The organism is Paenibacillus sp. BK720 (assembly GCF_011761545.1).
Classification (GTDB): domain Bacteria; phylum Bacillota; class Bacilli; order Paenibacillales; family Paenibacillaceae; genus Pristimantibacillus.
The window spans coordinates 155,557-213,227 of record NZ_JAASRQ010000004.1; the positions used below are offsets into that span (position 1 = coordinate 155,557).

Sequence of the window (57,671 nt, forward strand, 5' to 3'; positions counted from 1 at the left end):
TAGCCGAAGCCGCCTTCTCCGCGAGGCTTCTCGGCAATATAGCCGTCAACGGTGCCTTCGGTCTCGACGAAATCCCCGGTTGCCGGATCGTATAGAGCGAGTACGCAGACGAATTGCGCCGGGCTTAACAGTCTTGTGCCGTCCGCCAGAGTGCCGGCTGCATCCGGCGCATTCAGTCGCCCAAGCTCTTCAAGCAGCTTGGCGTTGTTAGATGCGTCGGTAGCGCCTTCGCCGGAATAGCGGGCCGAATAAACTCCCGGAGCTCCGCCAAGCGCCGTCACCCGAAGGCCGGAATCATCGGCGAGCACCGGCACTTTAAATGCGTCCCCGGCCGCTTTCGCTTTAATCCGGGCATTGGCGGAGAAGGTATCGCCATCTTCCACGATATCCGGGAAATCCGGATATTCGTTCAGGCTGACAACCGTCCGGCCCAGCTTGGAGAAGGCATGGGCGAATTCCTTTGCCTTGCCCTCGTTTTTCGTCGCAATCAATATAGGCTGTGCCACTTCGTTACCCTCCGATCCGGTCCGCAATCTCACCCAGTACCGCACGCTGCTTCTCGATCAATTCCTCGATCCCGCCTTCTGCCAGCTCGAGCAGCTTGTTAAGCTCTTCGCGCGAGAACGGCGAATCCTCCCCCGTGCCTTGCAGCTCGACAAATTTGCCTTCCCCGGTCATAACCACATTCATGTCGACCTTCGCTTTGGAATCCTCATCGTAGTTCAGATCCAGCAGCTCGCGTTCCTGAATAACGCCAACGCTAACCGAAGCGAGAAAAGCCGTAATCGGATATTTGGCAAAGGTCGTTGTTTTGGAAAGCTTGTTAACGGCGAGGCACAGCGCTACAAAAGCGCCCGTAATCGACGTCGTGCGCGTGCCTCCATCGGCCTGAATAACGTCGCAGTCAAGAGTAATCGTCCGTTCGCCCAGCGCTTGCAAATCTACGACGGAGCGCAGAGCGCGCCCGATCAGACGCTGAATCTCCATCGTACGGCCCGACAGCTTGCCTTTTGCCGACTCCCGGTGGTTACGCGAATGGGTTGCTCGCGGAAGCATGGAATATTCGGCCGTAATCCAGCCCTTGCCTTGTCCTTTCATGAAAGGCGGAACCCGCTCCTCGACGCTGGCCGTACAAATGACCTTTGTGTCGCCGACCTCAATCAGTACGGAGCCTTCCGCATATTTGTTTACGCTTGTCGTTATCGTAACGGGCCGAAGCTGGTTCGGTTGCCGACCGTCTGTCCGCATTCTTTTGTTCCTCCTGAATCATTTGCTTTTGCTTATGTACTGGCTATGCAATCTTTCCTATTTTATCAAAGCATCCCGCGAAAAGCATCTTTTCCGGCAAAAAACAGTCCCGACCGGTCTCAGAGACCAGTACGGGACTGCTTTTCTTCGTGATGCTTGCTTAGCTTTTAATCGCGTTGACATGATGCGGACGGGATACGGGCTTGCTGTAATCCACGTTATTCTCGTCGGTGACATTCTGGCCGTTCAGCGTAATTTGAACTTGGGCGGCACCCGTGTTCTCCGTAATCGACAGAACGATCGCTTCAAGCATCTCGGCCGGAGCAGGGAGCCCCGTCTCAAACGCTTGATCCTTCAGGTCTACCGTTACCGTGTCATCCTTCTGGTTGATGCTGTTCACTTTCACGTCGTTGGTAAGAACGGCAGTCAGATTTTTAGCGTTCAGCGGACCGGTAATCAGCTGCTCCATAGCGGCTTGCGCGGTCGACTCGTCGGAACGGTTTATCAAACGCGTAACCGGTACATAATATTGTTCATCATTTGCGGTTTGCGACGAGAAGTAGAGCGTGACCGGCGTGGAGTTCAAATAATTGACTCCGTCAGCCGCTTCAAGGTTGATCCCTACGGAACGCGTAAGCGGCTCGTCAAGCGGGAAGCCGCCCTCCGGCATTTCCGGCAGCTTGGCGCCGTCGTACCACAGCTCTACGCCTTTTGCTCCCATAGCCGTCAGTGTCCAAGTAATGGCTTCAACGATCGTACGCTCGTCCGTTGCAGGATAATCCGTGAACGTTCCGCCAAATTCTACCGTTGCGACTTGCGTTTTTGGATCGATGTGAAGCGACTTCACTTCCGTGCCTTTCGGCAGTACCGCGCGGAAATCTTCCGGCAGCTGGCTCGCGAAGCTTCCGCCATCCACCATAATTTCGAGAGCTTTCTTGCCGGCTTCCTCTACCGCATTTTCGGTAAGCGATGCTTTGAGCGATACCGGCGCGAGGTAGCCGTTACGGTCCTCCAGATACACGGTCAGATTGGAATCATCGTCTTGTCCAGGCATAACAGCCTGTCCGGTATTTGTGCCGTCTACGTTGCCTGTTGAAGCGGTTTGCTGAGGCGGGTCGATCTCCCCTTTTGTATCCTGCGTAATCAAGCCGCATCCTGTTGCAAGAATGGGGAAAACCAGCACACCGCAAATTGCTGCACGGCGAATCCATCTTGTTTGAGTCATTGAACTTTCCTCCCAAAATTAGTTATTGCCTGCTCGGCGACTTTGTACATTTGTTGATTTGTAGTACTATGTATACGAGCCCTTCCCTTTTTTAGACCAGTTTTGTCCACAAAATCTGAGGGGGTAACAAAATTGTTCAATCAAGTCACTTACAGCTTAAACAGCCGCGAGGTCGCGGAAGCCACCAACCTATGGCTCGACAAGCGCGGCGTATCCAAAACATCCATTGCACAGCTCGTGCATTTTCTTCAGAAGGATTATTATCCTGAACTGACGCTGGACGAGTGCATCAGCAACGTGGAAGCCGTTCTGTCCAAGAGAGAGGTGCAGAATGCCGTATTAACCGGCATCCAGCTTGATCTTCTGGCTGAAGAAGGCAAGCTGATGGCTCCTTTGCAAGAGATGGTCCGAAATGACGAAGGCCTGTACGGCTGCGATGAAATATTGGCTCTTTCCATCGTTAACGTATACGGCAGCATCGGGTTTACCAATTTCGGTTACATCGATAAGCTGAAGCCGGGCATTCTGAAAAAGCTGAACGACAAGAACGACGGTCAAATCCATACTTTCCTGGATGATATCGTCGGAGCAATTGCCGCTGCGGCCGCAAGCCGTCTGGCTCATCGCAAGCAAGCCGGACGCGAAGAAGAAGCGGAACGATTGAAGGAATAGAAACTTGGCACAAAAAGCTGTCCTGCATTTGCAGGACAGCTTTTTCTTTGAGCCTCTTCCCTCTGAGCCTTTTCTATATTCTGGAATAGTTTATTAATATAGCAAGATAGAGAGGAGTGACCAGGCAGATGAAAGAGAGGAATGAGAGACATATCGAATGGCATGCCTCCGGCATTACCCGGGAAGACAGAGAACATTTGAATGGTCACCAGAGCTGTATCCTGTGGCTGACCGGCTTGTCCGGATCCGGCAAATCGACCGTTGCCGCAGCTATAGAGAAGGAGCTTTTCAAGCAGCGCTCCCGCGCTTATATTCTGGACGGAGACAATCTGCGGCACGGAATAAACGGGGATCTTGGCTTCGGTCCGGAGGAACGGTCGGAAAATATCCGCAGAATTGGCGAAATAGCGAAGCTGCTCGCCGATGCCGGCATCATCACGATTGTGGCCGCGATCTCTCCCTACAGACAAGACCGGGACAAAGTGCGGGCATCATGCACACCGGGCGATTTTATCGAGGTATACGTGCAATGCACCATGCGAGAATGCGAGCGCAGAGATCCGAAAGGCTTGTACAAAAAAACGCGAACCGGGGAAATCAAATATTTTACAGGCATTTCTGCGCCGTATGAGCCGCGTCTTCAGGCAGAGCTTGTGCTTAAGACGGATGAACGCACCGTAGCCGATTCGGTTTCCGAAGTGATTGCCTTCATCCAGCGCCGGCAGCTTATCAATTCGAGCCCGGAAGAAGGAATGGATACATGAACGACAATAAGCTGCTGCTCTATTTGCATATCCCCAAAACGACCGGCTCCTCGTTCACCCAGGCCATCACCGATAATTGCCCGAATACCGTTCATTTCTACAAGTTATCCAACGTATTCCAATTACAGGCTGAGCTCGGCAATGCGGATGCCTTATGCGGTCATTTCCAATATGGCGTCCATCACTATACGGACCGTCCTTATCAATATGTGACGATGCTCCGTCTTCCCGTGGAGCGGACGCTTTCCTATTTTTATTTCAAATACAAATGATCTTGAATACTGTAATTTGCAAGCCAGGGTGATAGCCGGGCAAATCGGAAATCCTTTCCCGAGTTTCAAAAAAGCCCGCGACATCCTAAACGATCAATTCGCCTTCGCTGGTTTTAGAGAGCAATATGATCTTTCTTTATTTTTGTTTATGCAGAAGATGAACTGGAAGCCGAAGCATTTCTCTAAGGTTAACGTGACTCCCAACCGCCCGGCAGATCTTAAGTTGTCCAGCGAAGCGGCGAAGATCGTCCTTCTCAAAAACGAGGTGGATCGTCAGCTGTATGAACATGCTTACCGGAAATTTAACGAAAAGATACTCGATTTGACCTATGACCAAGAAAAGCAGCTTAAGGCTTACTTGAAAGAAGCAAAAAAACAATCCGCTTCCGCAACGAAAAAAAGGCTTCACAACCGTGAAGCCAAGCCTTCTCTCCCTCTATTCGGCAGTCCGGAACATGACCGTATCCGGCGTACCTGTCCGGATCAGTTTCCCTCGCTTCTCCAAATAATGAAGATGGGCGATCGTTTCCGACATCGCAAAGCGCAAATTATGAGGGTTCGTCCGCAGATGACCGCCAAACAGATGCTCGCATACCTCAAACGCGCTGTTTGGCACTCTTAGCATCTCCCATAACTTGTCCAGCCGCCGCGCATGATGCTGTTTGATTTCCTGAATCCGGTTGGCAAATTCGGCGAACGGCTCCCGATGGCCGGGAAAAGCCAGCTTCACCTTGTATCCGGACAGTTCGTCCAGACTGCTTAAGAAACAACCAAGCGGATCCTCTTCCTCACCCGGATTAAACGCAATGTTTGGCGTAATATGAGGCAACACTTGATCCCCGCAAAGCATAAGTTCCTTATCGGGCTCGTAGAAGCACAGCTGTCCGAAAGCATGCCCCGGAGCATCGATCATCTGCCACTGCGTTCCTCCAAGCCGAATAGTCCCGCCGGCTTTCAAATAAGTGACTTCCGGCTGAGGCGATACTTGCCGGACAAAGCCGTCCAGGTTGTTCTTTATGTCGAGCGTCAGCTCATCCGGCATCCCGTGGATGGCGAAATGCGCGCGGAGCTCATCCGCGTACGTGCTGCTCTCTCCCCACAAACGCCGCGTATAACCGTGGGAACGTTCCGATATATATACGGGCGCGCCGGTCCGCTCTTGGAAATACCCGGCTAGACCGTAATGGTCCGGATGCTGGTGCGTAAGCACAATCCGCTTGATTTGCTCCATGGTTAGAGCGTGGTTGAGGAATACTTCCTCCCAAGCCGCAAGCGCCTCATCCGTATGAAGACCGGGATCGATAACGGTATACGTCCCGTCCTCCTCAGGAATCAAATAGCTGTTAACCCATTTTAATGAAAAAGGAAGCGGAATTTTCGCCTGAATCCATCCGCCGTCCCATACCTTCGTCTCCACCGTCATGGATGCCGAGCCCTCCCTATAAGCCATTCAACCATCGTAATCTCTGCCGACAGTCTAGTATTCGCTGAACTTCCCGTACTTACTTGCTTACTGCGCTGGAATAAGCCGGGTTGTATGCTGAAGATCGGAAATCGCCGCGGCGCCGATTCCGAACATGGCTGCGCGAAGCTCAAATTCGATACGCTCGAACTGCTCAATGAGCTGCTCGACCGATACCCTCGCCTCCCCGTTTGCCGCGCGCGGAAGAAGCGCCCGTCCAAAGCCGGCAATATCGGCACCGAGCGCAATCGATTTCGCCGCGTCTACGCCGTGCTTTAGACCTCCGCTAGCGATTACCGTCGTTTCCGGCAGCCGGGCTTTCACTTCCCTGATGCTCTCGGCTGTCGGTATTCCCCAGCTTGCGAAAGCTTCGGCGGCCAACCTGCGCATGGGATCGTTCTGGCGGTGCTTTTCCACCTGGCTCCAGGACGTGCCTCCCGCTCCCGCTACGTCTATAAAAGCCGCTCCTGTCGAAGCAAGAGCCGCAGCCGTATCCGCGTCAATTCCCCATCCTACTTCTTTAATGCCTACAGGTACGGACAAAGCGCGGCACACCTCCTCAATCCGGGGCAGCAACGCGCGAAAGTTCGTATCCCCCTCAGGCTGAAATACTTCCTGCATGCTGTTCAGATGCAGGACAAGAGCATCGGCCTCCGCCATTTCCACCGCCCTGAGGCACGCATCGACCCCATACCCGTAGTTGAGCTGAACGGCGCCCAGATTTGCGATCACGGGAACGGAAGGCGCGATATCTCTTATATAAAAGGAAGCCGCCATTTCCTCCTGTTCAATAGCTGCTCTCATCGACCCCAGGCCAATGGCCCACCCTCTTGTTTCCGCCGCTTCGGCCAGGCGCCGGTTAATCGCGCCTGCTTCGTTTGTGCCCCCTGTCATCGAACTAACCAGCAGCGGCGTACGCATGCGGCGCCCCAGCCATTCCGTATCCAGCCTGATATCGTCAAACGCGATTTCGGGAAGGGCGTTATGACGGAAACGAAATTGGTCAAACCCCGTTTCAATCCCTTCACCCGCTACGTTCTCCTGCAGGCAGATGCGGATATGCTCGCTTTTGCGTTTCGATGTGGAAGCGCTTGCCCCCGATATTTGCTCTACTGTCATATAGGGCAATCCTCCTATTTGTATAGCCAACCTCCGCCGTATGCCTAAATGCCGCAGGCATTTAAGCATAAGCTTTAAGCTTTGCGAGAATACTTTTGTTCATCATAACCCAGCGATCGGGAACGGAGCAAGGATAGGTCAAGGACAGACGATAATTTTGACGTTTACAATCATTAAAATGAAATTTACAATCAATTTTGTTGTTAAAACGAATAATATATTTTAGAATAGAATCAAATGAGAATGAGGGGGCATCTTCCGTGAACATACGAATTTTTGACACGCAATCAGAGCTCGACGCCTTTGCGGCCGATCTTTTTATCGATATCGTTAAAGCCAAGCCAAATGCGGTACTAGGTCTTGCAACAGGATCGACACCCGTGGGCATTTATGCCAAAATGGTAGAGAAATACCGGAAAGGCGACGTATCCTTCGCCAGAGTTACGACATTTAACCTCGACGAATACGTCGGGCTTAAGCCTTATAACGATCAAAGCTACGCCTATTATATGAACAAGCATTTATTCGCTCATATCGATATTCCGGATACGCAGACCTTCCTTCCGAACGGCATGGCGGAGGATCTTGAAGCAGAGTGCGCGCAGTATGACCGCATGCTGCTGGATCGGCAGATCGATGTCCAGCTTCTTGGGATTGGCCATAACGGCCATATCGGCTTTAACGAGCCGGATCACGCTTTATCGGGGGAAACCCACGTCGTGAAGCTGAAGGAGGAGACGCGGGAAGCGAATGCGAGATTTTTCGCCAGCATGGACGAAGTGCCGGAATACGCGATTACGATGGGCGTGGGATCGATTCTGAAAGCAAATTCGATTGTTCTCGTGGTACGCGGCGCGGATAAAGCGGATATCGTCAAACAAGCGTTGACCGGACCCATTACGACGGAGGTACCGGCATCCTTGCTTCAGACGCATCCGCGCGTTACCGTGCTCCTTGACCGCGAGGCAGGAAGGATGTTGGGATAATGACACAACCAGGCGGCAAATCGCTGCTTATTCACAACGTACGGATCGTTCTGGAAAACCGGGTAACCGCAGGCAGCGTAAGCATCAAGGACGGCATTATTGCCGGCGTGAACGAAGGTAAGGAAGATACAGCAGGCTTTGATCATGTTATGGACGGACAAGGAGCATGGCTGCTTCCTGGCTTTATCGATGTCCACGTGCATGGCGGATTTGGCGGAGATTTCATGGATGCCAATGAAGAAAGCTACGACACGATCACGAAGTTCCATGCTTCCCAAGGCACTACCGGGATGCTGGCTACAACCGTAACGGCCTCGCAGGAAGCGATTGAAGCGGTATTCCAGGCAACCAGCGCTTATATGAAAAAAGATATGCCGTACGCCCCGCTGCTTGGCGTCCACCTGGAAGGACCTTTTATCAGCCTCAAGTGGATTGGGGCCCAGAATCCCGCATTCCTGTCGCCGCCTCGTCTCGACTGGCTGGAGGATTGGACAGCGCGTTATCCGGGCATTCTCAAGCTTCTGACGCTCGCCCCCGAGAATGAAGGCGCCATCGAAGCGATTAAGTGGCTGTCCGACCATCAAGTGGTTGTCGCATGCGGTCATACCGATGCAACCTTTGAAGTGATGACGCAAGCAGCGGAAGCCGGACTTACGCATGCCGTTCATACCTATAATGCCATGCGCCCGCTTCATCACCGCGAGCCGGGTACCGTAGGCGCCGTGCTGACCGATGACCGGATATACGCGGAACTTATCGCTGACGGCCATCACGTGCATCCGGGAGCGATCAAGCTGCTTGCTTCCTCCAAGCCGGAGGATAAGCTTATTCTTATTACCGATGCGATCTCCGCGGCCGGAAGACCGGATGGCTTGTACGACCTTGGAGGATTGCCCGTTATCGTGCAGGATGGCGTAGCAAGGCTGCAGGAAGGCAATTTGGCCGGCAGCAGCCTGACGATGATTAACGCATTCCGTTATATGCTGGAGAACTCCGGGTTATCCGTCAATGAGATCAGCCGTTATGCCAGCGCTAACCCTGCAAGGCAGCTTGGATTGTTCGAGTCGACCGGCTCCATCGCCGTTGGCAAGCAAGCAGACCTCGTCCTTGCCGAACCGGATTTCAGCAAAGTGCGATCGACATGGGTAAAAGGCAGACAGGTGTTTTCGGCCGAGTAAACAAACAAAAGAGCGGTTGAAGGATTATGTCCTTCAACCGCTCTTTCTATTCCTGCTCTGCTGCCACATGGACAACGATCCGATGCTGTCCGGCTTTGTCCGCCAGATCTCCCGTTAACGGCACATCGGTAATAAAAGCCTGCAGCTCGGGCAGCGCAGCGATCGAGAACAACGAGGTCTTGCCGACCTTCGTCTGATCAAATACCGCGTACGTCGTATGGGAACGCTTGATAAGCGCCTTTGCAATCTGGGCTTCCTGCTCCGAATACGTCGTAATGCCGCCGGCAGCGGATATGCCGTCGACCCCGATGAACATCTTGCCGATATTCAGATGCGCGACCATTCCTTCGCCAAGCGGCCCGCATAGCTCAAAGCTGTTATGCCGCATAATCCCGCCGGTTACGACAACCTGGACGCTGCTGCCCGCAAGCTCCATCGCGATATTGACGGCGTTGGTAACCACGGTGATCCCGCTCCGCAGCTTAAGAAGCTTGGCAAGCAGATAGTTCGTGGTTCCGCCCGACAAGCCAATCACATCGCCCTCTTCGATAAGCGATGCGGCCTTGGCGGCGATACGCTCTTTCTCCAAATACGACAGCCCTTCCCGTTCCGCAAACGCTGTGTCGCGGACCGTATTCATGCCGTCGTACATCGCGCCGCCGATGGTTCGGATGATCGGATACGCCGCTTCCATTTGCTCGAGATCGCGTCTAGCCGTTGCCTCCGAGCAATCAAAGCGTTCCACCAGCTCTTGAATCGTAATGCGTCCTTGCTGCTTGAGCAGCTGCAATATCGCTTCGCGTCGGCGCTGCCCCTTGGATCCAGAAACGTTCGAATCAACCATGGTTATCGCTCCACCCACGCTTTGGAGGACATGCGCTGTTCAACGGCGCTCCATTCCGGGAGAGCCTCCCAGTCGCCGCGCATTTGCACGACCAATGATCCGTTGATGCTGGCAAGGCCAACCGCTTCCACCGGCGTCATGCCTTTCATCACGCCAGCGAGGAAGCCCGCGCAGAAGCCGTCCCCTGCTCCAACCGTATCGACTACCTTCTCGGCCGGATAGAACGGAACGCTTGATTCCTCGCCGTTATCGAGGACAACCGTCGTGTCGTCTAGTCCTTTGATAACCGTAACAGCCTTCAGCTGCTTCAGCTTAGCTTTCACTTCTTCAAAGTCATCCGTCTGATACAGAAGCTTCAGCTCGTCCCAGCCCGGCAGGAAGTAGTCCGCTTCTTCAGCAAGAGGGAGCAGCACTTCGCGCGCTTCTTCAATCGACCAAAGCTTAAGGCGGAGATTCGGATCGAAACAAATCTTTACGCCGGCCTCTTTCGCAATCTGTACGGCCCGCAGCACCGTTTGCTTCGCGCTCTCGCTAAGAGCCGTGGTAATGCCCGTAATATGCAGCAGCTTGGCTCCGCGGATGTAATCCGCATCCAGCTCTTCGGGAGTCATCCGGCTAGCCGCGGAATGCTTGCGGTAGTAATGAACGGCAAGACGGCCCGCCACCTGCTCGCGGAACATCATGCCTGTCGGAGCCTCGTCGCTGAATTTGACGCGCGACACGTCTACGCCTTCCCCGCGAAGCGTTTTCACAATCATGCGGGCGAATGGATCGTTGCCAAGCGCCCCGAACCAGCCTACGGAGCAGCCGAGTCTCGCAAGCCCGATTGCCACGTTGCTCTCCGCGCCGCCGAAGCCTTGCTCCAGCGTTGTTGCCCGTTCCAGAGCTTTGTGCTCCTGCGGCATAAACAATGCCATCGATTCCCCAAAGGTTACTACGTCTGGTGATTGATGCACGATTTCTCCTCCTAAAAAGAATTACCATTATAGCGGCAATGTTAATAGCCGCTGTGGTAATTCTTACTTCGTAAGCATTGGCTTAAAGAATTACTACACAAGTAGTCATAATAATGACTGCTGTAGTAATTCTTGCTTCGTTAGCGTTGATTGTTACTTGTACATAGGGAAAGCCATGAAATAAATGACTACCACGTAAAGAATCAATACGATTAAGCTGAACGTGCGTGCTTTTGCGATATGGCCTGTCGCGCTTTGTCCGTCCTGAATCGAAGATACGATACGCTTAAGCGGCTTCGACATAATGCCGGATATGGCTGCGATCGCAAGGAACAAGACCGTTACGATGATCATCCAGGCAACGGAATAATCCGCCTGCGACATCATGTAGCCGCCCGTCAGCAGCTGAACAATAAGCGCATATTGCACAATCCGGTTTGCCGATACAAGGCCGTCAGCCAATCCGCCTTGTCCAAGGCCGGCAAGCTTTGTCGCTTTGCCGATCATGATCGGAAGAACGATATAAAAGCCCATTCCGACTGCCCCTAGCAAGTGTAAAAAGAAAAACACATCATTCATGAAATACCCTCCTGCATATGCGTAATCTACCAATAAGTATACTAAATGCCTGTCTGAAACACAAAGAGAAGCCTCAAGGAATACGCCATTTCCCAAGCATTTTCGGCAATGTTCAAGATTTCGTCTTAAAGCCGTGTTTGGCGATTACTCCATGGATAGCGAAATAATCGACTTCCTCCGGCAGGGCATCTTTAAGGGGCCTCAGCTTCTCCCATCCCAGCTCCCCGATAACCTGTACAATCCGGTCCTCGTACTGCTCCGGAATGATACGGCTCCAATCGAGCTCATACCCTTCTTCCGCGCAACGGATTAAATGGCCCTCAATCGTCACCCGGCTGAGTCCACGCTCTTCCGCAATCGCAGCTGTTTCCAGACCGGCGTTAAACCGCTCCAGCGTCTGAACATGGCTTGGGGTTTCCTCCGAGGTTGACGTTGGACGCGCTGCCGGCTGCCGTCTTGGCGCTGCGCTAATGCTAGCCGTAGCGCTACCGCCCTCGCTACCGGCATACGCCTGAATAATGGCGAGCACCTCCTCGCCGTATTTGCTTGCCTTTGCCGCGCCAATCCCTTTCGTCTGCATCAGCTGCTCTTCCGTAACGGGCCGGACATCGGCCAGCTCCTTCAGCGTCGCGTCAAAGAACAGCATAAACGGAGGTACATTCTCTCTGGCCGCCGCTTCCTTACGCCAATTCTTGAGGGCATCGAACAGAGGCGAAGAGGCTGCTCCGCCTTCTCCCGAAGCGCTTCGGCGAACGCTCGTCCGAAGACGCTGCATAACGGTCTCTTTGCCCTCCAGTACGGGCAGAGCGTTTGCCGTTAGCGATACGGTCGGGTACTGGCCTTCGCTCATCCGGAGATAACCTTCCGCCACCAGCCAGTACAGCCAGTCGGCAATCTCCTTCTCCGGCCAATTGCCGAAGAGCCCGTAAGTGGTCAGGCGGTCGAGGCCGAACTCGAGCAGACGTTTGTCCCTTGAGCCTTTGAGCACCTTGGCCGCCATCGTAACGCCAAACCGCCCTTTCATCCGGCCAACGCAGGATAAGGCCTTCTGCGCTTCGGCCGTCCGGTCAACCAGCTCGCTTTTATCCAGACAGTTGCTGCATTTTCCGCAAGGCTCAACGCCCTTCTCGCCGAAATAATCGACGATGTATTGCTGAAGACAGCGCTGCGTGCGGCTGTAATTCATCATGTTGTGAAGCTTGGACAGCTGGACCGACTTCCGGTATTCATCTCCCATACCCTGTTCGATCAGGAAACGCTGCACCTGCACATCCTGCGGTTCGAACAGCAGCACGCATTCGCTCTCCTCGCCGTCCCGGCCGGCGCGTCCCGCTTCCTGGTAGTAGGACTCGATATCGCCCGGCATCTGCCAGTGAATGACGTAACGGACATTAGGCTTGTCGATCCCCATTCCGAAAGCGTTCGTGGCTACCATAATGCGGATCTCGTCAAACCGGAAGCGTTCCTGCGTCTCCGCGCGTTCCGTATCGGACAACCCGCCATGATACTTACCCGCCGCAATTCCTTTTCGAACAAGCAGCTCCTGCACCTGCTCCGCTTCTTTTCTGGTAGCCGTATAAATAATGCCGGATTGATCCTCCCGCTCGCGCAAAAACTGCTGCAGGAAATTTTTCTTGTCCCCTCCGCTTACAACCGAGAGAGACAGATTGGGCCTTGCAAAGCCGGTCACAAACACATTCGGCTCACGCAAACCAAGCATCGCCGTAATGTCCGCGGCTACCTCCTGAGTCGCTGTCGCCGTAAAAGCCGCAACAAGCGGGCGGTTCGGCATTTTTCCGATCCAGCCTGCCAGCTGCCGGTAGCTTGGACGGAAGTCATGCCCCCACTGCGATACGCAGTGGGCTTCGTCGATTGCGATCATTGGGATATGCAGCTGCTCGGACAAGGTTGTGAACATAGGCGCATCCAGCCGCTCCGGCGCGACGTACAGCATTTTGTACTCGCCTCGAAGCGCATTGCGGAGAACGGTCCGGTATTCTTCCGCTCCTAAGGAGCTGTTCAGAAACGCCGCGGGCACGCCAAGCCGGTTTAAGGCATCAACCTGATCTTTCATCAACGATATAAGCGGCGAAATGACTATCGAGGTCCCAGGCATAAGCAAGGACGGAATCTGGTAACAGATCGACTTCCCTCCGCCTGTCGGCAGAATGGCAAGCGTATCTCGTCCCTCCAATATCCCTTCGATAATACCCTCTTGGCCCGGACGAAACGTATCGTACCCGTAGACCCTTTTCAGCTCGCTACGTGCCTGCTGAAGCACGTCGATTCCCCCTTCCGTAATCACAATAAGGACCCTGGCAGCAATGTGTCAGGGTCCTCCCAAACGAAACTTTATGAGTATAAGGCTTATTGGTTAGCCCGTCACTACTTTAATTACATTTTGAACGGATTCCGCCGATTTGTCCAGAGCGGCTTTTTCTTCCGCGGTCAGCTCAAGCTCGATAACCCTCTCGATACCGTCTCCGCCGATAATCGTAGGCACGCCCATAAACAGGTTGTTGTAGCCGTATTCGCCTTCAAGCAGGGCAATAACCGGCAGAATGCGCTTCTTATCCTTCAGGATCGCTTCCGTCATTTGAACCAGCGATGCCGCAGGCGCGTAATAGGCCGAGCCGTTGCCCAGCAAATTAACAATCTCGCCGCCGCCAACGCGGGAGCGCTGTACGATCGCTTCGATGCGGTCAGCCGGGATCAGCTTCTCGATCGGAATACCGCCTGCATTGGAGTACCGAACGAGCGGCACCATGTCGTCGCCATGCCCGCCTAGCACAAAACCGCGTACATCCTCCACGGAGACGTTCAGCTCCTGCGCGATAAAGGTGCAATAACGCGCGGTATCCAGAACCCCGGATTGGCCGATCACGCGATTTTTAGGAAAACCAAGCGTCTGGTAAGCCACGTAAGTCATCGCGTCTACCGGATTGGAGAGGATAATGACATAAGCATTTGGACTTGTTGCCTTTACGCTTTCGCACACCGAACGGACGATTCCTGCATTGGTGTTCACCAGGTCGTCGCGGCTCATTCCCGGTTTGCGGGCAACGCCAGCCGTAATGATAACGACATCGGAATCCTTCGTGTCTTCGTAATTGGATGTACCCGTAATGTTGGCGTCCAGGCCTTGAACCGGGGTTGATTCCAGCATATCAAGCGCTTTGCCTTTTGTCGGATTCTCCAGTTGGGGAATGTCGACCAGCACGATATCGCCAAGTTCCTTCTGGGCGGCCATCAGAGCCGTGGTTGCGCCTGTAAAGCCCGCACCTACTACCGTAATTTTTCTGCGTTTAATAGCCATTCATATAACCCTCCTATACTTGTATTAACATCTGCATTATTGCCGAAAGTCATCCAAATAAGATAGAAGATAAGGGAAAAAAGCTTGTTTAATGGCAAAAAAAGAGGGGGCAATAATGCCCCCCGCTTTTTGTAAACTACATGTTTTTAATGACTTCGTCAGCAAATGCCGAGCATTTCACTTCGGTAGCGCCTTCCATCAGGCGTGCGAAGTCGTAAGTAACGGTTTTGTTGTTGATCGAAGTTTCCATGCCTTTATAGATGAGGTCAGCCGCTTCTTGCCAGCCCAGATGCTCAAGCATCATAACGCCGGACAGGATAACGGAACCTGGGTTAACTACGTCTTTGTCCGCGTATTTAGGAGCAGTACCATGAGTAGCTTCGAAGATTGCATGGCCAGTCAGGTAGTTGATGTTAGCGCCCGGAGCGATACCGATACCGCCAACTTGTGCAGCCAGAGCGTCGGACAGATAGTCGCCGTTCAGGTTCAGCGTTGCGATTACGTCGAAGTCGGTTGGACGAGTCAGAACTTGCTGCAGAGCGATGTCGGCAATCGCGTCTTTTACGATGATTTTGCCAGCAGCTTCAGCATCTGCTTGCGCTTTGTTTGCAGCGTCAGTGCCTTCTGCTTCTTTAATGCGGTCGTATTGACCCCAAGTGAAAGTTTTGTCCGCGAACTCTTGCTCAGCCACTTCGTAGCCCCAGTTCTTGAACGCGCCTTCCGTATATTTCATGATGTTGCCTTTGTGTACGAGCGTAACGGACTTCTTGCCGTGTTTGATCGCGTATTCGATTGCAGCGCGCGCAAGACGTTGGGAGCCTTCTTTGGATACTGGCTTAATGCCGATACCGGAAGTTTCAGGGAAACGGATTTTGTTAACGCCCATTTCGTTTTGCAGGAATGCGATCACTTTCTTCACTTGCTCGGAGCCTTCTTGGTACTCGATACCTGCATAGATGTCTTCCGTGTTCTCGCGGAAGATAACCATGTCAACCAGCTCAGGGCGTTTAACCGGGGATGGTACGCCAGCGAAGTAACGAACCGGACGAAGGCAAGTGTACAGGTCAAGCTCTTGGCGAAGCGCAACGTTCAGGGAACGGATACCGCCGCCGATTGGCGTAGTCAAAGGACCTTTGATAGCAACGATGTATTCACGGATTGCAGTCAGCGTATCAGCTGGCAGCCATTCGCCGAACTCGTTGAATGCTTTTTCTCCTGCGAACACTTCGTACCAAGCGATTTTTTTGCTGCCGCCGTATGCTTTCTCTACAGCCGCGTCAAGCACGCGCTTCGATGCGCGCCAGATGTCGCGGCCCGTGCCGTCGCCTTCGATGAAAGGAATGATTGGGTTGTTAGGTACTTGGAGAGCACCGTTATCAATTGTAATTTGCTCGCCTTCTGTTGGAAGGGCGTATTTCTCGAATTGTGCCATTAGAATAAAATCCTCCTTAAGGGTATGTAAGCCGCGCCTTGTAATTAGCGCTGCTCGATTGGAATATATTTCGCGTTAACCGGGCCGACATAATCAGCGCGAGGGCGAATCAGACGGTTGTTTTCGTATTGCTCAAGGATATGCGCGCTCCATCCCGAAACGCGGCTGATTGCGAAGATCGGCGTGAACAGGTCGCGAGGAATACCCAATGTAGTGTAAACCGATGCCGAGTAGAAATCAACATTTGGTTTCAGACCTTTTTGGCCGGTAACCATGTCTTCGATCTTAATGGACATCTCGTACAGCTCCATGTTGCCTGTCAGTTTGCCCAGCTCGCGGGACATTTTTTGCAGGTGCTTCGCGCGCGGGTCGCCGTCTTTATAGACGCGGTGGCCAAAGCCCATGATTTTTTGTTTGTTCGCAAGCGCGTTGTTGATGTAGCCTTCAACGTTCTCCATCGAACCGATTTCCTCGAGCATCACCATTACCGCTTCGTTAGCGCCGCCGTGCAGAGGGCCTTTCAGCGCGCCGATTGCGGAGGTTACGCCGGAATAGATATCGGACAAAGTCGCAACGGTTACGCGGGCTGCGAATGTCGAAGCGTTAAGCTCGTGGTCAGCATGCAGGACCAATGCTTGATCCAAGGCTTTAATCGCTACTTCGGCCGGCTCTTCGCCAGTCAGCATATACAGGAAGTTATAAGCGATCGATACGCCTTTTTTAGGAGCGATTGGCTCTTTGCCTTCGCGGATGCGGGCGAAAGCGGCCACAACCGTCGGCAGCTGGGCTTGCAGCTTGATTGCTTTCAGCTGATTCGCCTCGGGAGACATGTCGTTAGCGGATGCGTCGTACAAGGCAAGGCTCGATACCGCTGTGCGAAGCGCCGCCATCGAGTTAGTGCCTTGCGGATACAATTTAATTTGTTCGATTACTTGAGCAGGGATAGCCGCGTATTGATCCAGCTTTTGCTGCAAGCCTTCGAGCTCGGAACGATTCGGCAGCTTACCGTACCACAGCAGGTAGGCAACCTCTTCGAATGTCGCATTTTCTGCAAGATCATCAATATTAATACCGCGATATGTCAAGACTCCGTCGATAATGGAGCTGATCGACGAAGAAGCGGCCACAATTCCTTCAAGACCTTTAGTTGCTGTCATTCGTTCTCTCTCCTCTAACTTGAAAAGTTATTCGCCAAAAATAGTAAACCTCTCGTCGCTATTAATCATAAATGATTTTGACAGCGAAGTGAACAAAACCGGACATAGAAATGCTTTATCGGCGCTATAAAGTTTTTTTTCATTCCCTTTCTTCCACAAATTTCGCACGAATTGCTCCAGACGCATTTTTCCCTATTCCCCGCAAAAATACTCGCTTACCGGAATCATATTTCAATGTGATAGAATAGAAGAAATAACTCGCACGGAGGAACACGATGACAGAACAACGAATTGGCATCATCGACATCGGCTCGAACTCAGTCCGCCTTGTTGTCTACGAGCGGACGGCAAACGGCGCGCATCGCGTCATTGACGGAGGCAAGCGCCCTGCCCGCCTCGCGGAGCGCGTTGATGACGACGGCATTCTGGCCACGGATGCGATCGCCGAGCTGCTCGGCACCCTGAACCACTTCACCATGATTTGCGCCCATAACCGGACCGGGCATATCCGAGCGGTCGCGACTGCCGCCATCCGCAACGCGGCCAACCGGGCTGAAATTTTGGAAACGATTAAATCCGAAACCGGCCTTACGATCGAATTGCTAAGCGGCGAAGAAGAAGCTTCCTACGGCTTCCTCGGCATGATTAACGCCATGGATGTGCAGGACGGCTTTCTTGTCGATATCGGCGGAGGAAGCACGGAGGTCTCTTTGTTCCGCGGCCGCCAGCTCGTCCAATCGGTCTCTTTCCCGTTTGGCTGCGTCAGTCTGAACCGGAGCTATGCGGTAAAAGGGATGCTGAACGAAGAAGGACTAAAAAGCATTGAAGCGCTGGTCGCCGAAGCCGTCAAAAACGAGCCTTGGCTGACGAAAGCTCCTTCCCTGCCGCTTATTGCGGTAGGCGGAACCGCACGCGCAATGGGCAAAATTCATCAGGCCGCGACGAAGTACCCTTTCACCCAAACTCATAACTATCCGATGACGGGGCCAGATGCGGATGCCCTGTTTCAGGAGCTGTTCCTGACGCCGCTGGACAAACGCAAGAAGTTCCCTGGTCTGTCCAAGGACCGCGTAGATGTCATTGTGCCCGGCATTGCGGTGCTGCGTACCTTGTTCCGCCTGCTGAAGACCAGCCATTACCGCATCTGCGGCTCCGGACTTCGCGACGGCTTGTTCCATGCGACCCGTTTCCCGGGGCGTTCCCTGCATCAAGACGTGCTCGCGTTCAGCCTGCAGAACGTAATCGCTTTGCATCCTGCTGCGCCCAAGCAGCATGTGATGCAAGTTAACCGTCTGGCCCTGCAGCTCTACGATGAGCTGAGACCCGTGCATCTGCTTCCGAACCGGGCGAAGGTGCTGCTTGATGCCGCCTCCACTTTGTTCAAGATCGGCGCTTCCATTGATTATTACGAATTTGCGAAGCATACGTTCTATCTCATAGTGAACTCCCATCTCAACGGGCTTGCCCACCGGGAAATTCTTATGATTGCGGCTATAGCCTCTTACAAAAGCAAAAACCGGACCCGCCAGCAGCTTCTGGAGTACAAGGAACTGCTCGGCGAATCCGATATGGATACCATTTATAAGCTTGGCATTCTGCTCCAGCTGGCGGCAGCGCTTGACCGCAGCGAGACGCAAGCGCTCGGCCGATTGGAAGCCGTCCAATCCGGCAGCCAGCTTCTGCTTAATCCGCTGCGTTCCGAAGGAACGTTAGCCGTTGAAGCCCGGGAAGTCGAGGAGCTGTCCTCCGATTTCAAAAAGCTGTGGGGACTAGCTCCCGTTCTCGCCCTTCCCGACTATACGTAATTTTTCCACTGCGGAATCGACCTGGCTTCGAATTGACTGCGGAACGGCATCATTTCGTTCTTCACATGAACGTAGGTGCCGTTTGCCTGCAGCTCGCGGGCTTTCACGTTATCGTCCAGATTAAGCTGCAGCATGTTGATCAAGGTTTTGCGCAGATTCTCGTCAAATACGGGACTCATCAGCTCGATCCGGCGCGTCAGATTCCTCGTCATCCAGTCGGCGCTCGACAAGTAAACCTCTTCTTCTCCGCCGTTATGGAAGTACATCACCCTCGCATGCTCCAGGAACCGGTCCACGATACTGATTACGCGAATATTGTCGCTGCGTCCGGCTACGCCGGGTCTCAGGCAGCAGACGCCGCGGACAATCAAGTCAATCTTGACTCCGGCTTGCGAAGCCTCGTACAGCTTATCGATCATTTCCTGATTGGACAAGGAATTCATCTTGGCAATAATACGTGCCCTTTTACCCTGATCGGCGTTAGCAATCTCGCGGTCAATCAACCGGAACAGCTTCTCCTTCAAGTCTGTCGGAGCAACGCCAAACGCCTTCCATTCATATGGCGAGGAGTACCCGGTTACTTCATTAAACAAGGCTGAGGCATCGCTGCCGATAATCGGATGGGAAGTAAATAAACCGATATCCGTATACAACGTTGCCGTGCTGTCGTTGTAGTTGCCGGTTCCGACATGGACGTAGCGGCGCAGCGTGCCGCTTTCCCTGCGGACAACCAGACAAATCTTGGCATGCGTCTTGAGGCCGACCAGGCCGTAAACGACATGGCAGCCCGATTTCTCCAGCTGGCGCGCCCAGGCGATATTCCGCTCCTCGTCAAACCTCGCCTTAAGCTCCACAACCACCGTTACCTGCTTGCCTGCTTCCGCCGCCTTGGACAAAGCCTGTACAAGCGCGGATTGACCGCTGACACGGTATAACGTCATCTTGATCGCCAATACGTTAGGGTCTTCCGCAGCCAGGTCGATAAAATCATTAACCGCTTCAAACGACTCGTAGGGGTGATACATCAGCACGTCGCGCTGGCGGATCACTTCGAACATATCGTCCGTCTCGTCGAATTCATGCGGATATACCGGCTCAAGACGGCTATAGCGAAGGTTGTCGTAGCCCGGGAGCGCGTTCGCAAATTTCATCAGGAAGCTGAGATCAAGAGGACCATCGATTTCTATCAGATTATCTTCAATCTCCAACTCTTCCTTCAAAATTTCAAGCGCCATCGGATGCATGCCTCTCGCGACTTCCAACCGCACGGGAATGCCCCAGCGTCTTCTGCGCAGCTCCTTCTCGATCTCCTCCAGAAGGTCTTCCGCCCCGTCTTCATTCAACGTAAGATCGGCATTGCGCGTAAGGCGGAACGCATGAACGGCGAAGGGAATGTAGCCGTTAAACAAAGTAGTGATATGATTTTCGATAAGATCCTCGAGCAGCACAAACTCCATCTTCTTGCTGTTTGTCCGTCCCGGTACCGGCACAAAGCGCTGCAGTATCGAAGGAACCTGTACGATAGCAAACAACGGCTCATCATCCTTGTCCGAATCCTCCCGCTGCAAAAGCACCGCCAAGTAGAGCTCTTTCGTATGCACGAGGGGGAATGGGCGGCTCTGGTCAACGGCCATCGGCGTTAACACGGGGAAAACAATTTCCTGAAAATATTCCGACACCGCCTTGGACTGGCTGACATTCAGTTCCTTGACGGTTGATATGATAATGCCTTCCCGCCCTAGAGAGCGAAATACTTCCCGGTACGTTTTGTATTGATCATAGACCATCTGGGTCGTGCGTTTGATCAGCCTTTTCCACAGCCCGGCAGGCGTATAGCCGGTAAAATCCATCTTCGTATAGCCCGCGCGGATCTGATCCTGAATGCCGGCTACTCGAACACTCATGAATTCATCCAGATTGCTGGATACAATGGATAAAAATTTGGCGCGTTCAAGCAGTGGATTATTCGATTCCTGTGCTTCCTGCAGCACTCTGCGGTTAAATTCAATCCAGCTCAAATCCCGGTTCACATAGTGGGACAATTGTCTTGTCATTCCTCACGCCTCCCCAATTATGCCCCTATTATGACAGATGACTATTATAGGAATATTAACGATTTGTAAAGATCAAGTTAAAGCTCGATGCTCCGGTTACAGCGAAACCATGGACTGCAGCAAAGAATATAATTCCGGCAGGCCTTTATCCAATCTTGCGGGCCGCCATTTCTCGTTTACCCAGACATGCTTTGTTCCGCCGGCTACCAGCCGCTCCCCCGGAAGATCCTCGTACCGCTCTGCAATCGCAGGATGAAATTGATCCAGACTCACCTTGCGGATTTCCGATTCAAAGGAAAGACGCACAGGCGAAAAATCCGATATACGCGTACAAATCAGCACCGTATCGTCGTATCGGGCCGGAAGCTCGTACTGGCACTGAAGATCCACAACAGGAAGCAGCAGGCCTTGCTGCTCGATGGTTTTGTAGTCATATCCCGCTGAACGAATCAGCTCGGTACGGCCAATTTCAAACCAGGTTATGTAATTGGCATGAAAAACAACCCCCATTTGATCCGTTTCCTGATAACGAACGCGCAGAGGATGAAGGAACCATTGTTGTGACGTCATGATGAAGCCCCCCCTATATTATTACGAACTTGAGGTCGAAAAAATTAGCTTTGTTTACAAAACGCAAACATAAATCGAGCATATGTATATACCTCTGTATGTGAAACAAAAGCGACGGTGAATGGCTCACCCTCGCTTCTGTTCTTCTCTGATTCCAAAGAGAAATATGAAATTCGTTATTACAGGACTTTAGCTTGTCCGGAGTATACAACGCCAGTCTCGCCATAGACCGTTACTTCCGTACCGTCCATCAGCAGTTCCGTTGCATTCGAGATGCCCAGAATAACCGGAATACCCAGGTTAATGCCGCATACGGCTGCATGGCTTGTAATACCGCCTTGCTCTGTAATAACAGCTGCCGCTTTTTCGAAAGCAGGCATATATTCTTTATCCGTCGATACCGTAACCAGGATCGAACCGGACGTTACGCGCGCGTTTGCTTCTTCGGGCGTGCGCGCAACCACGATGCGGCCGGTAGCCGTTTGGCTGCCGATGCCTTGGCCTTGAGCCAGAAGCTCGCCAACATGGTGGATCTTAATCAGGTTGGTTGTGCCTGCGCGGCCAACCGGAACACCTGCCGTAATAACGATTGTATCGCCAAGGCTGATCAAGCCCGTGCTTCGCGCGCCATCAACCGCGTTCTCGAACATGGCGTCCGTTGTTTCCGCGATTTCGCCAAGAACCGGTTTAACGCCCCAGATCAGAGCCAGACGTCGCATCACCTTCTCATCGTTTGTTACCGCGATGATTGGCGCTTTCGGACGGTATTTGGATACCATGCGAGCTGTGAAGCCGCTTTGCGTCGAAGTCACGATTGCAGCAGCGTTCAGGTCCAGAGCGGATACGGCAACCGCCTGGCTGATCGCTTCCGTAACGGAAGTTTGTTGAGCGTTCGCTTGCTTCGTGAAGATTTCACGGTATTCCAGAGCCGCTTCCGCACGCTCGGCAATACGGGACATCGTTGTTACCGCTTCAACCGGGTATTTGCCGGCAGCCGTTTCGCCGGAGAGCATGATGGCGTCCGTGCCGTCGAAGATCGCGTTCGCCACGTCGCTTGCTTCCGCGCGTGTAGGACGCGGGTTGCGCTGCATCGAATCCAGCATTTGAGTAGCCGTGATGACCGGTTTGCCGGCACGGTTACATTTTTCGATCATTGTTTTTTGTACCAGCGGTACTTCTTCGGCCGGGATCTCCACGCCAAGGTCGCCGCGGGCAACCATCAGGCCGTCGGAAACTTCCAGAATCTCGTCGAGATTGTCAACGCCTTGTTGGTTCTCGATTTTGGAGATGATCTGGATGTGGCTTGCATTATGACGCTCAAGCAGCTCGCGAATTTCAAGCACGTCGCTTGCTTTACGAACGAACGATGCCGCCACGAAGTCGATGCCCATTTCGATACCGAAGATGATATCGTTAGCGTCTTTTTCGGTGATGCCCGGAAGGGAAATCGCAACGCCAGGGACGTTAACGCCTTTTTTGCTCTTGATTTGACCGCTGTTGTTGATGCGGCAAATAATTTCAGTGCCTTGCACTTCTTCGACCGTCAGGCCGATCAAGCCGTCATCGATCAGAATCGTCGAGCCTACGGAAACATCGTTAGGCAGGTTGTTGTAAGTGATAGGCACACGATGAATGTCGCCCAGAATCTCTTCCGTTGTCAGCGCAACGCGTTCGCCCGCCACGAGCTCGATCGGCTCTTCCTTCAGCTTGCCGAGACGAATCTCCGGCCCTTTCGTATCGAGCAGAATCGCTACGTTAGTTCCAAGCTCTTTGTTTGCGATACCGATGTTTTTGATCCGGTTGCCATGCTCTTCAAAGTCGCCGTGGGAGAAGTTCAGACGGGCAACGTTCATACCCGCTTTAATCAGTTTCTTCGTGTTTTCCAACGATTCGCTGGAAGGTCCAATCGTACATACAATCTTAGCTTTACGCATCTTTAAGTATCCTCCGTTTAGTGCCTGCTATAGTCATTATAGTCATTAATCGAAATCTTGAGCCGCAGCTTGTACGACAGCTTAAAAATTTTATGCCTTTGCCGGTTCCGTCATTGCGGGGGCTTCAGCCTCTTGCGGGGCTTGCGCAGCTTCCTGCGCTGCAGCTTCCGCCACTTGGAACTCGCCAATCTTGCGGAATTTATGGTAACGGTCTTCAATGAGTTGCTCGGGTGTCATCGGCAGAAGTTCCACCAAATGCTTCCACAATTTCTCCTTCAGCCGTTCCGCCGTGAACGCCAAATCGCGATGCGCGCCGCCTTGCGGCTCTTCTATGATGTCCTCGATCACTTCGAACTCGAGCAAATCTTTCGCCGTAATTTTCATCGCTTCAGCCGCAATATCCGCCTTGGATGCATCCTTCCACAGAATGGAAGCCGCGCCGTTAGGGGAAATTGCGGAGTAAATTGCATTCTCCAGCATCAGTACCCGGTTGCCTACGCCGAGGGCCAACGCCCCGCCGCTGCCGCCTTCACCGATAACGATGCAGACGATTGGCACGCCAAATCCGGCCATTTCTCTTAAGTTGCGGGCAATCGCTTCCGATTGGCCACGCTCCTCGGCCGTGTTGCCTGGGTAAGCGCCCTTGGTATCGATAAAAGTAACGATCGGGCGTTTGAATTTGTTTGCTTGCTGCATAAGGCGCAGCGCTTTCCGGAATCCTTCCGGATGGGGACTGCCAAAGAAACGGGCAATATTATCCTTCGTATCCTTGCCGCGCTGATGGCCGATTACCGTTACCGGCAGACCGTTCAGCTTGGCCAGACCGCCGACGATCGCCAGATCGTCCGCGAACAAACGGTCGCCATGGAGCTCGATAAAGTCCGTGAAGACCGCCTGAATGAAATCAAGCGAGGTCGGACGCTGGTGAAGACGCGCAATGTGCATCTTCTGCGCCGGGGTCATTTCGTTGTACAGCTCTTCTTCCATCTGCTTGCACTTCTCTTCAAGACGCGCTATCTCTTCTGAAAAGTCCATGCCGTTGCTCTCAGCCAGCGTCTTCAGCGTTGCGATTTTCTCTCGCAAATCGCTAATGGGCTTCTCGAACGGAAGCATCTGTTCAGCCGCCATGGGATAATCCCTCCCTTACGGTATGCATATCCAGCAGCTTGCCAAGCGTTGACTTCATATCCTTGCGGTGAACAACCAAGTCCAGCTGTCCATGCTGCATGTTGAACTCCGCCGTCTGGAAGTTGTCCGGCAGCTTCTGGCGAATCGTCTGTTCGATTACGATACGGCCCGCAAAACCCACAAGCGCGCCGGGCTCGGCCAAATTGTAGTCGCCAAGACTCGCAAAGCTGGCGGAAACCCCGCCCATCGTAGGATCCGTAAACACCGAAATGAACAAGCCGCCAGCCCCTTGAAACATGGAAAGAGCGGCGCTTGTCTTCGCCATTTGCATTAAGCTGAGTATACTTTCCTGCATGCGGGCGCCGCCCGATGTCGAGAAAATAAGAAGGGGCAGCTTCTTCTCATGCGCCGCTTCGATTGCTCTTGTTATTTTCTCGCCTACGACAGATCCCATGCTTCCGCTGAAAAAGTCAAAGCTCATGACCGCAACGACAACCGGATGGCCGTTAATGGCGCCTTCGCCCGTCACAACGGCTTCGCGCAGATTCGGATTCTTCTGCCGCTGCTGCTCGAGCTTCCCTTTGTACCCGGGGAATTCGAGCGGGTCGACAGATTCCATATCCGCGTCGTATTCATACAAACGCCCGTCATCAAGCGTCATTCCAATCCGTTCCCAAGCACTCAGACGGTAATGATGCCCGCACGACGAGCATACCTTCAAGTTCTTATCCAATTCTTTGCTGTACTGAATGGTGCCGCATTTGGAGCACTTATTCATTAGACCTTCCGGTATGTCGCGTTTAGGCCGCTCAGATGGGATGGTCGCATACTTCTTCTTTGAAAATAAGTCCTTAATTTGCAATGTGTGACACCTCTCAAGGCGCAATAGTATAAGGTATTACGGCTGCATGATGGAGTTAAATACTTCCTGTACCTCCTCCAACTCACCCGAAGGAACCAAAATCTCATATTGCTGTTTAGACAGATTAACTGGACGGACTTTTACGAGAAAGCCTTCTTCCGTAAGCCGCTTCTTGATGTTGTCCGCGATTCTAGCGGTTGGAGCGATGTAAATGACCGTCCACATTATGGTACCTCCTGAAAACTTTGCCCACAGCAAAGTTCGCATCTTCTAACAAGTCAATCCCGTTAAAGGCCATATGATGTCATAATGATACCACAGTCATGGCGAATCGGGCAAATGGTATCGGATGGCTTTTGGGTCCTGATGCGCGATCCTTGCTGATGCCGCCGCCGCCAGTCCTGCAACAAGATCATCGAGAAACACGTGAATTTTCTCGCCTTTCAGATTCAGCTGACGAATAATGCCGGGCTTTACTTTATCCAAATATCCGAAGCTCGTCAAGCCAATCATCCCATAAACATTCGTTATTCCTAGTGCCAAAGTCTCATCCACGCCGTACAGAGACTCGTCGGTTTCCATGATGGCCTGCAAAGGTTCCGGCAGCAAACGGCGTTCGGCCAGCTCGTCAAGAGCGATTCCCGTATACAGCACATATTGCACTTCGCGCTTTTCCAGTACGGCTCTTACGCTCTCTTCGCATTCGGCCACGGTTAAATCCGCATTGTAAGGACGCTGCAGCGTATATACAATTTCCGCAATATCGTCCACGCTTACTCCACGCTTTTGCAACCACTTTTCGATTCCGGACGTCATGTCCATCCCTCCCGCATATGCTTGTACGTTTTCATGCAACGTAAGCCGGGAAAAAGCAGCGGCAGCAGCCGCTTAATCCCACTTGTAACATTAAATGTATGCGGGAGGTAATAGAGTTGTGCATAAATTATCTGACAATTACGGCTCCTTGCCCAAGAAGCTGCTCAATGGCGCTGAATAATTGCGGAGAAGGCTTTGTCCGGTACGTTTCGCTTAGAGCAAGCGAGCGCTGCTCCCGTTCATAGAACAGTACCGTATCCAGTTGGCCGTGGTGGTCGGCCAGCAGCTTTTTCAGCTGCTCCAGCACATCCGGATGCTCGCGCGCGGCGGTAATCTTGATATAGACGCGCTGACGCTTCTTCTCGGCAGGCGGATTCGCGCGCTCGGCAGGCTCCGCCGGCCTTGCGGGCTGCGGTTTCCGGGCTGCGGAGGCCGCTTGTGCAGCCGGCGCCTGCCGGACTGCGGCGGCTTGCCCTTGCCCTTGCCCTTGCGGCGGATAACCGCCGCCTGCCGGCCTCGAAACGCGGGAGGCCGCTTGCTTCCGCATCCGCCCCACATGCTCGGCCAATTGCTCCCCGTCGGCCGACCCTTCCTGAAACGGCATAACATCCTCGATGATCAGCTTGAAGTCTTCGTCCTGATGCTGGACGGTAGCGTGAATAATCGCGAGGCCGCCCTTCACGAGACGATCCCCGCAGCGCTTCCATACAGCCGGGAATACGACGCCCTCAGCACGCATGACTCTGTCCTCTACTTCAATAAAGCCCATCGCATTTCCTTTTTTATTTGTAAACGGTTTAAGGGAAACCACTCTCGCCCCGATAACGGCAGAGGCCCCTTCCGCCGCTTCCCCCAGCTCCGCGAGCCGGTCCAGGCCAAGCGGCTCAAGCTGCTCCTCCACCGCGTCAAGCGGATGGCCGGACAGGTACAAGCCAAGCAGCTCGCGTTCCAGCTCCAGCTGCTCACCCGTTGAATACGGCCTAATATCCGGCAGCTCGACATCCCAGTTCTGCACCTCGTCAAAGCCGAACAGCTCGATCTGCAGCTCTTCCCTCTCCTTGCGCCATTTCAGCGCCGCTTCCACGGTCTCTTCCAGGGCGGCAAGCTGCTGCGCGCGGTGGCCGGGCAGCGACTCCATCGCCCCGGCTTGGATTAGCGACTCCAGCACGCGCTTGTTGACGACGCGCAGATCGACGCGTCGGCATAGATCAAGCAGACTGTCAAACGGCCGCTCGCGGCGCTCCTTCTCCAAGGCCTCGATGGCCTGGGTACCGACATTTTTGACGGCGGCAAGCCCAAACCTGACGGCTCCTTCAACCGGCGTAAACGTAACGCCGCTTTCATTCACGTCGGGAGGCAGCACCTCAATGCCCATCCGTCTGCATTCGTCCACGTATTCGGCGGTTTTCCGCTGATTGCCGGTAACGGAAGCAAGCATCGACGCCATAAACGGAATCGGATAATGAGCCTTCAGCCATGCCGTCTGAAAGGCAAGCACGCCGTACGCCGCGGCATGTGCGCGCGGGAAGCCGTAGTCCGCAAACCGGACGATCATATCGTAAACCAGATTGGCGTCCTCGCTGGTATAGCCTTCGCTTACGCTGCCTTTCACGAAATGCGCGCGCTGCTCGTCGAGCACCTCCCGCTTCTTCTTCGATACGGCGCGGCGCAGCAAATCCGCTTCGCCAAGGGAGAAGCCGGCCATGGCTGACGCAATCTGCATGATCTGCTCCTGATACACAATAATGCCGTAGGTATCCGACAGAATGGGCTCAAGAGAGGGGTGCGGATATTTGACCGGCGCAAGCCCATGCTTGCCCTGAATGTAATTCGGAATAAATTCCATCGGACCCGGACGGTATAAAGCAAGCACCGATACGATATCCTCGAATTCGCTGGGCTTCATCTCCTTCAATACGCGTCTGACCCCGGACGACTCCAGCTGGAAAATGCCCATCGTCTCGCCGCGCCCGAGCATCTCGTAGGTGGCCGGATCATTGTCCGGCACTGCGCGGAAATCAATCTCCCTGCCGTACAATCCTTTCACCCAAACGAGCGAACGCTCCAGAATGGATAACGTTCTCAGGCCGAGGAAGTCCATTTTCAATAGGCCAACCGCCTCGAGATGCTCCATCGAATACTGCGTAAGCGCCGTCCGCTCGCTTCCCGCCTGCAGCGGGACGTAATCGGTTAAGGGCCCGCCGGAGATAACGACGCCGGCCGCATGGGTAGAGGCGTGGCGCGGCATGCCCTCCACCTTCAGCGCCATCTTGATCATGGCATCGGTCCTCGGCTGACGTTCGCAGGCTTCGCGCAGCGCGTCGCTGACCCGAAGAGCTTCCTCAAGCGTAATATGAAGCTGGTTCGGAATCATCTTCGCCGCCCGGTCCACCTCCGCGAACGGCACGTTCATCGCGCGCCCAACGTCTCTGACGGCTGCTTTGGCAGCCATCGTGCCAAAGGTAATGATCTGCGCCACGTGCTCATCGCCGTATTTGGCCGAGACGTAAGCGATCACCTCATCGCGGCGCTCGTCGTTAAAGTCGATATCAATATCCGGCATCGTAATCCGTTCCGGATTCAGGAAGCGCTCGAAGAGCAGCTTGTACTTCAGCGGATCCACGTCGGTAATCCGGAGCACGTAAGCAACCAGGCTACCCGCTGACGAGCCCCGTCCCGGACCGGTCCGGATGCCCTGCTCATGGGCAAAGCGGACAAAATCCCATACGATCAGAAAATAGTCGCTGAAGCCCATATTTTCGATAACGGACAGCTCGTAAGCAAGCCTTGCTTCGGCCCGTTCCCGGAATGCAGGATCCTCCGCCCATTGCGGCAGCCCCGCATAACGGGTGGCTAAGCCGCTTCTGCAAAGCTCGGCCAAATACGCCGACGAAGTCATGCCGTCCGGTACCGGACGGAAGACCGGCAGCGCTGCCCGCCCAAACGTCAGCTCCAGCGAGCATTTGTCCGCGATTTCGGCTGTATGGCGAATCGCTTCCGGGACATGGCGGAACAAGAGCTCCATCTCTTCCCCGCTCTTCATATACAGCTGATCGGTCCCCATCTTCATCCGGTCCGTATCGTCCACCGACTTGCCTGTTCCGATGCAAATCAGAACATCCTGCACGGCGGCATCCTCCGGCGTCAAATAATGAACATCGTTGGTAGCCGCAAGCTTAATGCCCGTTTCCCGCGCCAATTCGATCATGGCTGCCGCCACTTTTTTCTGATCCAGCATGCCGTGATCCTGAAGCTCCAGGTAGAAATCGTCTCCGAAAATCCGTTTGTACCGCAATGCGGCCGATAGCGCCTCCTCCCGGCGGTCGTGAAGCAGATGCTGCGAGATTTCCCCGTGCAGACAGGAGCTTAGGCAGACCAGACCTTCCGAATGAGCCTCCAGGACCTCCGGGTCGATGCGAGGTTTATAGTGAAAGCCTTCCAGGTGGCCAATCGAGACCAGCTTCATCAGATTGCGGTAGCCGGTCTCGTTTTTGGCTAACAGAATTAAATGATAGATCGGATTATCCTTGCGCGTTCCCTTCTCGAAGCGGGATCCCGCCGTAAAATACATTTCGCAGCCGATAATCGGCTTGATGCCCTGTGCCAGGCATGCTCTATAAAAAGGAATAGCTCCGTACATGACACCGTGATCGGTAAGGGCAAGCGCCTTCATTCCCAGCCCGGCAGCCCTTGCCGCCAAGTCGCGGATCCGGGCTGCGCCGTCAAGCAAGCTATATTCGCTATGCACGTGCAAATGCACAAACGAGGAATCTATGTTGTTCATCCGCTGGCACCCTCTTTCGGTTCTTATTCCTTCTATTTTATCATAATAGACCGCACATAGCCCATAGAATGGTAGTAAGGCAGCCGGACAGGCTGGACTTTGCGCTAAAAGGCAGGTGTGCGTTGTGAACGTCATATTATCAAAGGCCGGGCTAGATTTTTTTATCGCCTTTGGCGTTGTTGTCGGAGGATCCATGCTGGCCGGAATCGGCTCGGTTTTTCTGCTGCTCCCGCCTACTTCCATGATGCTGAGCACGGCCGGGAATCTTAAAATTTGGGCGATTGTCGCGGCCGTCGGAGGATCTATCGATCCGATGCGCGTAATAGAAAGTAATATCGTGGAAGGGCATTTGTCGCCTGCCGTCCTTCAGGTTGCTTATATCGCCATCGCTTTTCTGGGAGCCCATATGGGAACCGAGTTTGTCAAGCTCATTTGCAAAGGGGCGGCTTGACGCATGCGCGTACCTCAGTTCGAGCGGTATGTCAAAGGGGTGCAGATGCTAGGCGTGCTGCTGCTTGGCATGCTGCTTGGCGCAATCATCTACAATTCCATTTACCACGCCCAATTCGAGGCGCTTGTAAATCTGAAGAGCGATCTTGAGGTTAAGCTGGAGCAGTCGGAATCGGATATAAGAAGCTTAACGCAATTCAAAAATCAGCATACCGTCATCAAAAGCGTCCTGCCCCGAATCGAAGAGGAAGCCGGCCAAAATACCGGCCGCCCCAAGCTGGATAAAGTGACGGAAGCGGAATTAATCAAGCGGATCAAGGCGGATCTTTCCGTTTTCCTCGGGCAAAGCATTTATGAAATCGACACGGACGCCCAGCTCGCGCGGAGATTATTGAGCAACAAGATTTATACCAATGTCCTTGAAAAAGACTATTCCATCGACATCACGACGATTCTGGTTGCGGAAAACAAGCTGCAGGTGTGGGTCAAAGTAAGGCTGTACGCGAGACCGCCTTCTTAAACGCATTTATTTCCGGTTTTGGGTGAATTCATGCTACAATAACGCCATCGAGACTACAAAAGGAGCTGTAGCAAAACATGGATTCACTCCTGCAATGGGTGTTTGCGCCGGGCATTATGATTACGCTCGCGCTTACCGTCTTTTTCAGCTTTAAATCCCGCCGCTCAACGGACATGCGCGCGCGCGGCCTTCATGCTTCGCGAATGAACATCAGCATGGGCTTTATGCTTATGTTTATCGCCGGCGTTCAGCTTTTCCTCTCCGGCACTTCGACGGCGCGTATCGTAATCGGGGCGATTTTCCTCGTGATCGGATTTTTTAATTTGTTTGCGGGGCTGCGCAACCATAGTATTTTTCGGACGATGCAGCAGTAGAGCGCGTTTTTTCTAAAAAGAATGAACACTGCGTGAACAAATATCTCTTCCAATCGCTGTTGGTTCCGGATTCCTCTCATTAGACGTAGGACAAGGCAGGTTTCCGGGAACCAAAGGCGAGCGCTTCGCTTTTCCAGAGATATTTGTTCACTCCGTTCACCTTTTTCGCATAAAAAAATCACTGCTGCCCGTCCTTGTGGGCAGCAGATTGAGCCGACCCGGCATTTCGCGGGTCGGCTTTTTTTGGGGAAGCGGAAAGTTTTCTTTTACTCAAAGTTGGCCTAGAGAAAAGGGCCTTCTTTTGCATATACTAAGCACATCTTACTACAGGAGGCTGATGTTAAATGATGAACTTATCGATTGTTTGCGCTGTTCATTTATCTCGGCCTATACGGAACGCCTTTTAGTATTAGAGACGAGCCGCGGGACCGAGAGGTCCTTGCGGTTTTTTTATCCGCAGGGGAATCCCTGCGGATTTTTTGTTTTATGCCATTCAACAAACTAAATCGATTAAAGAGGAGCATCCGATTTGAAACATAACGATACCTTGCAGCAGCATCAACAACATCTGGCCTACGGCTGGAACACCGATTGGGACAATAAAATGAAGCAAATCCTGCCAAGCGCTCGACAGCTGGAACCCGCCCGCGTGATCGCCCAGCATTCCCATTCTTATCAAATCATGACGCCGGACGGCGAGCATACCGCTACCGTTACCGGTAAATACGAATTTAACGCGACGCTGAAAAGCGATTTTCCCGCCGTGGGCGACTGGGTTATGGCAGAGAAGCTGCCGGGAGAGACTCGCTCGGTTATTCATCGCCTTCTGCCGCGACAAAGCGCAATGATCCGCAAAGCAGCCGGAAGCACGGTGGATGATCAGGTCGTTGGCGCCAATATGGATTATTTGTTTATTACAAACGCGTTGAACCAGGATTTTAACGTACGGAAAATGGAGCGTTACCTGATTGCGGCATGGGAAAGCGGCGCTTCACCGGTTATTCTGCTGACCAAAGCCGATCTGTGCGACGAGCCGGAAGCTTTGGCCGCACAAATGGAGAGCGCCGCCCCCGGCGTGCCGGTTCACCTCATTAGCGCCCTTCAGAACCAAGGAAAAGAGCAGCTTCTCCCTTATTTGCAGCCGGGCAAAACCATTGCCGTCACAGGCTCGTCCGGCGTCGGCAAGTCTACTCTCCTGAACTGGCTCGCGGATGACAACGTCATGGAAACCCAAGGCATCCGCGAAAACGATGCCCGCGGCCGCCATACGACAACGCACCGTGAGCTGTTCCTTCTGCCAAACGGAACGCTTGTCATGGATACGCCGGGCATGCGCGAGCTTCAGCTGTGGGATGCGCAGGACGGATTGGAGCAGGCTTTCTCCGATATCGAAGCTCTGGCGGCCGGTTGCCGTTACCGGGACTGCCGTCATGAGTCAGACCCTGGCTGCGCGGTCCTGCAAGCGATTGAAGACGGAACGCTTGAAGCGAAACGTCTCCACAACTATAGGAAGACAACCAAAGAACTTTCCCATCTTGCGCGCAAAGAAAACAGCCTCGCGAAAAAAGCCAAAAAAGCCGCAGGTTCTACCTCCCGCAATAGCGAGCGCAGAACAAAAGCCGGCGCTTGGGATTACGATTAACTTACCGCTCTTCCCTATAGCTTTATCAGCTGAAAATAGATTGCACGAAATGCAGTCTATCAGCCATTTTGGTGGGAAGCCGAAACGGTATAATGCACAGAATGCAGGATATTGCGCCCGACTGAATCAATGACGGCTACTTTTCTCGAATATGCTGCATTCCATGCAGGATATTTAGGATAACAGAGCAGATTCGCGCCATTATCGTGCATTTCGTGCAACGTATTTGAACTTGAACGAAAAGTCCAGATAAGTGACTAAAAACATTAAAAGGGCTGCCAAGCAATTGGCAGCCCTTTAACTATCTCTTATAAAGATGATTGATACGTATGGGGAAGGATGGAAGAAATGTATCTCCTGGAGGCGCGTTAGCGTTCGCCTTTGTAATCGTGAAATATCGCATAGGCGAGTTGATTCTAAAATTCACGATTACAACAGCGGCCGGAAGGAGATACATTTCTGTAAGACTGACCCTAATACGAATCAATCATCTGCGCCGTCATCATGGCCTTCGCCGCCAGCCCAGTCTGATCAATAAGCTCGATCTCGAGCTTCGTCGCTTTGCGGCTCATTTCGAGCGCGCGGGGGACAATCGTAATCTGGCTGTCGATCTGGACAGGCTTAACGAAGAAGGCCGTCATCCCGTCAATCAGGTAGTCCCGCTTGCCTGCGTCCCGGATCATCTGCCGTCCGGCCAAGGTCATCAAGGTGACCAAAATCCCTTCCGATACCATGCCAAGCGATCCGGACATCTGAGGCGTAATGGCTCCTTTGTAGAGCGGTACGCCATCCACTTCCTCCGCGTCAAAGCCGGACCAGATCAGATCGTCGAAGGTCTCTCCGATCTCCTGCTGCTTGCCGGCAAAACGGAGAGCGTCCAGCAGCTGCTGGCGGGTGACGACTCCAAGCAGCTTCCGATGACGGTCCACAATCGGCAGCAGGTCAATCCCTTCCGCCGCCATCGTATGCGCAGCCGATGTCACCGCAATATTAGGCGCGGCCGTGATCGGATGACGGGTCATCAGCTTGTCGATCGGACTGTCATCGGATGAGCCGGCTGCATCCTTGGAGGTCATCATGCCGACCACCCTGCCTCGGTCATCGATCACCGGAAAACGGTAATTACCTGTCTCGCGGCTCAGCTTGTGAAAGTCGAGCAGCGTATTGCCGGCCCGCAGCACATCGGCCGGCCTGCTGAACGTCATGAGATCTTCGATCAGCATGATTTTGCGCTTGATTAGCCGGTCGTACATCGCCCGGTTAATCATCGAAGCTACGGTAAACGTATCATGCCGGGACGAAATAATCGGCAGTCCGTTCTCGTTCGCGAGCGCCTTTACTTCCTCGCTTGGTTCGAATCCTCCCGTGATTAGAACGCCAGCTCCCTGCTCCAGTGCGCAGCGGTGCGCGCCACCCCGGTTGCCTACGATAAGCAGGCTGCCTTCATCGATATAGCGGAGCATCGCATCCAGCTCCATCGCTCCGATAACAAACTTGTGCAGCGACTTGTCGAGGCCGGAAGCGCCGCCGAATATATGCCCCTCAACGATCTCCGCCACTTCGCCGAAGGTCAGCTGATCCAGCGCCTCGCGTCTTCTCCGGTCAATGCGGACCGTCCCGATTCTTTCCTTCGTGCTGACAAGACCGGAAGCCTCCGCTTCCTTAATCGCCTTATAAGCGGTTCCTTCGCTCACGCCCAGCGCCTTGGCGATTGCCCTTACCGAGATTTTCTCGCCGATATCGAGCGTCTCTATGTATTGCAGAATTTGTTCGCGTTTCGTGCTCGTATCCATTCCGGAAACGGATGCCACCGGCACCGCCCTCCCCCAATTAAACCTTCGTTCGTTTCATTCCATTATACCAGTCGATAGAGACGGCAGCGACCTTTAGTCCCGCATCCACGTCTTCACCGTCTGCCCCGGTACAACGATATTTGTCGAACACCTGCTGGAGGGACTGCACCGTAAATGCTTCTTGCGTTCCTTTAAATATAAAGGAGTACCAATCATAATTGATAGGTACGGGATACTTCAGCTTCAGAATCGGATAATTCTCTATAATGACGGATTGAGGAGGGATCTCCGGATATTGGCTGGAAAACAAAAAAGAGCTCTTCTCGCTAAACGGTCTTGCGATCGTTTCCGACTGCAGGCTCATTTGGTATTCCACCTGCTGCGTGCGGGGATTCACCCTGCAATTAAAGCTGCCCTGCGCCTTTGCCGACTTATTGGTCTTATGTAAAATGCGGTACGTGAACTGCACCTGAAACCGCATATGCTGATAGTAAGTCTGTACGTTTCGAAAAAACTCAAACTCATCAACCATAAGCGTTGCTCCTTGTTAAAAAGTTCCTGTTTAGGAAATGATGTTAATAGGTAGAACCTTTTTACACAATTATAATAAAAAGCATAACCTTTAGTCAATGACTATAGGCACTATTTTTAATATGGACTATAAGACGTTGTTGCCGGGATAGGAAAGCTCTATCTTAAGGCTGAGGTGACGAATGTGAACGAAATCAGCCGAAATATCGGTGAAAATATACGGGCATTACGCAAACAAAGGGGCTTTAGCCAAGAGCAGCTGGCTCTGCGGGCGGAAATCAACGGCTCCTACATGGGTCAAGTGGAACGCGGCGAGAAGAGTCCAACGGTCGATGTCTTGAGCAAAATTGCCCATGCCCTCCAATGCCCGCTAGAGCAGCTGGTCCATATGCCCGGGACACCTCACGAGGAAAGCACCTACGCAGAGAAAATCGCTTCTCAGCTTCAGGGGTTATCCGTCAAGGAACAAGAAGCGGTGTACAAATTCGTCAAGCAGCTCGTCCAGTTCAAGGAAATCGATTAACATGCGTAAAATGCGCTTGCCGCAACCGCATCCTATTCTCAAAAAACGCAGCAAATGGAAAAAGCCCCCTTGCGGGGGCACTGGTTTTGCGTCTGGGCCTTAACCTCTTGCGCTTCGGTTCGAACCCCTGTTCACCGCCTGCTGCAGCCTGCGCTCCCAGGTATTCCTCTTCATCCGCTTAATGCGGTCCAGCTCCTTCTTCTTCTGCTCGTTCATCCAGAGCAGCGCATTTAAGTGAGCGGCAATGACGAGCAGCGCAAACAACGTCCACACTACCCCGAATATCGTCACAGCATTCCATGGACCCGCCAGATCCAATTTCGGCACCCCGTAGAACAGCATCGCCAATGCAATTGCCAAATAAATCACATGCCGGGCTTTTCCCCTCATTCCCTCAACTCCCGCTTCCTTAGCTTTTGCTTGTCCGCACCACTATCCTATGAAGACAAACCGCCGAATATGACTGCATAACTAATTTCTTTGGCCAATCACCAAGGTATAGATGTCCTCATATGATGAAGTAATTCGTGTAAAACACCTATGGGCCTTTATCCGCTTTTCGTCATCCTCCTGCTTGGAAGGAGATTTACACAATGCAAAAATCGAAAGTAGCCGTTCAGCTTATAAGCTCCGGCATGCTTCCGGAAGATACGATTATGCTCGGTGAAGCCTACCTGAAGCAATGGCATATTTCTCACAGCGTGTCGATCGTCTTGCGGTTCGGAACATTCAAGAAAACGGTGAAGGTAATACCGGTACCGAAGTACGACGGAATGCGCATGAACCAATCGCTTGCCAGACAGATGGGCATCCTTGGCAGCACCGCCCTTCGCCTGAGCTACGATTCCTCGTCTTCCACGCTCCGGCTTGGGCCTCTGATCGGCGTTCTGATCAGCCGTGATTATCCGAGTACGCCCGACAAACCGTTTGGCACCATTACGATGTTCTGCAAGGAATTGATCGACGGCTGCGCGAATCAGGGAGCGCATGTTTACTTTTTCACTCCGAACCATATTTCGGGAAGCAGCGACAAGCAGATCGAAGGCTGGACCTTTGCGAACGGTTGGAAGAGAGCAAAGCTTCCGCTGCCGGATGTCGTGAACAACCGCCTGACGTCCCGCAAGCTGGAGAGCCGTGCTCATGTGCAGCAGTTCTTCAAAGAGATAAAGAGTACGCATCACGTCAGCGTGTTTAACGAAAAGTTCCTGGACAAAATGGAAGTCTTCGATGCGCTGAAAAAGGATGAAAGCGTCCGCCGCTATTTGCCGGAATCCCACTTTCTCCGCAATTATACGACGCTGAAATCGATGTGCTCCCGTTACGCCAATGTATTCCTCAAGCCCTCCAAAGGCAGTCTCGGCAAAGGCATTATCCGAGTGACAAGGCTTGAGGGAGACAGCTATCAGGCGCATTTCACAACCGGCACGGGAACAAGGCGGCAGGTATATCCGAACCTTATGAAGCTGTTCTCGAACATTTCAACCAAGATGAAAACCATTAAATATCAAGCCCAGCAAGGACTTAATCTGATCGAGATCCAGAAGCGGCCGGTCGACTTCCGGGCTGTGGTCCAGAAGAACGCAACAGGCAAATGGACGCTGACATCGGTTGTCGCTCGTACCGCGAGCAGCCAGCATTTCGTCTCCAATCTCGCACGCGGCGGAACGCTCAGCACGGTTAGCGAAGCTGTCGCGCGCTCCAATATTTTCGCCGGCAAGGAAGGGGCCTCCAAACGTCTTCGAACAGCAGCACTAGCGATTGCCGAAGGCATCGATAAGCATATTCCGGCGCATTTCGGCGAGCTGGGAATCGATTTGGCGCTGGACACCAGCGGCCGCGTATGGCTGCTGGAGGTTAACTCCAAGCCTTCGAAAAGCGACAACACGCCTCTCAACCAGGAAAATGACAACAAGATCCGTCCATCGGTCCGGAACGTCATCCAATACTCCCGCTTCCTGTCGGGATTCTAACCGGAGGGCCTTATGAGGGCAACGCTTGTGAGGGTAGGACTGTATGTCGCTTCGATAGAGGCCGGCGCGGAGCCGGAGAATCAGGCATCAGGCAAAGCTTGCGGCATTAAGCTGCCGGAGCCGGCATTCGCGCAAAAGCTCAGCGAAGCGGCAGGCCGTCTCGCCATCGACCTGTATGTCTTCTCCCCCGCCGAATACGAGGAAAAAACCGGGCAGCTGACTGCCTTCCGGCTTCGTGACGGCGGCTGGGTGAAAGAACCCTGCCCGCTCCCGGATATTCTCTACGACCGCTGCTTCTATCGAACGGCTGAGGAACGCCTGCTCTGCAAAGCGGTGCTTGCCGCCATCCGTGAACAAAAGCCCGTGACGACGCTAAACGGAAGCCTTCCCGGCAAATGGGAGGTGTACGGTACGCTCCGACAGGACTCTGCACTGGCTCCGCTGCTCCCTTCCACAATCCGGCTCAACCGCCCGGACACTCTCCTGCGCCTTCTGAATAGTTATAACGGGGAGCTGTTTCTGAAGCCTTCAGCGGGCATGCAGGGCAAAGGGGCTGTTCATCTGAAGCTATCGCCATCGACCCGCGAGTGGATAGCCGCCGGACGAACCGGAAGCAATCTCCTGTTCCGGCATCGCTTCGCCCATTATTCCTCGTTGTCGCGCTGGATAAGACGATTTACGGGGAAGGCGTCGTATATCGCGCAGCCCTATCTGCGGCTGGCCGATCCTAACGGCAACCCGTTTGACCTTCGCGTGCTTGTGCAGAAAAACGGAAAAGGACGCTGGGGCGTTACCGGCGCGGCGGTTCGTGCCGGAAGCACAGGAAGCGTCACTTCCAATTTGCATGGCGGCGGCACGGCAAGCCAGCCCGCCGATTACCTGTCCCTTCTGTTTGGCGAAGCAAAGGCTGAACGGATGATGAACGAAATAACGGAAGCCAGCCTCCAGGCAGCAGAAAAGCTGGAGCACAACTACGGACGATTAGCCGAGCTGGGCATTGATTTCGGAATCGAGCCGGACGGACGAATATGGCTGCTGGAGGTCAACTCCAGACCGGGACGCTCCTCCTTTCAGCAATCCGGCGACGACGAGGCAGCGCGCCTGTCGGTGGAGCTGCCGCTCCGGTATGCCCGCCTGCTCGCGCAGCGGCTTAACAAACCTTTGATCATAAATGACTCCGCAACAGGTCAGATCCAAGACTGTCAGGTAGGCAGGAGGATCCGGTCTGATAACGTTCAGGAGGTTCACCCATGAGCTTGACAACTTGTAACGTTCATTTCTCGCAACAATCGGATAAAGTCATCTATTTATCCAACACGCTTCTCAAGGAGCTGAAGCTGTCCGGCAAAAAAACCGTTCACCTGAAGCTTGGCAAAGAAGTGATAACGACTGCCGTCAGGCCTGTCAGGCGACAAGGCAATCATCTTTATTTATCCGCCGGGGTCAGGCAATACATTCGGGTACCCAAAACGGGCAGCATCTTCGTCCACAAAAACGGCGAAAACGAGGTGCAGATCGGGCCGCTCATCGGCGTATTGAGCGATTCGGGCTATTCCCAATCGGATAGCCAGCCCTTTGGCATGAGAACAAATTTCATCAAGCAGATTATCCGTTCCGGCGACCGGAAGGCTTTTCTCTTCGGTTTTACCCCCCAGGATATCAATTGGCAGCAGGAGACGGTACTCGGCTACTTCCTCAACTCGCAGGGAGGCTGGTACCGCAAGACCGTTCCGCTGCCCGATGTCATCTATAACCGGCTCCGGAGCCGCAAAGCGGAGACGTCCAATTATATCGGGTCACTCCGCGAAAGGCTGCTTCGCAAGAAGATTCCTTTCTTCAACTGGGGCTTCTTCAACAAATCGGACGTGTATAAGCTGCTGGATAACGATCCGGAGGCTCTCCAGCATTTACCGGAATCCGTATCCGCCCCGACGGGCGAGAAGCTGAAGCAGCTTTTGGAGAAGCATCATTTCGTCTATTTCAAACCAACCGCAGGCAGCCTCGGCGTTGGCATTTACCGGCTCACCTATCATCCGAAGCGCGGCTACTTCGCCCGCTACCGGAAGAACGGAAAAAACGTCCTGCTGCGCTTCTCCTCCTTCAACAGCCTGTATAAAATGCTGCAGGCGCGTCACGGAGCAACCTTGAGCAGCTATGTGGCGCAGCAAGGGATCCGGCTGGTGGAAATCGACGGCTGTCCGCTCGACTTCCGCTTCCATATGCACAAGAACGGCAAGAACGAGTGGGTGCCGGCAGGCATCGGAGCGAAAAAAGCCGGAAAAGGCAGCGTTACGACCCATGTGAAAAACGGCGGCTCGCTTATGACGCCGGAGCAGGCGCTGAACCGCGCATTTGGCGCAAAAGGCAAAGAGATCCTGGAGAATGCGAAGAAGGTCTCCATCAAAATGGCTGAGGCGATTGAGCGTAATTATCCGCACCGGCTTGGCGAGCTGGGCCTCGATATCGGCATCGACAAGGATAACGATATCTGGATGTTCGAAGCCAATGCAAAGCCGGGACGCTCCATCTTCAAGCATCCTTCCCTCGAAGCGGAAGGCCGTGCATCCGTAGACTGCATCATCGATCATTGCTTGTACCTCAGCAAGTTTCAAGGAGGGAACAGCTAATGGAGCTTAGAGCATCGAAGAAAGAAGAGGTGTATGATCGGCCGGCTGGACGCCTGGTACTCGCCATACTGACGATTGAGAACGAGGAACAGTTATTCCGGGGTAACCGGAATAACTTCGCGGACATTATCAAAACGGGCCAGGAAAGAGGATTTCTCGTCTATGTGCTCACCGTAAAAAACCTGATCTTGAACCGTCCGAATCTGCGGGGATTTGTCTATAGTGAACAGAAGGATACATGGCAGCAGCGATTGCTGCCTTTCCCGGATATTATCTATAACCGGATTCCGCAGCGCGAGGACGAAATGCTTCCTGCCGTCCGCAACAAAATTGCGGCTTGCATGCGGGATCCGCGGATCAAATTGTTCAACCCTTCCTTCTTCAACAAATGGTATTTGTTCGAATGGCTGCGCGGCAGCAAGTCGACCAAACCGTTTATCCCGGCAACCCGCAAGCTGCTGACCGCAGCCAGGCTGGAGAGAATGCTGCAAAAGCATTCCTTCCTCTACCTGAAGCCGGAAAGCGGCAAAGCGGGGAAAGGCATTATGACCGTCAAGGTGCAGCCCGACAAGCCGCTTCCGTATTTGCTTAAGGTGCAGGAGAACAAAAAAAGCTCTACCTTTAGCTGCGCGGATTTTCAAAAGCTGTGGAACCGCATCAAGAAGGAATGCGGCAGCGAGCCTTATATCGCCCAGCAAGGCATTCAGCTTGCTTCCTTTAACGACCGCCGGTTTGATCTCAGGGCTCTCGTGCAAAAAAACGAACGCGGCAAATGGGATTTGACCGGCATCGGCGCAAGGGTAGCAGGGTCCTCCAGCATTACGACCCATGTCCCGAGGGGCGGCTCCATCGAAGATCCCGAGAAGCTGCTGAAAAGCTCCTTCAACGCCGATCAGGCGAGAAGGATACTGATTAAAGCCAAGCAAACCTCCATTATGATCGCCAGACAGATAGAAAAAGGGTCCGGCTTTATGCTTGGCGAAATGTCCATGGACCTGGGCATAGACAGTCAAGGCCATATCTGGTTTTTCGAAGCCAACTCCAAGCCGATGAAGTTTGACGAGCCGCATATCCGGCAGAAGTCGCTTGAACGGATTTTCCAATACAGCACCTATCTGGCCAGGATGAGAAACGAGCGAGTGAAGCAGGAGGCGACGAGATAATGGAACTGCAGCTGCTTACCCCCGAATTATGGGCGAAAGAACGCAAGAGACTCATTGATTTTGCCGTCCGTTTCGGGGAGAAGCGGCTTACGGTTGCAGCCATCCATTCTCTTCGCCGTCTGCCTCCCGAGCTGCTCTCGCAGGAGGAGAGCGGGACCGTTATGGCGGTTGCGCGGTTTGGCAGCCGGATCGTAGGACTTGGCTATGCGGAGGAAGCAGGCGAAAAGTGCTGCATCGTTGTAACCCACCCCGAGGCTCGCGGGCTTGGGGTCGGGAACGCGGTAATGGAAGCCATTATGAACAAGCTGGGAAGATTGACCTGCCAGGTTGCGCTCGACAACGTGCCCAGCCTGACTCTCTTCTTTCGCCTTGGCATGAAGGCGGTCTCCATGTCGACCGGACCTACCGGCAAGCCAACGCTGCGGTTCGAGTGGCTGCGGGATGAGGTTATGCCACCGACCGCCTCTTCTGCGCAGCATAAGTAAGCAGCACCGCGCCAGTGGCGAGGAGGCAGCCTACAAGACAAGCAGCCAAGCCGTAAGATAACGGGAAACCGAACAAGTCGTAATACCTCGGCTCGCCAAAGATCGTATTCACCATGGCAAGAGAGCCGTAATTGAAATCGACAATCGGCCAGATCAGCTTCTTGATCCCGTTGCTGAAATAATTAGACAGAGAGCCTGCAAGAAGAATAACCATCCCGATTCCGAATGCCGAGCTTTGACCCTTCAGCTTGGATGAGATAAAAGCAAGCGCCATGCTGAAAGCAGCAGCCGAAGCGATCAGCCACACGGCGCCCAGCAAGACAGTCCCGCCAATCGAGAAAGGAAGCGCGGAGGACTCAAACCCTTCCAGACTGCGAAGCGGCGCGGAAAAACCGCTTAAATCCCCGTACCCCAGCCAGGTCCCGATAAAGGATCCTATCAGATACGCAGCGGTAATAACGACGGCCGTTAGACCGGCGCTCAACAGCTTCGCCGTTACAATCTCCTTCCGGCCTTTTACCGTGCTTAGCAGAATGCTGTCCATCTCCGTTCGGACCTCCTGCGTGAACAACGGCGCCATGAAGTAGGTCAGGACAAGCAGCAGCAAAAAGACAATCATAAATCCGTCAAACCGGATAAAGAAGAAATTCCAGAAGATTGCATTCTCGAAAACCGGCTCGCCTATCGCAAGCTCGTTAGCCAGCTCCTTCGAATACAGCCTGTAATCGTACGTGGCGGTATGTTTTTCCTCTTCAAGCGATTCAAGCTTCTCCCGCAACGGATAGATGCCTTTGATATGATCTTGATCCTGCTCCGCCGGACCGTTCCAGTACTCATCCACCTTGCTGCCGAATGCCGCATAACGCACGTGGAACTTTAGTTCCGGATCACGATTGATCCTTACGCTCAGCCCTTCTCCCGTTCCGTATTTCGCAACAGCGGCATCGCGAATCCCCTGAGAAGAGGCAAGCTGCTCACGATCCAATGCCCCGCTATGCCCATCCAGCAATCGGGTATAGAGACTCACCGCCTTTTCCCCTTCCGAGCCACTGAGCTCGAATATCCCTTTTGCCGACACCCAGGCAACTCCCGTATAAATGACGAACAAGACCACAAGCAAAATAAGCTTGTTCCGGTTAACGAGCAGCTTTTTCATTTCGTAATGGAATAGCTTCATCCTTGCACCTCGGAATGGAATTCGTGCAAATAAGCATCTTCAAGACTAGGCAACGTAGGGACTGCATGCATAAATGGCTTGACGTCGCTGACAATACGCACCTCCATGCCGTCTGCTGCCGGCATAACATGGCTGATTAGATGGTCATTCTGATAGACCACCAGCTCGTCCACCGGCATGCGGGCCAGCCACACCTTGCCCTCCATGTCTTTCACGAAGTCTTCATTGCTTTGCATCCGGCCAACCTTGCCGGCTTTTATCATAACGGTCTCTTTGGCAATGGAATCAATGTCCGATACGATATGGGTGGAGAGAAGCACGGTCCGCTCGCGGGAGATGAACGAGATCAAATTCCGGAATTTGATTCGCTCATACGGATCGAGTCCTGCGGTTGGCTCGTCCAGAATAAGAATTTCCGGATCGTTCAACAGGCTTTGAGCGATTCCGAGCCGGCGCTTCATCCCCCCGGAATAATGGACGCATTTTCGCTCCAAATCTCCCGTCAGCCGCACCTGCTCGGCCAATTCGTTTATTTTCCGCTCCACCGCCATGCCCTTCAGCCCTTTCAGCGCGGCAATATATCGCAAATAGTCCCGTCCGGTGAACTCCGGGTAAAAGTCGAGGGACTGCGGCAAATAACCAAGCTTCATCCGATACTCGCGCTCGCATTGCTTCCGGTTCACGCCGTCTACCAGCACCTCTCCAACGCTTGCCTCCATTACACCTGCTAATATGCGGATTAGCGAGGATTTGCCCGCTCCGTTTGGCCCGAGCAGGCCGTATACGCCGTTGTCCATTTCAAAGCTGACGCCGGAGAGCGCCTGCTTCTTCCCGTAATGCTTGCTTACGCGGTCTACAGTCAGTTTCACGTTCTTCCCTCCGATTTGTCGTGGTTTCCATATGCCAATTGTAAGCCGCAGACCTAAATATACGGGTGAGAAAAGATAAACGATTTCTAAACGATTCGGAACATGAAGTGCTCAAACAAAAAGAAAACAACGGCAGACGGCCAGACAAATTTCCGGACCATTCTCGAACAACCTATAAACAATTTATAAACGAACAATAAAAAACCATACCGAGCGCGTAAGGCTCAAGCATGGTTATCTGTCTCTCTTAATGGTTCAGCCTGTATCCCGCACCCCAAACCGTCTCGATAATAGCGGGCTTGGACGGATCATCCTCAATCTTCTCCCGAATCCGGTTGATATGAACGGTAACGGTTGCGCTGTCGCCCGAATAGTCGTAACCCCATATTTTGTCGAACAGGGCGTCTTTGGAAAACACCCTATTCGGATGCTCGGCCAAAAATAAGAGAAGCTCAAACTCGCGATTCGGGAACCGGATTTCCCGCCCCGCCTTGTAGACCTTCCAGCTTCTCCGCTTGATAACCAGATCGGCAACCGTGATGTCCCCATCAGGATCTGCATTCCTGGATGAACCAATCAGCCGTTCATAACGGCTTAGATGAGACCTAACCCGGGCAACCAGCTCCGCAGGATCAAACGGCTTCGCAATATAATCGTCGGCGCCAAGCCCCAAACCTCTGATCTTGTCCATCGATTCCGTCCTTGCCGTTACCATCAGAATCGGAACATCGGTCTTATCCCGTACCTCCCGGCAAATATCGTATCCGTTCCGCCCGGGAAGCATCAGATCCAGCAGGATCAGATCGTAAGGATGCGCAAGAATGGCGGTAACGGCCTCTTTCCCGTCCGCGATAATCTCCGTCTCGAATCCGTTTATCTCCAGGTAATCTTTCTCCAGCATGGCGATATCCGGATCATCCTCAATGATTAAGATTTTACTCAACGCTTGCCTCCTCTCCGCCGGGCAGCACGATCTCGATCTGCAAGCCGTGATGGTTGCGGGCCGTGACCGTCCCGCCATGCCGTTCTACAATATAGTTCACGATATATAGTCCTAGTCCGCTGCTGTTCCCGTCCGTTTGAGTTCTCGCCTCATCCCCTCGCCAGAATTGCTCAAACAGATGAGGAAGATGCTCCTCCGGAACGCCTTGGCCATTGTCGGCGAATAACAGATGCTCCGAATCCCCTTCCCTCCAGACGGATACGTTCAAACGGAGAGGGCTTACCCCTGCGTATTTGATTGCATTTTCGGTCAGGTTCGCCATTACGCGGTTCATCTGTTCGCTATCCAGCCGTACGGGATGCGGAGCGGGTTCAATCCTGGCGGTCAAGGTTGCATTCATTTGCGCAAGCTCCTCATGAACCGCAGCCACATAATGGTGCGCAAACTGTCCCAGGTCCCGAAGTTTAAGCGCGAGCGGCAAATTGCCTGTTTCCAGACTCGAGTAATAAAAAAGCTTTTGTAGCAGCTTGTCCATTTCAGTCGACTTCTGATAAGCAATCTTCAAATATTGCTCTCTCTTCTCCTGCGTTTGGGCGACGCCGTCGCGAAGGCCCTTGATGTAGCCTTTGATGGAGGTAAGAGGCGTTCGCAGATCATGGGAGATGCCGGCAACAAGATCAATCCGCGCTTGTTCATAGGCATTGTTCTTCCGCCGTTCTTCCAGCAGATGCTCCTGCATGTGGTTAAAAGCCGTGCACACGGAGGCAAATTCGTCATTGCCCTTGTAAATAATCGGCTGGGCCAAATCACCGTTCTCGATTCGTCTCGCGCCTTCCGACAAGGCGTTCAGCGGGCGGAGAATCCGGTAAGCCATCCTGCGGGTAAACAGCTGGCTAAGCAGCACGATTACGACAATGACAGCTATACTGATTAGAATAGCCGGCTTCAAAATGGCATAGAAATTGCCGCCGCTTTTGTCCGCGGTTTGCTTCACGGCATAGATCAAATAACCTTCTTTATTCATCGCGATAAAAGTGGCGTCTTGCACTCTGCCTGCCAATGCGTCTTTGCCAAGCCGTATATTAGTTAGGCTGTTGATCCTATCCTCTCCGGAATCGGCCAGCGTAGTATAGATCACGTTGTTTTCCCGCATGACAAGCAGCCGGTAGCCAAACGAGTCAAGCTGTTCATGCAGCTGCCCCCACTGCTCTGTAGAGGCATCGAAGCCGCTCATCTGCTCCTCCGCCTTGAATAGCTTGGCATCCAGCATTTCCTTGCCACCGTCGCCGTTCATGGAATCGAAGAACAAAATAATCCCAAACACGGTCAGCAGGGAGAGCAGGGAAAGCATCACCAACAAGGCGCTCGAGAGCATGATACGGTTGATTACTTTCATGGCGGCACTTCTTTCGGGATGAGATTCTTTCGTTAGTATCTTAACAGATAAAGATAAACATTTTCTAAACGATTGAACTTCGCTAATGGACTGCGCATTCGAATGTTCTTCCGCTCGCCATTGCTCAGGGATTCCTCGGAACAATCCAAATTGGATTGGAATCCCCTTACCAAAAAAACGCCACGCAATAGAGGGACAGAACAAAAAAGGGCGTCACATTTTAATCGCTGTGACGCCCTCTTATTCATCATTTCAGCAAGGCTAAAAGCTCAGGCATGGCTTGAATGCAAACGTCCGCGTCTGCCAGCTCGGAATCGCGTCCGTAACCGGCATACGCGCAGCCGATTGCGACAAGGCCGTTGCCTTTGGCCGCTTCCACGTCCGAGGAACGGTCGCCGACCATCCAGGCCGTCTTGACCCGATGGTCGCTAAGCAGCTTGGCGACGAGGTCAACCTTGCTTGCCGTCCGGAATTCGCCCGCGCTGTACAAACCGTCGAACAGCTCCGCAATCCCTTGGAATCGCGCCACTTCCTTGACGTAAGCCTCCAGCCCGTTGCTTGCCACAAACAGCTTGATGCCCTGCTCCTTCAGGCTCTTTAGCGTTTCGGCGGTTTGTGGGTACAATCTGCCTCTTCCCGCTTCCAGCTCCTCGAGCTCATATTGCACCATAAGCTCATCGGCGCGAAGACGCGCGGCTTCCGAGCTGCCCGGCATGAGCTTCCGCCAAATGTCCTCGAGCAGCATGCCGAGGCAGCCAAGCAAATCATCGAGCGGAGGCGTCCGATCGTATAGTCCTTCCTCGCGCAAGGTACGGAACAACCGCTCATGCACCGTTTCCAGCAGGGCAGCTGTTTCAAACAAGGTACCGTCCATATCAAAGATTACCGCTTCCGGCCGGTCAAATTGAATCGCCATGACATTTTCCCCCTTTGAAGTCTGCCATTATCATAATGGATAGGGGGGCATGCCGCAACCTGACGGAAGTTAAGCTTCATTGCATTCTTTTTCAAGCAATGCTTTTAATTGCTTCTTCATGATCCGTTCTTTCCTGACTCTTAGCTTATCTTCCTCCCGAAGAGCCTTCTGCAGGGAGGCGCACATTCCGATAAGAATGACGGCGAAAGGCAATGCTGCGGCAATGGAAGCCGTCTGAAGCCCGTTTAATCCTCCGCTTATTAGCAGGACCAATGCAATCGAGGACTGAAGAACCCCCCAGATAATCTTCACTTTGTTAGAAGGATTCAGCCTGCCGTCAGAAGAAAGCATGCCGAGAACAAAAGTCGCCGAGTCGGCCGACGTAATAAAGAAGGTAATGATCAGTAAGGTGGCGACCACCGATATAATCGTTCCAAGAGGCAGCTGCTCAAGCGTCAAGAACAAAGCGGTTGTCATATCCTCCTTTACGGCTTGAGCCAGATGAACCTTGTCAAACATCTCCAGTCTCAATCCCGTTCCTCCAAATACCGCAAACCAAATAAAACCGAAGGCGCTTGGAACAAGCAGCACGCCTAACACAAATTCTTTAATCGTTCTGCCTTTGGAGACTCTGGCAATAAAAGTGCCTACAAACGGTGCCCAAGCGATCCACCAAGCCCAATAAAACAGCGTCCATGCTCCCACCCAGGTTCCTTGCGTAAACGGAGTGAGCCGCAGACTCATTTCAATTATATTTTGCAGGTAGCCGCCAAGTGACAAGGTGAAGGTATCAAAGATAAAAGACGTTGGCCCCATTAGAAGCACAAACAGCATGAGTATGACGGCTATCGTTAGATTCAGATTGCTTAACAGCTTAATCCCTTTGTCCAGCCCAGTTGTTGCAGATAACAGAAACAGGATGGTAACCACAAGGATAATTAAGGTCTGGACTAGGATCGAGCTGGGCAGCCCGAATAGATGCGACAAGCCGCCATTAATTTGGAGAGTACCTAAACCAAGCGAGGTCGCTACACCAAAGGCCGTAGCAATGATGGCAAGCGTATCGATGATTTTCCCTACCCAACCCTGCGCGAGCTTTTCTCCTATAAGCGGAATAAACGTAGAACTAATCAAGCCTTTGTAACCTTTACGGAATTGGAAATACGCCAGTGCCAGCGAAATGACCGTATAAATCGCCCAAGGATGAAGCCCCCAATGGAAAAAGGAGTATCTCATCGCAAGTCTGGCAGCTTCCGTAGTGCCTCCCGTTGCCCCCTCCGGCGGGGAGGAATAATGGGATAAAGGCTCCGCAACTCCCCAAAACACTAAGCCAATCCCCATCCCGGCGCTAAACAACATCGCAAACCAGGAAATTGTCGAATACTCGGGTTCATCGTCATCCGTTCCAAGCTTAACGGACCCGTATTTTCCAAAAGCCATATAGAAGGCAAAAACAAGTATAAACAGCGTGGACATCAAATAAAACCAGCCAAAATTTCCGATGGAGAAGGAAAACACTTGATTCGCCGCATCGGCAAGCTGATCCGGAGCAAACGCTCCCCATAAAACAAATACGGCAATAATGACGATAGAAATAATAAAAACCATACTTAACATCCAACTTTCTAATGAGATCTTTACTGTTTACATTGTTCTCCCCAGCTAACATAATTATGTAAAAAAAGAAGACAGGAGGGCTTGCTTGCTCGCCTCTCCTATCTTCCGGTTGGTTAACTTTGTTGTTATTTAATGCCTTCCAGCCACTTGTCGACTTGATCCGAATGGCTGTCGGCCCAGGCTTTCGCTGCCTCTTCCGGCGACTGCCCTTCCTGAATGGCAACCATGACCTCTGCCATATCGTCCGCCGTCCACGTAAATTGGTCCAGCAGCGTATAAGCATCGGACTTATCCGATTTCAGATCTTTACGGGCAATGGTATGAATGCTTTCAGCACCGCCATACACGCCTTTTGGATCCTCCAAATATTTCAGATCCATATTGGCAAACATCCAATGCGGCGTCCAGCCCGTCACGATAATCGGCTTTTTCGCCTCGTAAGCCTTCTGCAGCTCCGTTGCCATCGCGGCCGAGGAGCTTTCGATCAGCTTCCATTTGCCATCCAGACCATAGTCCTTCAGCGCTTTTTCTGTCGATTGCATAATGCCGGCGCCAGGCTCAATCCCGATGATCTGATAATCAACCGATTTGCCTGTGGCGTCGTTGTTCAGATCTTCTATCGAGTTTTCCTTCATATAAGAAGGAATGACAAGCCCTGTTTTTGTTCCTTCCAGGTTAGGACCAAGATCCTCTACGCTGCTGCCGTACTTCTCCAAATACGAGGCATGCGTTGTCGGAAGCCAAGCCGCTACCATCGCATCGGCGCTGCCGTCCGAAACTCCCGCCCACATTGGGCCTGCATCCACCTGAAGGAGCTCAACGGAATAATCCAATTTCGATTCCAGAACGTATTTGACGACATTCGTGCTTGCAATCTCCGAATCCCAGGCCACGTAAGCCAGTTTGATCTTTTTCGAGTCCGTTTTCTGTGAGCAGCCTGCCAGCGCAGCCGCCAATACAATTACCGCGGTTAATGCCAATCCCCATTTTTTCTTCAACGTGCTTCACCTCTAGCGTTTATTTTTTTTCACGATATGGTTAGACATCCGGTCAAGTAAAATGGCCAATACAACTATGGAAATACCCGCTTCAAAGCCGATTCCGGTTTTGGTCTGGGTCACCGCGCGGTACACGTCGGCCCCTAGTCCTTGCGCCCCAATCATGGAAGAAATAACGACCATGGACAGAGACAGCATTATCGTCTGATTAATTCCCGCCATCATGGTAGGAAGCGCCATCGGCAGCTGCAGCTTAAACAGCTTCTGGTTAGGCGTGGAGCCAAACGCATCGGCTGCTTCCACCAGCTCAACCGGCACCTGCCGTATGCCGAGATTCGTCAAGCGAATCGTTGGCGGTACCGCAAAAATAATCGATGCGATAACGCCGGGCACAACCCCAAGCGAAAAGAACGATACGGCCGGCAGCAAATACACGAATGCGGGCATCGTCTGCATTAAATCAAGCAATGGAGTTATAATACCTTGCAAGAATGAACTTCTCGCGCACAATATGCCGGTTGGCACGCCAATAATAATGGAGAGCAACGATGCGGTAAGCACGATGGATAAAGTCTCCATGGCATGCTCCCAATAGCCCAGATTATCAATCAAGAGCAGCCCGACAAGCGCAAATGCGGCAACCTTCCATTTTCCGAGGAACCAGGCTAACGCCGTCATAATCAGAATCATAAGGATGGAAGGACTGAAGAGAAGAACGTTATGCAGAAAATCAACGATGGAGCCTATAATCAGGCGGATGAAGTCAAACAAAGGGGTAAAATGATTTTCTAACCAGCTTTCCAACGATTCAATCCAGCTGCCTAACGGAAGCTTGGGAATTTGATTCATTTTGCACCACCTGCCTCTGGTATGGCGTTCCCGGCAAGTGCGGCAAATACGGCCCCGCGAATGACGATGCCAAGCAGCCGGTTCGTGTCATCCGTTACCGCGAGCGGAATGCTCGAGGCTGCCATAGGTTCAAACAATTCATTGATCGGTGTTGCCGAATCAATAGAAGGTACTTCCTTAATCAAAATATCTCCTATCGACAAATTCTCTTTCAGTGCCGCGGAAGCAAGCTCTGCCGTGATGACGCCAAGAAGCTTCTTCCCTTTATCGGTCACATACAAACTCGATACCCCTTGCTCCTTCATAAGCTGAAGCGCAACACGCGGACCGCGTTCCAGCGTTATCGTTGCAGGCTTCCGCATGACATGAGCAGCGGTCAACACTTTGGAGAGATCTACATCCTCTATAAATTTCTCAACGTACGGGGTAGCCGGATTGATTAAGATTTCGTCAGGCGTACCAATCTGAACGATAACGCCGTCTTTCATTAACGCGATCTTGTCCCCGATGCGCAGCGCCTCGTCAAGATCGTGGGTAATGAAGATAATCGTCTTCTTCATGGCGGATTGCAGCTGCAATAATTCATCCTGCATGTCTTTGCGAATTAGCGGATCAAGCGCGCTAAACGCTTCATCCATAAGCAGAATGTCCGGATCGTTGGCCAGCCCTCTGGCCAAGCCGACACGCTGCTGCATCCCTCCGCTCAATTGATCCGGATAGCTGTTCTCCCATCCGTTTAGGCCTACCAGTTGCAAAGCTTGCTCAGCCATTGCCTTACGCGCCTGCTTCTCGATTCCTTGAATCTCAAGGCCGTATTCTACGTTTTGCAGAACCGTGCGGTGAGGAAACAGAGCAAACTTCTGAAAGACCATTCCCATTTTTTTGCGGCGGAATTGCCTGAGCTCTTTTGCGCTCATCTGAACGATATCCCGCCCTTCAAACAAGAGTTGACCCGATGTAGGCTCAATCAATCGATTCAACAAGCGGATTAAGGTGGACTTGCCGCTTCCGGATAAACCCATAATGACAAAGATCTGACCCGCCTCAATTGAGAAGCTAGCCTGGTTTACCCCTACTGTCATTCTTGTTTCTTTTAGAATTCGTTCTTTCGTCCATCCCTGCTTGAGGAACTGCATCGCTTGCTCCGGATGACTCCCGAATATTTTAGTCAGTTGTTTGGCTTCGATGATGGACATACTTTCCCTCCCTATTGCTTCGCAAGCATGAGCTTACTTTTTTTGGTCTGACGCCAGTTTAGGCCTTTTGGCCATCATTAGTCAACGTTAATATCCGTACGTAATTTACGTACAGTTTAAACTGTACAATACGAATACTCCTGATCCCTTCCATTTCCTCCATAATGCTTATGGAAATGAATGCTTTACTTTTAATTTCAGATCGGCTTACAATAACAAATGAAGTGTGACAAGGTGACCCAGGAGGCAATTATGGACGAAAATATAGGCGGCTTAACGCCTGAGCAATCACGGTCGCTGCACGTATCACGCCAGCGTGTGATTGACTCGATCGGAAAAAACATGGATCTTTACGGCATAACATTATCAATTGGTCATCTTTACGGTTATATGTATTTTCAGAACGACCCCATTACCCTGGATCAAATGAGCCAGCAGATGGGAATGAGCAAAACATCCATGAGCACCGGCATGCGGACGTTAATGGATTTGAAGATGATCGATAAGGTATGGGGCAAAGGCTCGAGGAAGGACTTCTATGAGGTTGTTCCCGACTGGTACCAGAACTTTACGGACTTCTTCTCGATAAAATGGCGGAAAGCCGTGGAAAGCAACATGTCTTCTCTTCAGAAGTCGTTGAAAGAGCTTCGCGCGCTTCAAGCATCAGATCCCGATAACAGCACCTTGCAGGAAATCACTTCAATCGATGAGCAGAAAATTAACGAAGCTCTCAAATACTACCGCTGGCTGCACCGTTTAATCGATTCGTTCGAATCCGGAGAAATCTTCGATTTTATACCTAAGGAAGACTAAATAATGGAAAGGGGTGTCCCATAAGTCATGAAAATGACGTTGGACCCCCTTTTTTTTATCCGGGCCAGCAAAAAAAGAACCGGTTAATAAACCGGCTCTCCCTAATTGTTTATCATTCCTTCTATACAGGTAACGGCATAGCCTCAGCTCTGCCGTCTTCTCCATGGAATAAAGGGCAGGTACATCAAGGAGAATAGAACAAGAGCAATACCCTCTTCCGCTATCAAATAATAGGGATACGGCCCCAATAAATCCAATAGGGATGCGCCTTGGGGCTTTTCCCTCAGGAACATATAGTTGGCATCCAGCCAGTAATCCGCTCCTCCCACCGCAACGAGAAGAATGTTCAGAAAAATCATCGTAAGCCAAACGGATTTCCATGTCGGCCGAAAGCCCTCGATCCAAGTCATATAAAGAGGAGCAAGAATAATGGCGATATGCACGATAAAGAAGTGAAAAAACCGGAAATGCGGATACGGATAATCCAAATCCGGCGTCAGCATCGCTTGCATCGCGCCGCCAATACCGGCGAAAAAGACAATCTGATACAGTAGTTTGCTTCGCGTGAACAGCATTATGATCGCAAGCATTTGCGATATACTGCAGAGCTCAAGCGGAAGCGTATATTTGACGCTCCACAGCCCCACGATGGCATACCAATAATAAAGAAGAATTTGAGGTGCGAGAAGGCCCAGCAGGATACTGTACCGGATCATGGTTTTTACGTGAGCATTGCTCCGGATTCGCTCCCGAAAGCCATATAGAAGAAGCGCCAGCACCACCAATGCGGCAAGCATAACGATGTGCGAAGCGGAGTAGGGAATAAATTCTTCTTTCACGTAGCGCGCAAAAAACGAAGTCAAATCTTCCCTCTCCCTTCTCGGAACACAGCCTTAATTCGTATCAATGGGAATGGATATCTTTGTATTATACTCCTTAATGTAATGGAAACCCTCTAATAGCAGAAACTCCGGTTTATCCTGCGTCTGAACGGAGTAAGTCTGCTCTCTTAACACATTCCCGTTCCCCAGATCCCAAGGACGCGAGACGGAAATCGAAGCAATCGGGATTTTTTTGCCGCCGGCTTGCACCGATAAATCATCGGTATCCAGGATCGTAAATTCTTTTCTGGCGATAACGATGTCGTAGCCGCTTCCTGTTTTCGTTACGCTTCGGATCCATAACTTCTCGTTATTGATTTTCATGGAACGGTCGGAAGGCGAAGTCAGCGGAATCGGCTCCGTTATCTTCCGGTAACCGCTGAATTTATCGAGTACGATTTCCAGCGATTTAATCTTATCCGTTGGGAGCACATCGTAATTAAACTCAAACGTTGGGCTGTTTTTTCCGTCTAGCCCGCCCGACCGGTAGCCAAAGGATTCAACCTCGGTACCGTTAACAAAAAGCTTTGTTTTGCCCGGGAACCTCGGGTACCCGCCATTATTATTCAGTTCGTAATGTCCTCGTATGACCGTTGAAGTCGGCGAAGCTACGATGGCGTCATAATGAACCGTTCCCTCATCAACTGCCACCGTTTTGGAAATTTTCTCGTTAATGATGCTTTTCATCGCCTTATTGGCCTCAAATTTGAAGGAGATCGGCAGTATTTCCTGCTCGCCGCTATCCAGCCTCTCACTGAAATGGGCTGTTAGCGTTCGGGAAAACGGATTTACAGGCTCGAATTTATAGACCCCTTGGAACTGTGTTTTATCCTTGCTGTAATTGCCTGCGCCTTCCGTCATATTGGAATTCGTCAAAAATCCTTTTATTTTATTAACACCGTAACGGATAAATTCATCAGATTTAAACGTTACGCCCTCAGGGAGCTTGATGGTGTAATACATAAGAAAGGCGTTATCGTCGGCAATAACCCCGTTAATCGTAGTGACGGTGCCATCCTTGAACGTTTTGCTCTTGTTAATGGATTGTCCGTACCCCTGCTCCGCAACCTCGGCGAAGCTTAGCGAGCTTAGCTCTACCCTGTTAAGCAGCTTGCCTCCAAGGTACGCAAATGCCGGGTATTGATACGTGGACACGAGGATCAGCAGAGCCGCAGCAGCCGAGATGCTCCACATAAGAGCCTTGTTATTTCTGCGCTTTTTCTCGGGAATCCGGTGGAGAGCCTGCCGCAGCCGATCCTCCAATTCAATGGGAGCCTTGATCTGACTCAAATTTTGTTTGTGCTCTTGGATTTTATCCTCAATCGCATTCATAACGATCACCTCCGATAATCACCTTCAATTTTTCAATGCCCTGCGAAATTCTTGATTTGATCGTCCCGAGCGGTACCCCTGTCATGTCCGCTATCGTCTGATAAGGAAAGTCATGCACATAACGAAGCTCGATAGCTTCCCGCTGATGGGCATTCAGATGGGAGAGCAGCGTCTGCATATCCATCTCGGATTCCGTGCCGCGATACGGATTATCTTCCGTTAAACCGTAGACGCCTGCTTCCTGCCCGTCCTCAAGCGGCGTGAACTTCCCGTTCTTGCGAAGCATAGCCTTGCAGCGATTCACCAGAATCGTTTTGCTCCAGCTGTAAAAGGCTTCGCTCTTTTGAAGCTGATCAATCTTTTCGTATAAGGTAACAATCATATCCTCCATCGCATCCAGCGCATCGTGCTCGTTCCCCATATAGGTATAAGCAAGGCGATAGTACGCGTCCTGATCGGCCATGATTAGCTGCAATAAAGCATCTTTATTGCCTTTTTGGGCTTGTCTGACTAACCGGCTTACACTCATGTTCTCTCCCCTTTCATAGATAAGAGCACGTTGGGGCGTAGAAAGTTCATTTCATCATAAATTTTTTTTGGACAGCATAAGGTATACCGTTTAAAAACCGGCCTTTTCCTTAATGAATCCAACAAACCGCGCTGTGGCCGGGGACAGGAATCGTTCCTTTTTGAGATGCAACCCAACCTCCCAGCGCCATCCCTCCTCCGCAATCGGGATCCATTTTATACCGTTTAGATTTAAACCGGCAGTTTGCGGCAGCACCGATATCCCAAGTCCCGCCGCTACAAAGCCGGCCACCGTCTGAAGATCCTCCGCGTCATAGGTGGAGGCAAGAGTGAAATTCTGATGATGAACCCGGGCAAGCAACGAGTTTCTCAAGCTGCAGTTATGCTTCAAGCCAACAAACGGCTCCCCCGCAATCTCTCCCAATTGAACGGATGCTTCATTCGCTAACCGATGTTCCTCCGAGACGACCAGATAGAGCGGAAGCGATAACAACGGTACCCATTCATAGGTTTCGTTTACCGGTTTTTCGGAAGTAATCATAAGATCGGAATGCCCCTCCTCAACCTGGTTCAGAATAGTTCCCTTGTCGCCTTGCGACAGCTCAAAGGTGATGGCCGGGTTTGCAAGCTGATACTCCCGGATAAGCTTAGGGATCAGATCAACCCCGAGTATATTTAAATAAGCCAGATGGATCACGCCGGATTCCGGATTGGAGTGCTCCTCGATCTCTTTTTTTCCGCGCTCTACTTGCTGCAGGATCTTCTCCACATGCTTGGAGAACATCATTCCGTACCGGTTGATCTTGAGGTTTCTTCCTTTCCGTTCGAACAAAGGAACACCAAGCTCGGTTTCCAGCTTCAAGATCGAATGGCTGAGAGCAGGCTGAGTAATGGATAAGGATTCAGCGGCTCTTGTTAAATGCTCCATTCTCGCAACTTTCAAAAAATATTCCAATTGGGTCAATTCCATGGCTCTACACTCCTACGGCTTATACTCATTCGTTTTAGTAATGAAAATGATTATAAATATAAATTATATTTATTTTTCGATAAAGAGTAAACTTAAACCCGTGGAAATGAGCCTAACCAAAACAAGGAGGATTTTTAGATGAACTATGCATCTTTTGAGAACGAATTCCAAGGAAAACGGGCATTAGTTACGGGAGGAACGCAAGGAATGGGCCTTGCTATCGTGAAGCGAATGGCCGGAGCCGGAGCGACTGTCCTTACGACAGCGCGCAATGTACCGGAAGACTACCCCATTCCGAACGTTTATTTTGTGCAAGCCGACGTTACGAAACCGGAAGGAACAGCTGCCATTGTTGATGCTGTTCATAAAAAGCTCGGAGGAATTGACATTCTGATCAATACGGTGGGCGGTTCAAGCTCCCCTGCCGGCGGGGCACTCGCGTTAACCGAGGAGCATTGGCTGGAGGAATTGAATACGAACCTGCTTGGCTCCGTCCGTTTGGACCGCAGCCTGATTCCGGTCATGCTGGAACAAAGCAAGGGCGTCATTATACATGTCAGCTCTATTCAAAGGACGATACCCCTTTATGAATCAACATTGGCATACGCTGCGGCAAAAGCAGCTTTGACCGCCTACAGCAAAGGTTTATCCAACGAGTTCGCCCCCAAAGGAATCCGCATTAATACCATTGCACCTGGCTTTGTGCAAACGGAAGCCGCGGACCGGCTGATCGATCGTCTCGCCGTAACGGCGGGAAGCCGCGAAGCGGCGCTGAAGCAGCTGATGGATTCTCTTGGAGGCATTCCGTTTGGCCGCCCGGGAATGCCGGATGAGGTTGCCGAGCTCGCTGCATTCCTCGCTTCGGACCGCGCAGCGGCTATTCACGGCAGCGAGTATGTCATTGACGGAGGAACCATTCCAACCGTTTAATCCATTTTTTGCAGC

General features: G+C 52.4%; 54 protein-coding genes (1 of these 54 running past the window's edge). 18 read left to right on the plus strand and 36 right to left on the minus strand.

Annotation, left to right across the window (positions count from 1 at the left end; all coding sequences use genetic code 11):
- The 3 genes from rdgB to FHT67_RS16345 form a co-directional block, all read right to left on the minus strand.
- A protein-coding gene (gene rdgB / locus FHT67_RS16335) for an RdgB/HAM1 family non-canonical purine NTP pyrophosphatase (protein WP_167199900.1) crosses the window boundary here: on the minus strand, window positions 1–506 show its 5' portion. The gene continues 127 nt to the left of window position 1, outside the view; 506 of the gene's 633 nt are visible here — the first part of the coding sequence; its start codon is at window positions 504–506; the stop codon falls past the left edge of the window.
- Between the two features lie 4 nt (window positions 507–510).
- Window positions 511–1,248 (minus strand): ribonuclease PH, encoded by a 738-nt coding sequence (gene rph, locus FHT67_RS16340; RefSeq protein ID WP_132307367.1) that lies wholly within the window; start codon window positions 1,246–1,248, stop codon window positions 511–513.
- Between the two features lie 160 nt (window positions 1,249–1,408).
- The gene (locus FHT67_RS16345) at window positions 1,409–2,473 is read right to left on the minus strand and encodes a GerMN domain-containing protein (protein WP_132307369.1); all 1,065 of its coding nucleotides are present in this window, start codon (window positions 2,471–2,473) and stop codon (window positions 1,409–1,411) included.
- Between the two features lie 132 nt (window positions 2,474–2,605).
- Here FHT67_RS16345 and FHT67_RS16350 point away from each other — a divergent pair, with 132 nt between their 5' ends.
- The 3 genes from FHT67_RS16350 to FHT67_RS16360 all read left to right on the plus strand — a co-directional run bounded on the left by FHT67_RS16350 (window position 2,606) and on the right by FHT67_RS16360 (window position 4,181).
- Entirely contained in the window at window positions 2,606–3,145 is a 540-nt protein-coding gene (locus FHT67_RS16350) for a phosphatidylglycerophosphatase A family protein (RefSeq protein ID WP_207918142.1), read from the plus strand.
- Window positions 3,146–3,273: 128 nt separating this feature from the next.
- A complete protein-coding gene (gene cysC / locus FHT67_RS16355) occupies window positions 3,274–3,909 on the plus strand; it encodes an adenylyl-sulfate kinase (protein WP_167199903.1) in 636 nt (211 codons plus the stop codon).
- Window positions 3,906–4,181, plus strand: coding sequence for a sulfotransferase family 2 domain-containing protein (locus tag FHT67_RS16360; RefSeq protein ID WP_167199906.1), 276 nt, complete (start codon window positions 3,906–3,908; stop codon window positions 4,179–4,181). Before cysC ends, FHT67_RS16360 begins: the two co-directional genes overlap by 4 nt.
- Before the next feature lie 436 nt (window positions 4,182–4,617).
- On the opposite strand, the gene FHT67_RS16365 is transcribed toward FHT67_RS16360, so the two are convergent.
- On the minus strand, window positions 4,618–5,604 hold the full coding sequence (locus FHT67_RS16365) for an MBL fold metallo-hydrolase (protein WP_167199909.1): 987 nt from the start codon (window positions 5,602–5,604) through the stop codon (window positions 4,618–4,620).
- Between the two features lie 87 nt (window positions 5,605–5,691).
- Window positions 5,692–6,762 carry a type 2 isopentenyl-diphosphate Delta-isomerase gene (gene fni, locus FHT67_RS16370; protein ID WP_167199912.1) on the minus strand — a complete coding sequence of 357 codons (1,071 nt, stop codon included), beginning with the start codon at window positions 6,760–6,762 and terminating at the stop codon, window positions 5,692–5,694.
- Between the two features lie 260 nt (window positions 6,763–7,022).
- Between fni and nagB the strand changes: the two genes are divergently transcribed.
- The gene (gene nagB / locus FHT67_RS16375; protein ID WP_167199915.1) at window positions 7,023–7,748 is read left to right on the plus strand and encodes a glucosamine-6-phosphate deaminase; all 726 of its coding nucleotides are present in this window, start codon (window positions 7,023–7,025) and stop codon (window positions 7,746–7,748) included.
- Complete coding sequence (gene nagA / locus FHT67_RS16380) at window positions 7,748–8,926, plus strand: N-acetylglucosamine-6-phosphate deacetylase (protein ID WP_167199918.1); 1,179 nt, start codon at window positions 7,748–7,750, stop codon at window positions 8,924–8,926. Before nagB ends, nagA begins: the two co-directional genes overlap by 1 nt.
- Before the next feature lie 46 nt (window positions 8,927–8,972).
- Here nagA and FHT67_RS16385 read toward each other — a convergent pair whose 3' ends face one another.
- The 7 genes from FHT67_RS16385 to citZ all read right to left on the minus strand — a co-directional run bounded on the left by FHT67_RS16385 (window position 8,973) and on the right by citZ (window position 17,210).
- The gene (locus FHT67_RS16385; RefSeq protein ID WP_167199921.1) at window positions 8,973–9,770 is read right to left on the minus strand and encodes a DeoR/GlpR family DNA-binding transcription regulator; all 798 of its coding nucleotides are present in this window, start codon (window positions 9,768–9,770) and stop codon (window positions 8,973–8,975) included.
- Between the two features lie 2 nt (window positions 9,771–9,772).
- The gene (locus tag FHT67_RS16390) at window positions 9,773–10,726 is read right to left on the minus strand and encodes a sugar kinase (RefSeq protein WP_132307385.1); all 954 of its coding nucleotides are present in this window, start codon (window positions 10,724–10,726) and stop codon (window positions 9,773–9,775) included.
- A 153-nt stretch (window positions 10,727–10,879) separates the two neighbouring features.
- Window positions 10,880–11,305, minus strand: coding sequence for a hypothetical protein (locus tag FHT67_RS16395; RefSeq protein WP_132307387.1), 426 nt, complete (start codon window positions 11,303–11,305; stop codon window positions 10,880–10,882).
- Between the two features lie 112 nt (window positions 11,306–11,417).
- On the minus strand, window positions 11,418–13,586 hold the full coding sequence (gene recQ, locus FHT67_RS16400) for a DNA helicase RecQ (RefSeq protein ID WP_132307389.1): 2,169 nt from the start codon (window positions 13,584–13,586) through the stop codon (window positions 11,418–11,420).
- 93 nt (window positions 13,587–13,679) lie between these two features.
- A complete protein-coding gene (gene mdh, locus FHT67_RS16405) occupies window positions 13,680–14,621 on the minus strand; it encodes a malate dehydrogenase (protein ID WP_167199924.1) in 942 nt (313 codons plus the stop codon).
- A 136-nt stretch (window positions 14,622–14,757) separates the two neighbouring features.
- The gene (icd, locus tag FHT67_RS16410) at window positions 14,758–16,053 is read right to left on the minus strand and encodes an NADP-dependent isocitrate dehydrogenase (RefSeq protein ID WP_132307393.1); all 1,296 of its coding nucleotides are present in this window, start codon (window positions 16,051–16,053) and stop codon (window positions 14,758–14,760) included.
- 44 nt (window positions 16,054–16,097) lie between these two features.
- Complete coding sequence (citZ, locus tag FHT67_RS16415) at window positions 16,098–17,210, minus strand: citrate synthase (RefSeq protein WP_132307395.1); 1,113 nt, start codon at window positions 17,208–17,210, stop codon at window positions 16,098–16,100.
- 275 nt (window positions 17,211–17,485) lie between these two features.
- On the opposite strand from citZ, the gene FHT67_RS16420 reads away from it, so the two are divergent.
- On the plus strand, window positions 17,486–19,015 hold the full coding sequence (locus tag FHT67_RS16420; RefSeq protein ID WP_167199927.1) for a Ppx/GppA phosphatase family protein: 1,530 nt from the start codon (window positions 17,486–17,488) through the stop codon (window positions 19,013–19,015).
- On the opposite strand, the gene FHT67_RS16425 is transcribed toward FHT67_RS16420, so the two are convergent.
- The 8 genes from FHT67_RS16425 to FHT67_RS16460 form a co-directional block, all read right to left on the minus strand.
- Window positions 19,006–21,069: an RNA degradosome polyphosphate kinase gene (locus FHT67_RS16425; RefSeq protein ID WP_167199929.1), complete on the minus strand. Its 2,064-nt coding sequence runs from the start codon at window positions 21,067–21,069 to the stop codon at window positions 19,006–19,008. The genes FHT67_RS16420 and FHT67_RS16425 overlap by 10 nt on opposite strands.
- Before the next feature lie 96 nt (window positions 21,070–21,165).
- Entirely contained in the window at window positions 21,166–21,639 is a 474-nt protein-coding gene (locus FHT67_RS16430) for an acyl-CoA thioesterase (protein WP_132307401.1), read from the minus strand.
- A 179-nt stretch (window positions 21,640–21,818) separates the two neighbouring features.
- Window positions 21,819–23,573: a pyruvate kinase gene (gene pyk / locus FHT67_RS16435; RefSeq protein WP_132307403.1), complete on the minus strand. Its 1,755-nt coding sequence runs from the start codon at window positions 23,571–23,573 to the stop codon at window positions 21,819–21,821.
- Window positions 23,574–23,663: 90 nt separating this feature from the next.
- The gene (locus FHT67_RS16440) at window positions 23,664–24,701 is read right to left on the minus strand and encodes an acetyl-CoA carboxylase carboxyltransferase subunit alpha (protein ID WP_132307405.1); all 1,038 of its coding nucleotides are present in this window, start codon (window positions 24,699–24,701) and stop codon (window positions 23,664–23,666) included.
- Window positions 24,691–25,563, minus strand: a complete 873-nt coding sequence (accD, locus tag FHT67_RS16445; protein ID WP_132307407.1) for an acetyl-CoA carboxylase, carboxyltransferase subunit beta — start codon at window positions 25,561–25,563, stop codon at window positions 24,691–24,693. Before accD ends, FHT67_RS16440 begins: the two co-directional genes overlap by 11 nt.
- Before the next feature lie 36 nt (window positions 25,564–25,599).
- Window positions 25,600–25,788, minus strand: a complete 189-nt coding sequence (locus FHT67_RS16450) for a hypothetical protein (protein WP_015846041.1) — start codon at window positions 25,786–25,788, stop codon at window positions 25,600–25,602.
- Between the two features lie 96 nt (window positions 25,789–25,884).
- Entirely contained in the window at window positions 25,885–26,379 is a 495-nt protein-coding gene (locus tag FHT67_RS16455; RefSeq protein WP_015846042.1) for a phosphatidylglycerophosphatase A family protein, read from the minus strand.
- 127 nt (window positions 26,380–26,506) lie between these two features.
- Window positions 26,507–30,163 carry a DNA polymerase III subunit alpha gene (locus FHT67_RS16460; protein WP_167199932.1) on the minus strand — a complete coding sequence of 1,219 codons (3,657 nt, stop codon included), beginning with the start codon at window positions 30,161–30,163 and terminating at the stop codon, window positions 26,507–26,509.
- A 124-nt stretch (window positions 30,164–30,287) separates the two neighbouring features.
- On the opposite strand from FHT67_RS16460, the gene FHT67_RS16465 reads away from it, so the two are divergent.
- The 4 genes from FHT67_RS16465 (at window position 30,288) to rsgA (ending at window position 33,149) form a co-directional block, all read left to right on the plus strand.
- Entirely contained in the window at window positions 30,288–30,614 is a 327-nt protein-coding gene (locus FHT67_RS16465) for a YtrH family sporulation protein (protein WP_132307410.1), read from the plus strand.
- Between the two features lie 3 nt (window positions 30,615–30,617).
- Complete coding sequence (locus FHT67_RS16470) at window positions 30,618–31,133, plus strand: sporulation membrane protein YtrI (protein WP_132307412.1); 516 nt, start codon at window positions 30,618–30,620, stop codon at window positions 31,131–31,133.
- Between the two features lie 77 nt (window positions 31,134–31,210).
- Entirely contained in the window at window positions 31,211–31,507 is a 297-nt protein-coding gene (locus tag FHT67_RS16475; protein WP_132307414.1) for a YtpI family protein, read from the plus strand.
- Window positions 31,508–32,036: 529 nt separating this feature from the next.
- Complete coding sequence (gene rsgA, locus FHT67_RS16480) at window positions 32,037–33,149, plus strand: ribosome small subunit-dependent GTPase A (RefSeq protein ID WP_167199936.1); 1,113 nt, start codon at window positions 32,037–32,039, stop codon at window positions 33,147–33,149.
- Window positions 33,150–33,622: 473 nt separating this feature from the next.
- Here rsgA and FHT67_RS16485 read toward each other — a convergent pair whose 3' ends face one another.
- Together FHT67_RS16485 and FHT67_RS16490 are read right to left on the minus strand one after the other, a co-directional pair.
- Window positions 33,623–34,960 carry a DRTGG domain-containing protein gene (locus tag FHT67_RS16485; RefSeq protein ID WP_347880099.1) on the minus strand — a complete coding sequence of 446 codons (1,338 nt, stop codon included), beginning with the start codon at window positions 34,958–34,960 and terminating at the stop codon, window positions 33,623–33,625.
- A 19-nt stretch (window positions 34,961–34,979) separates the two neighbouring features.
- On the minus strand, window positions 34,980–35,474 hold the full coding sequence (locus FHT67_RS16490) for a hypothetical protein (RefSeq protein ID WP_132307418.1): 495 nt from the start codon (window positions 35,472–35,474) through the stop codon (window positions 34,980–34,982).
- Between the two features lie 174 nt (window positions 35,475–35,648).
- On the opposite strand from FHT67_RS16490, the gene FHT67_RS16495 reads away from it, so the two are divergent.
- Window positions 35,649–35,996 (plus strand): helix-turn-helix domain-containing protein, encoded by a 348-nt coding sequence (locus FHT67_RS16495; protein ID WP_208403332.1) that lies wholly within the window; start codon window positions 35,649–35,651, stop codon window positions 35,994–35,996.
- Window positions 35,997–36,095: 99 nt separating this feature from the next.
- Here FHT67_RS16495 and FHT67_RS16500 read toward each other — a convergent pair whose 3' ends face one another.
- Window positions 36,096–36,386, minus strand: a complete 291-nt coding sequence (locus FHT67_RS16500) for a hypothetical protein (RefSeq protein WP_132307422.1) — start codon at window positions 36,384–36,386, stop codon at window positions 36,096–36,098.
- 203 nt (window positions 36,387–36,589) lie between these two features.
- On the opposite strand from FHT67_RS16500, the gene FHT67_RS16505 reads away from it, so the two are divergent.
- Genes FHT67_RS16505 through FHT67_RS16525 form a run of 5 tightly spaced genes read left to right on the plus strand, consistent with a single transcriptional unit; the run spans window position 36,590 to window position 42,241 of the window.
- Window positions 36,590–37,966, plus strand: coding sequence for a YheC/YheD family endospore coat-associated protein (locus FHT67_RS16505; RefSeq protein WP_132307423.1), 1,377 nt, complete (start codon window positions 36,590–36,592; stop codon window positions 37,964–37,966).
- A 12-nt stretch (window positions 37,967–37,978) separates the two neighbouring features.
- Window positions 37,979–39,220 (plus strand): YheC/YheD family endospore coat-associated protein, encoded by a 1,242-nt coding sequence (locus FHT67_RS16510; protein WP_132307425.1) that lies wholly within the window; start codon window positions 37,979–37,981, stop codon window positions 39,218–39,220.
- A complete protein-coding gene (locus tag FHT67_RS16515; RefSeq protein WP_132307427.1) occupies window positions 39,217–40,593 on the plus strand; it encodes a YheC/YheD family endospore coat-associated protein in 1,377 nt (458 codons plus the stop codon). Before FHT67_RS16510 ends, FHT67_RS16515 begins: the two co-directional genes overlap by 4 nt.
- A complete protein-coding gene (locus tag FHT67_RS16520; protein ID WP_132307429.1) occupies window positions 40,593–41,756 on the plus strand; it encodes a YheC/YheD family endospore coat-associated protein in 1,164 nt (387 codons plus the stop codon). The genes FHT67_RS16515 and FHT67_RS16520 overlap by 1 nt, the downstream gene beginning before the upstream one ends.
- Complete coding sequence (locus FHT67_RS16525; RefSeq protein ID WP_167199940.1) at window positions 41,756–42,241, plus strand: GNAT family N-acetyltransferase; 486 nt, start codon at window positions 41,756–41,758, stop codon at window positions 42,239–42,241. Before FHT67_RS16520 ends, FHT67_RS16525 begins: the two co-directional genes overlap by 1 nt.
- Here FHT67_RS16525 and FHT67_RS16530 read toward each other — a convergent pair.
- The 9 genes from FHT67_RS16530 to FHT67_RS16570 all read right to left on the minus strand — a co-directional run bounded on the left by FHT67_RS16530 (window position 42,204) and on the right by FHT67_RS16570 (window position 52,202).
- On the minus strand, window positions 42,204–43,397 hold the full coding sequence (locus FHT67_RS16530; RefSeq protein ID WP_208403333.1) for an ABC transporter permease: 1,194 nt from the start codon (window positions 43,395–43,397) through the stop codon (window positions 42,204–42,206). The two genes, FHT67_RS16525 and FHT67_RS16530, sit on opposite strands and share 38 nt — an antisense overlap.
- A gap of 17 nt (window positions 43,398–43,414) precedes the next feature.
- Window positions 43,415–44,287 carry an ATP-binding cassette domain-containing protein gene (locus tag FHT67_RS16535; protein ID WP_167199943.1) on the minus strand — a complete coding sequence of 291 codons (873 nt, stop codon included), beginning with the start codon at window positions 44,285–44,287 and terminating at the stop codon, window positions 43,415–43,417.
- Between the two features lie 247 nt (window positions 44,288–44,534).
- Entirely contained in the window at window positions 44,535–45,230 is a 696-nt protein-coding gene (locus FHT67_RS16540) for a response regulator transcription factor (protein WP_167199946.1), read from the minus strand.
- Complete coding sequence (locus FHT67_RS16545) at window positions 45,223–46,626, minus strand: HAMP domain-containing sensor histidine kinase (protein ID WP_167199950.1); 1,404 nt, start codon at window positions 46,624–46,626, stop codon at window positions 45,223–45,225. Before FHT67_RS16545 ends, FHT67_RS16540 begins: the two co-directional genes overlap by 8 nt.
- Window positions 46,627–46,873: 247 nt before the next feature.
- Complete coding sequence (locus FHT67_RS16550) at window positions 46,874–47,542, minus strand: HAD hydrolase-like protein (protein ID WP_167199953.1); 669 nt, start codon at window positions 47,540–47,542, stop codon at window positions 46,874–46,876.
- A gap of 69 nt (window positions 47,543–47,611) precedes the next feature.
- Window positions 47,612–49,150 (minus strand): glycine betaine uptake BCCT transporter, encoded by a 1,539-nt coding sequence (locus tag FHT67_RS16555; RefSeq protein WP_132307443.1) that lies wholly within the window; start codon window positions 49,148–49,150, stop codon window positions 47,612–47,614.
- Between the two features lie 134 nt (window positions 49,151–49,284).
- Complete coding sequence (locus FHT67_RS16560) at window positions 49,285–50,157, minus strand: glycine betaine ABC transporter substrate-binding protein (protein ID WP_132307445.1); 873 nt, start codon at window positions 50,155–50,157, stop codon at window positions 49,285–49,287.
- A 12-nt stretch (window positions 50,158–50,169) separates the two neighbouring features.
- Window positions 50,170–51,006: an ABC transporter permease gene (locus FHT67_RS16565; RefSeq protein WP_132307447.1), complete on the minus strand. Its 837-nt coding sequence runs from the start codon at window positions 51,004–51,006 to the stop codon at window positions 50,170–50,172.
- Window positions 51,003–52,202 carry a quaternary amine ABC transporter ATP-binding protein gene (locus FHT67_RS16570; protein WP_132307449.1) on the minus strand — a complete coding sequence of 400 codons (1,200 nt, stop codon included), beginning with the start codon at window positions 52,200–52,202 and terminating at the stop codon, window positions 51,003–51,005. Before FHT67_RS16570 ends, FHT67_RS16565 begins: the two co-directional genes overlap by 4 nt.
- Window positions 52,203–52,454: 252 nt before the next feature.
- Here FHT67_RS16570 and FHT67_RS16575 point away from each other — a divergent pair, with 252 nt between their 5' ends.
- Entirely contained in the window at window positions 52,455–53,015 is a 561-nt protein-coding gene (locus FHT67_RS16575) for a GbsR/MarR family transcriptional regulator (protein WP_167199956.1), read from the plus strand.
- Window positions 53,016–53,158: 143 nt separating this feature from the next.
- On the opposite strand, the gene FHT67_RS16580 is transcribed toward FHT67_RS16575, so the two are convergent.
- The 4 genes from FHT67_RS16580 to FHT67_RS16595 form a co-directional block, all read right to left on the minus strand.
- The gene (locus FHT67_RS16580; RefSeq protein WP_167199959.1) at window positions 53,159–53,878 is read right to left on the minus strand and encodes a YwaF family protein; all 720 of its coding nucleotides are present in this window, start codon (window positions 53,876–53,878) and stop codon (window positions 53,159–53,161) included.
- Window positions 53,879–53,908: 30 nt separating this feature from the next.
- The gene (locus FHT67_RS16585) at window positions 53,909–55,228 is read right to left on the minus strand and encodes a DUF4179 domain-containing protein (protein WP_167199961.1); all 1,320 of its coding nucleotides are present in this window, start codon (window positions 55,226–55,228) and stop codon (window positions 53,909–53,911) included.
- Window positions 55,215–55,757, minus strand: a complete 543-nt coding sequence (locus tag FHT67_RS16590) for an RNA polymerase sigma factor (protein WP_132307457.1) — start codon at window positions 55,755–55,757, stop codon at window positions 55,215–55,217. Before FHT67_RS16590 ends, FHT67_RS16585 begins: the two co-directional genes overlap by 14 nt.
- Before the next feature lie 90 nt (window positions 55,758–55,847).
- Window positions 55,848–56,726 carry a LysR family transcriptional regulator gene (locus tag FHT67_RS16595; protein WP_132307459.1) on the minus strand — a complete coding sequence of 293 codons (879 nt, stop codon included), beginning with the start codon at window positions 56,724–56,726 and terminating at the stop codon, window positions 55,848–55,850.
- A 138-nt stretch (window positions 56,727–56,864) separates the two neighbouring features.
- Here FHT67_RS16595 and FHT67_RS16600 point away from each other — a divergent pair, with 138 nt between their 5' ends.
- The gene (locus FHT67_RS16600; RefSeq protein ID WP_167199963.1) at window positions 56,865–57,656 is read left to right on the plus strand and encodes an SDR family oxidoreductase; all 792 of its coding nucleotides are present in this window, start codon (window positions 56,865–56,867) and stop codon (window positions 57,654–57,656) included.
- Window positions 57,657–57,671: the final 15 nt, after the last annotated feature.

Coding starts and splice junctions, on each gene's coding strand:
- rph (WP_132307367.1), bottom strand. CDS start 1,248: ATGCGGACAGACGGTCGGCAACCGAACCAGCTTCGGCCCGTTACGATA.
- FHT67_RS16345 (WP_132307369.1), bottom strand. CDS start 2,473: ATGACTCAAACAAGATGGATTCGCCGTGCAGCAATTTGCGGTGTGCTG.
- cysC (WP_167199903.1), top strand. CDS start 3,274: ATGAAAGAGAGGAATGAGAGACATATCGAATGGCATGCCTCCGGCATT.
- FHT67_RS16360 (WP_167199906.1), top strand. CDS start 3,906: ATGAACGACAATAAGCTGCTGCTCTATTTGCATATCCCCAAAACGACC.
- FHT67_RS16365 (WP_167199909.1), bottom strand. CDS start 5,604: ATGACGGTGGAGACGAAGGTATGGGACGGCGGATGGATTCAGGCGAAA.
- fni (WP_167199912.1), bottom strand. CDS start 6,762: ATGACAGTAGAGCAAATATCGGGGGCAAGCGCTTCCACATCGAAACGC.
- nagA (WP_167199918.1), top strand. CDS start 7,748: ATGACACAACCAGGCGGCAAATCGCTGCTTATTCACAACGTACGGATC.
- FHT67_RS16385 (WP_167199921.1), bottom strand. CDS start 9,770: ATGGTTGATTCGAACGTTTCTGGATCCAAGGGGCAGCGCCGACGCGAA.
- FHT67_RS16395 (WP_132307387.1), bottom strand. CDS start 11,305: ATGAATGATGTGTTTTTCTTTTTACACTTGCTAGGGGCAGTCGGAATG.
- mdh (WP_167199924.1), bottom strand. CDS start 14,621: ATGGCTATTAAACGCAGAAAAATTACGGTAGTAGGTGCGGGCTTTACA.
- icd (WP_132307393.1), bottom strand. CDS start 16,053: ATGGCACAATTCGAGAAATACGCCCTTCCAACAGAAGGCGAGCAAATT.
- citZ (WP_132307395.1), bottom strand. CDS start 17,210: ATGACAGCAACTAAAGGTCTTGAAGGAATTGTGGCCGCTTCTTCGTCG.
- FHT67_RS16420 (WP_167199927.1), top strand. CDS start 17,486: ATGACAGAACAACGAATTGGCATCATCGACATCGGCTCGAACTCAGTC.
- FHT67_RS16425 (WP_167199929.1), bottom strand. CDS start 21,069: ATGACAAGACAATTGTCCCACTATGTGAACCGGGATTTGAGCTGGATT.
- FHT67_RS16430 (WP_132307401.1), bottom strand. CDS start 21,639: ATGACGTCACAACAATGGTTCCTTCATCCTCTGCGCGTTCGTTATCAG.
- pyk (WP_132307403.1), bottom strand. CDS start 23,573: ATGCGTAAAGCTAAGATTGTATGTACGATTGGACCTTCCAGCGAATCG.
- FHT67_RS16440 (WP_132307405.1), bottom strand. CDS start 24,701: ATGGCGGCTGAACAGATGCTTCCGTTCGAGAAGCCCATTAGCGATTTG.
- FHT67_RS16450 (WP_015846041.1), bottom strand. CDS start 25,788: ATGTGGACGGTCATTTACATCGCTCCAACCGCTAGAATCGCGGACAAC.
- FHT67_RS16455 (WP_015846042.1), bottom strand. CDS start 26,379: ATGACGTCCGGAATCGAAAAGTGGTTGCAAAAGCGTGGAGTAAGCGTG.
- FHT67_RS16460 (WP_167199932.1), bottom strand. CDS start 30,163: ATGAACAACATAGATTCCTCGTTTGTGCATTTGCACGTGCATAGCGAA.
- FHT67_RS16470 (WP_132307412.1), top strand. CDS start 30,618: ATGCGCGTACCTCAGTTCGAGCGGTATGTCAAAGGGGTGCAGATGCTA.
- FHT67_RS16475 (WP_132307414.1), top strand. CDS start 31,211: ATGGATTCACTCCTGCAATGGGTGTTTGCGCCGGGCATTATGATTACG.
- FHT67_RS16490 (WP_132307418.1), bottom strand. CDS start 35,474: ATGGTTGATGAGTTTGAGTTTTTTCGAAACGTACAGACTTACTATCAG.
- FHT67_RS16500 (WP_132307422.1), bottom strand. CDS start 36,386: ATGAGGGGAAAAGCCCGGCATGTGATTTATTTGGCAATTGCATTGGCG.
- FHT67_RS16505 (WP_132307423.1), top strand. CDS start 36,590: ATGCAAAAATCGAAAGTAGCCGTTCAGCTTATAAGCTCCGGCATGCTT.
- FHT67_RS16510 (WP_132307425.1), top strand. CDS start 37,979: ATGAGGGCAACGCTTGTGAGGGTAGGACTGTATGTCGCTTCGATAGAG.
- FHT67_RS16515 (WP_132307427.1), top strand. CDS start 39,217: ATGAGCTTGACAACTTGTAACGTTCATTTCTCGCAACAATCGGATAAA.
- FHT67_RS16520 (WP_132307429.1), top strand. CDS start 40,593: ATGGAGCTTAGAGCATCGAAGAAAGAAGAGGTGTATGATCGGCCGGCT.
- FHT67_RS16525 (WP_167199940.1), top strand. CDS start 41,756: ATGGAACTGCAGCTGCTTACCCCCGAATTATGGGCGAAAGAACGCAAG.
- FHT67_RS16530 (WP_208403333.1), bottom strand. CDS start 43,397: ATGAAAAAGCTGCTCGTTAACCGGAACAAGCTTATTTTGCTTGTGGTC.
- FHT67_RS16545 (WP_167199950.1), bottom strand. CDS start 46,626: ATGAAAGTAATCAACCGTATCATGCTCTCGAGCGCCTTGTTGGTGATG.
- FHT67_RS16550 (WP_167199953.1), bottom strand. CDS start 47,542: ATGGCGATTCAATTTGACCGGCCGGAAGCGGTAATCTTTGATATGGAC.
- FHT67_RS16555 (WP_132307443.1), bottom strand. CDS start 49,150: ATGGTTTTTATTATTTCTATCGTCATTATTGCCGTATTTGTTTTATGG.
- FHT67_RS16565 (WP_132307447.1), bottom strand. CDS start 51,006: ATGAATCAAATTCCCAAGCTTCCGTTAGGCAGCTGGATTGAATCGTTG.
- FHT67_RS16570 (WP_132307449.1), bottom strand. CDS start 52,202: ATGTCCATCATCGAAGCCAAACAACTGACTAAAATATTCGGGAGTCAT.
- FHT67_RS16575 (WP_167199956.1), top strand. CDS start 52,455: ATGGACGAAAATATAGGCGGCTTAACGCCTGAGCAATCACGGTCGCTG.
- FHT67_RS16585 (WP_167199961.1), bottom strand. CDS start 55,228: ATGAATGCGATTGAGGATAAAATCCAAGAGCACAAACAAAATTTGAGT.
- FHT67_RS16590 (WP_132307457.1), bottom strand. CDS start 55,757: ATGAGTGTAAGCCGGTTAGTCAGACAAGCCCAAAAAGGCAATAAAGAT.
- FHT67_RS16595 (WP_132307459.1), bottom strand. CDS start 56,726: ATGGAATTGACCCAATTGGAATATTTTTTGAAAGTTGCGAGAATGGAG.
- FHT67_RS16600 (WP_167199963.1), top strand. CDS start 56,865: ATGAACTATGCATCTTTTGAGAACGAATTCCAAGGAAAACGGGCATTA.